This is a genomic window from Corynebacterium pygosceleis, assembly GCF_016595275.2.
Taxonomy (GTDB): Bacteria; Actinomycetota; Actinomycetes; order Mycobacteriales; family Mycobacteriaceae; genus Corynebacterium; species Corynebacterium pygosceleis.
The window spans coordinates 57,672-115,342 of record NZ_JAENIQ020000005.1 but is presented as its reverse complement, the minus strand read 5'-3'; the positions used below and the strand labels follow the sequence as shown (position 1 = coordinate 115,342).

Below are 57,671 nucleotides of genomic sequence, written 5' to 3'. Positions count from 1 at the left end.
CGAAGAAGAACTCGTAGGGGAAACCGAGCGGGTCCTGGACGCGGACGGAGTCACCGATGCCGCGGACGAATCCCTCGGGGTTCCGCTCGACGCGGCAACCGAGTTCGCGGTAGAACGCCTCGGCGCGGTCGAGGTCCTCGGGGCTGCGGACGCGGTAGCTGAACACCCCGACGGCTGCGGTGTCGCCCTTGCGCAGGATGAGGTTGTGGTGGATGAACTCCTCCATGGAGCGGAGGTAGATCGCCTCATCGTCCTCGTGGGTGACCACGAGGTCGAGAACGTCGACGTAGAAGTCACGGGAGCGCTTCAGATCGGTGACGACGAGTTCCATGTACGCGCAGCGCAGGACGTCCGGCGGCGGGGAGGTCGGGGTGGCGATGGGGTTGGACACGGTGTTCTCCTTGTTTCTCGGGGTGGGCCGCCCGTCGAGGTCCGTCGGGGAGGACGTCGGTGGGGCGGGACGGTGGATGGGGTCGGTCAGTCCTGCTTGCCGAAGACGGGGTTGTGGACCTCGCCGAGGTTGATGTGGACGGCCTGCTGGTCGGTGTAGAAGTCGATGGAGCGGTAGCCGCCCTCGTGTCCGAGACCGGAGGCCTTCACGCCGCCGAACGGGGTGCGCAGGTCGCGGACGTTGTTGGAGTTGAGCCAGACCATTCCGGCCTCGACGTTCTGGGCGAAGTTGTGTGCGCGCTTGAGGTCGCCGGTCCAGACGTAGGCGGCGAGACCGTAACGCGTGTTGTTCGCCAGCTCGAGGGCCTCGTCCTCGGTGTCGAAGGGGGTGATGGCGACGACGGGTCCGAAGATCTCCTCCTGGAAGATGCGGGCGTCGGCGGGGACGTCGGCGAAGACGGTGGGCTGGACGAAGTTGCCGTTCTCGAAGCCCTCGGGGCGGCCGCCACCGGCGACGAGACGGCCCTCGGACTTGCCGAGTTCGACGTAGGACATGACCTTCTCGAAGTGTTCGGGGTGGACGAGTGCGCCGACCTCGGTGGCGGGGTCGGAGGGCAGACCGACCTTCACGCGCTTGGCCTGGGCGGCGTAGCGCTCGACGAACTCGTCGTAGATGGAGCGCTCGACGAGGATGCGGGAGCCCGCGGTGCAGCGCTCGCCGTTGAGGGAGAACACACCGAAGATGGTGGCGTTGATGGCCTCGTCGAGGTCGGCGTCGGCGAAGACGATTGCCGGGGACTTGCCGCCGAGTTCCATGGACAGGCCCTTGAGGTGGGGTGCGGCGTTCCCGAAGATGATCTGGCCGGTGCGCGATTCACCGGTGAAGGAGATCAGCGGGACATCGGGGTGCTTGACCAGTGCGTCACCGGCGGATTCACCGAATCCGTTGACGAGGTTGAACACACCGGCGGGTACACCGGCCTCCTCGAAGATCCCGGGCCAGAGGCTCGCGGACAGCGGGGTGAACTCGGCGGGCTTGAGCACCACGGTGTTGCCGGTGGCCAGCGCGGGCGCGAGTTTCCAGGACTCCAGCATGAACGGGGTGTTCCAGGGGGTGATCAGGCCGGCGACACCGATCGGTTTACGGTTGACGTAGTTGATCTGGCGGCCGGGGACCTTGAAGGAGTCGTCGGTCTGGGCGACGATGAGGTCGGCGAAGAAGCGGAAGTTCTCGGCCGCGCGCCGTGCCTGGCCCTTGGCCTGGGTGATCGGGAGCCCGGAGTCGAAGGACTCCATCTCCGCGAGTTCGGCGTCGCGGGATTCGACGATGTCCGCGACGCGCATGAGGATACGGGCCCGTTCGCGGGGGAGCATCCTCGGCCAGGGGCCTTCGTTGAACGCCACGGTGGCGGCGTCGACGGCGGCCTCGATGTCGGCCTTCTTGCCGGAGGCCGCCTGGATGTAGGTCTCGTTGGTGACGGGGTCCAGCACGTCGAAGGTGTCGCCGTCGATGGAGTCGACGAACTCACCGTTGATGTAGTGGCGGATCCTGTCGGGGAGGTTGGCGGGAAGTCGGTCGTTGCTCATCTGTCTGTGGTGTCCTTCTTCTTGTCGGCGTTCAGGTAGTGGTCGAGTGTGGTGAGCCGGTGCTGGCGGACGAGTTTCTCTATGTACTCGGGATCTGCACCGACCTCGATCATCGTGATGATCCGGGAGTGTTCCGCGACGGATTCCGCGGCACGGTCGGGGACGAACGCGAAGATCGATTCGCGGAGGTGGTTGAGCCGTGCCCACTCCTGGGTCACCAGGTCGATGAGGTGGCGGTTGGGGCACCTCCCGACGAGGGTTCTGTGGAATTTCCGGTTGAGCACGGTGAACTCCACCGGGTCGAACTCCCGGAGGGTCGCCTCCATCTTCTCGTTGAGTTCCCTGGCCTTGGCCAGTTCTCCGGAGGTGAGGTAGGGCGCGGCGAGTGCGGTGGCCGTGCCCTCCAGGACCGCGAGGGTCTGCATGCAGTCGAGGTACTGGTTCCGGTCGATCATCCGCACCTTCGCACCGACGTTGCGTTCGAAGGTGACCAGTCCCTCGGCCTCGAGCTGCCGGATCGCCTCCCGGACGGGAACCACGGAGACCCCGAGTTCCTCGGCGATCGCCGAGAGAACCAGACGGTGTCCGGGTGCGAGTTCACCCGACGAGATCTTCGAGCTGATCAGTCTGTGCGCCTGCTCCGTCTTGGAGAGTTTCGTCGGGTCGGACCCGCCGGCGGCTGCCGGAAGATTCATCGTCGCCGCTCCCCTATCCGTCTTCCCCGGCGGACTCGGCGTTGTAGCGTTCACGCCACCGCCCGGTCGGGGGGAACAGGCCGTCCACGGGGTTGCCCTCCGCGACACGCTCGGCGACCCACTCGTCCTCCCGTTCCTTGGCGAGTGCCGCATCGGCGACCTCTTCGGCGAGATCCCGGGGGATCACGATCACGCCGTCGTCGTCGCCGACGATGATGTCGCCGGGCAGGACGGTCGCGTTGCCGCAGGCGATCGCGGTGTCCGATTCCCAGGGGACGTGCCGGCGCCCGAGTACCGCGGGGTGCGCCCCACGCCCGAAGACGGGAAGCCCGATCTCACGGACCGGTTCGTGGTCACGGATGCCGCCGTCTGTGACGATACCGGCGGCACCGAGGCACTTCGCGCGGAGGGCGAGCACGTCACCGAGGGTCCCGGACTCGGGTTCGTTGCGTGCCTCGATGACGAGGACCTGTCCGGGTCGGAGTGCATCGAAGGCGCGCTTCTGGGCGTTGTATCCGCCGCCGTGCGACTTGAACAGGTCCTCGCGACCGGGGAGGAAGCGCAGGGTCTTGGCGACCCCGACCATCTTCGTGCCCCGGGTCTGCGGGTGCACCCCCTCGATCACGACCTGGTTCAGGCCACGGGAGCGCAGCTGCGCGGACAGTCCCGCGGTGGGTGCCTCCATCAGCTTCGCGCGGAGTTCCTCACTGATCGCGGTGGGGTCCTCGGGCAGACCGGCGGCCTCCCTGGAACCCCACGCCTCCTCACGCTGCCTGTCGTCGATGGCGGGGGTCATGCCGATCCCGGGATCGACCTTCCCCCGCCCCTGCTCCACGGTGGTGCGCAGTTTTCCGGAGGTGGGGTGCCCGTCAACCCCGGGAGCGTCGACCTCGACCTCGACGACGTCCCCGGGCGCGATGACCGTCGAACCGGCGGGGGTGCCGGTGAGGATCACGTCACCCTCGTCGAGGGTGAAGTGCTGGGAGAGGTCGGCGACGAACTGCGCGAGGGGGAAGATCAGGTCCTTCTCCGTGGTGCCGCCCTCCTGGGCGAGTTCACCGTTGACCCAGGTGCGGATACGGAGTTCGGTCGGGTCGACGGTGCGTGCGTCGATGAGTTCGGGGCCGATCGGGGTGAACCCGTCCCGGCTCTTGGATCGGGTGTTGGACCCCTTGTCCTGGGCACGCCAGTCGTAGACACCGAGGTCGTTGGAGGCGGTGACCCAGGCGACGTGGTCCCACGCCTCGTCCAGACCGACGTTTCGTGCGGGACGTCCGATGACCAGTGCTATCTCACCCTCGAAAGCCAGGAGTTCGCAGCCTTCGGGGCGGGTGACGACATCACCGGAGGCCCCCAGCGAGCTGGGGGCCTTGAGGAAGTAGGAGGGGCGGGCGGGACGCCGGCCGCGCTGATCGGCACGGGAGAAGAAGGCGGTGTGGACCGCGATGATCTTCCCCGGTGTGACGGGTAGGGGCTGGGGGTGATTCACAGATCCTCCTTGTTTGGGTCTTGATCCCTGACCGAGATCGTATATGATCCGGTGTCAGACCGGCAAGTAACGCAGGACACATTTCGACACCGAGATATTCCAGACCACAGATTGAGCCCAGAGGAGACTCCGTGCACCATTCACCCCCCGCAGAGACGATCACCCCCGTACGGGACACCGAACACAGGCGCGTCGCCGCGGCGACGATCATCGGCACCGCGATCGAGTGGTACGACTACTTCCTCTACGCCATGGCCGCGGCCCTGGTCTTCCGCCAGCTCATGTTCAGCGGACTGAGCTCCGGGGCGTCGACCATCGTCGCCTTCCTCACCGTCGGCATCAGCTTCCTCTTCCGCCCCCTCGGGGCCTTCCTCGCGGGCCACTACGGGGACAAGATCGGCCGCCGCAAGGTCCTCATGCTGACCCTCATCGTGATGGGCACGGCCACCGCACTGATCGGCCTGCTCCCCACCTACGAGACGATCGGCGCAGCCTCCCCGATCCTGCTCATCACCCTGCGCATCATCCAGGGCATCTCCGCGGGTGGCGAGTGGGGCGGAGCCGTCCTCATGGCCGTCGAACACGCACCGGCGCACCAGCGGGGCATCTACGGGGCATGCCCCCAGATCGGCGTCCCCGCAGGCCTGCTCCTGGCCTCGGGCGTGCTCGCGGTGATGAGTCAGATCGCCCCCGGCGACGCGTTCCTCGCGTGGGGCTGGCGCGTCCCCTTCCTGCTGTCCTTCCTGCTGATCGCCGTCGGCGCCTGGATCCGCCACAGCGTCGAGGAATCCCCCGTGTTCGTCGAGATGGCGGAGCTCGCGGAAACCGAGTCCGCACCGGTCAAGACCCTGTTCCGCAACCATTTCCCGCTGGTCGTCGTCGCGGCGCTGATCTTCGCCGGCAACTCGGCAGTCGGCTACATGACCACCGGCGGCTACATCCAGGGGTACGCGACGGACCCCGAGGGGCCGGTCGGACTCTCCCGCGATGACGTCCTGTGGGCCGTGACGGGCTCCGCCGTCACCTGGCTCATCTTCACCCTGTTCGCCGGCTGGCTCAGCGACCGCATCGGCCGCCGCACCTCCTACATCATCGGCTTCATCCTCCAGTTCCTCGGCGTTCTCGTCGTCTTCCCGCTGGTCAACACCGCGAACGTCGGGCTCTTCTTCCTCGGCATCGGGTTCCTGACCCTCGGACTCGGCCTGACGTACGGCCAGCAGGCGGCGCTCTACGCCGAGATCTTCCCCGCCTCCATCCGCTTCTCGGGGGTGTCCATCTCCTACGCCATCGGCGCGATCGTGGGTGGCGCCTTCGCCCCGATGATCGCGGCCTGGCTGTTCCAGACCACCGGCACAACCACCGCCGTCACCGTCTACCTGGGCGGGATGACGCTGATCGGACTGGCCGCGGTCCTCTCCCTCCGGGACCGCTCCGGAATTCCGCTCGGCCCCGAGCACGAAGCGGAACAGAACGTCAGCCCCATCCGTTGGCTCTCACGCACCTAACCCCCCTTTCGGGTGTGGTGCAGAAATGAATGAGATGGATCACAGAAAAGTCAGATCATATCTGATCCGCACCGACCCGATCATCCACACCGACCTCCGGCCACTCTGACCACGCCACCGACATCAGGAGAAACACCATGCAGTTCCATCACCACGGATACGTCTCCGGCGATCCCCGCCGTCACCCCGCAGCGGGCATCGGCCTCGACCGTCCGGACGAGTTGCCCGACACAATGGACGTTCTCGTCGTCGGCGCCGGTCCCGCGGGGATGATCACCGCGGCCCAGCTGTCCATGTTCCCGGACCTGTCCACCAGGATCATCGACCGCCGCCCGCACCGCCTCGAGGTCGGCCAGGCGGACGGCATCCAGGCGCGGAGCGTCGAGACCTTCCAGGCGTTCGGCTTCGCCAGTGAGGTCACCGACGAGGCCTACCGCATCACGGAAATGGCGTTCTGGAAGCCGGACCCGGCCAACCCGGACCACATCTACCGCGCCAACCGCGCGATCGACGACGAGGTCGGGATCTCCGAGTTCCCCCACCTCATCGTCAACCAGGCCCGCGTCCTGGACTACTTCGCCGAGTTCATGGACAATTCCCCGTCGCGGATGCGCCCGGACTACGGGTGGGAGTTCGTCGACCTCACCGTCGCCGCCGACCCCGACGCCACCGAGTATCCGGTCGAGGTCCGGCTGCGCCGCACCGGTGACGACAATCCGGACGCCGGTACCGAGCGCACCGTCCGTGCCCGCTACGTGGTCGGCTGTGACGGCGCCCGCTCCGGGGTGCGCCGGTCCATCGGCCGCAGGCTCGAGGGCGACCAGGCGAACCACGCCTGGGGCGTCATGGATGTGCTCGCCAGCACCGACTTCCCCGACATCCGGCTGAAGTGCGCGATCCAGTCCCGTTCCGGCGGCAGCATCCTGCTGATCCCCCGCGAGGGCGGGCACCTGTTCCGCATGTACGTCGACCTCGGCACCGTCACCGAGGAACGCAAGGCGACCATCCGGTCGACGACGATCGAGGAGATCATCGCGAAGGCCAACGAGATCCTGACCCCCTACAGCGTCGACGTCCGGCACGTCGCCTGGCACTCCGTCTACGAGGTCGGTCACCGGCTGACCGACAAGTTCGACGACGTCGACGACGGTGAGCGGACACCCCGCGTCTTCATCACCGGCGACGCCTGCCACACGCACTCCGCGAAGGCGGGCCAGGGCATGAACGTCTCGATGCAGGACGGTTTCAACATCGGGTGGAAGCTCGGGGCCGTTCTCTCCGGGACCTCCCCCGCCGAGCTGCTCCACACGTACTCGGCCGAGCGCCAGGTGGTGGCGAAGGATCTCATCGACTTCGACCGCACCTGGTCGACCCTCATGGCCACCCCTCCGGAGGAGTTCGACGACCCGTCCTTCCTCGAGGACTTCTACGTCAAGACCGCGGAGTTCCCGGCGGGCTTCATGACGGAGTACGCCCCCTCCCTCATCACCGGCGGCACCGAACACCAGGAACTCGCCACCGGGTACCCGGTGGGCAAGCGGTTCAAGTCCGCGGTCGTCAGCCGCGTCTGCGACACCAACCCGCTGCACCTGGGACACCAGGCGACCGCCGACGGCCGCTGGCGCGTGTACGTGTTCGCCGACGGCGCCCCCGCGGGGACACCGGATTCCCCGGTGGCGAAGTGGGCGGAGTGGATGGCCACCGATCCGGGTTCGCCCCTGGTGTCGGGCCCGAAGCCGGGGCCGGACGACGACAGCCTCCTCGATCTGCGGGTGATCTACCAGCAGCTCCACGCGGACATCCTCATCAATGAGGTACCGGGTGTGTTCTTCCCCGAGGTCGGGCCGTTCCGGCTCACCAACATGGAGAAGGTCTTCGGTGTCACCACCACCGACGACATCTTCACCGAACGCGGGATCAGCAGGGACGGTGCGGTCGTCGTCGTGCGGCCCGACCAGTACGTCGCGGCGGTCCTCCCCCTCGACCGTCCGGAGGCCCTCGGCGAGTTCCTCCGCCCGGTGTTCGGTGGCTGACGCCACCTCAACCTGAGACGCCCCGCCGGGATATCCCGGTGGGGCGTCGGCGCGTGGGCGGTGCCCCTCCCCGCCCCCACGGGTGACACACGGCGATGAGGTGTGCGTAACCTTGGGTGTGTAGAAGCTCTTCTGCCCCTCCTGCCGCCGAGAAAGTCCCGTGTCCCATGCAACGACGAGTCATCCCCCTGACCGTGACCATCCTGACGGGGGTCGTGTGTTCGACGACGGGCTGTTCGGGTGGGGACGCTCCCGACCGGGCCGCAGCTCCGTCACCGGGGGTGTTCACCGTCGCCGCGGGGGCCGGCGACTGCCGGATCAACGCGGACGCCGCGCGGACGGTACCGGTCGGACTCCTCACGTTCACGGTGCGCAATGACGGTGATGAACCGGTGGGCTTCACCGTCACCGCCCCGGGGGGTGCTGTCGTGGGGGAGGTCGTCGGGATCCCGCCCGACCGGTCCCGCACGCTGCTCGTCCGGGCCACCGAACCGGGTGAACACGTTCTCGGTTGTGCGCCGGACTCGGGCGCGGGCGCCGCGTCGGACACCGTGACGGTGACGGGCACCGCCCCGGGTGACGGAGACACCGATCCGGTCGCGGATGAGGCGTCGGCGAACTACCGCGCCTACGTGTCGGAACAGCTCGACGAGACCACGGTCGCGCTGACCGGTCTCAGGGACGTTCTCGACGACGGCCGCGATCTCGGGGAGGCCAGACGTCTGTACCTTGCCGCCCGTGTCCCCTACATGCGGGTGGCCCCGGCGGTGATGCCCGACGCGGGGCGTTTCGGTGTGTCCCCGGCACCACGTCGATCGGACATCGAGTCGGGTGAGTCCTGGGACAGGATGCACGCCCTGGAGAAGGATCTGTGGGGTCCCGGCGCCGGGATCAGCGACGACACCCTCACCACCGCGACCCGTCTCCTGGATGATGTCGTGGCGGTCCGGCGGGCCCTGGGCCCCGGGGATCACGTGACGGTGGAAACCGTCGCGGACCACGCCCAGGATCTCGTCGACCATCTCTCCGACGCGGGGATCCACGGCGAGATCGACGTGTACACCCGTACCGAACTCTCCGATTTCCGGTCGTCCCTCGAGGGCTCGCAGGCGGCCGTCGGATTCCTCGGACCGATCATCCGCGCCCGGGAACCGGACCTCATGCCGGCCCTCGACGGGGACTACGCCGCGCTGCGGGAGCAGCTGGCCGGCTACCGGCAGGGGGACGGTTTCGTCTCCTATGACGAGGTCCCGGTCCCTCAGCGACGGAAACTCTCGGACATGCTGGATGTACTTGTCGCACGGCTCGGTTCCGTGCAGGAGGTGGTGGCACGATGAGTCAGGACGGAAAGAGCGGCGGGCGACGTCCGTTGAGTCGGCGCGGTTTCCTGGCGGGTGCCGGGATCGGCGTCGGTCTCGGCGCCGCCGGGGCGGTCGGTGCAGACAGGTTCACGGGTTCCGGCGACGGGGATCCCGCCGGTGGAGAAGACGCCCTGATCGTCCCCTTCAATGGTGCACACCAGGCAGGCATCACCACCGCGCAACAGGAGCGCATGTATTTCGTCGCCCTCGACGTGGTGACCGACAGCCGGGAGGAGCTGCGCGATCTCCTGCGGACCTGGACGACGATGGCCCGCCGGATGTCGCGGGGGCTCGAGGCTGAACCCGAGGGATCGGTCGGGGTGGACCGGGACACCGTCGCCACCGACACGGGCGAGGCGGTGGGGTTGCGTCCGGCACGCCTGACCGTGACCGTCGGTTTCGGCCCGTCACTGTTCGACGAACGTTTCGGACTCGCACCGGCCAGGCCGGAGGAGCTGGAGGATCTCCCCCGGTTCCCAGGGGATCAGCTCGATGAGCGGATTTCGCGCGGTGACCTCTGCATCCAGGCGTGCGCGGATGATCCGCAGGTGGCGGTGCACGCCGCCCGGGTCCTGGTCAAGGCCGGCAGCGGGCTCGTGACGGTCAGGTGGGCGCAGCTCGGTTTCGGGCGCACCGCGTCGACGTCGATCGAGCAGGGGACGCCCCGCAACCTCTTCGGGTTCAAGGACGGAACGGCGAATCTGAAGAACGAGTACACCAACCTGATCAACGAACACGTCTGGGTCCACGACGGCTCCTGGATGGACGGGGGTTCCTATCTCTGCGCGCGGCGGATCCGCATGCTGCTGGAGAACTGGGACCGGCAGACCCGCCGCGAGCAGGAGGAGGTGTTCGGGCGGACCAAGGACGAGGGTGCCCCGCTCGGCCGGGAACACGAGGAGGATCCGATGCCGTTCAACGAGTGGCACGGCACCGACGGCCCGCTCATCCCCGCGCACGCCCACTCCCGGCTGGCGAGTGCACCGGCGAATGACGGTGCCCGGATGCTGCGGCGGGGGTACAACTTCGTCGGTGGCGTCGACGACTACGGTCACCTCGACGCCGGCCTGTTCTTCATCGCCTTCGTCGCGTCCCCACGGGATGATTTCATCACCGTCCAGTCGAATCTCTCCCACCACGACAACATGAATGCCTTCGTCCGTTACGAGAGTTCCGCGATCTTCGCCTGTCCCCCGGGCCCGGTCGACGATGACGACTGGTGGGGTCGGGGGCTGTTCGATCAGACCGCCTGATCGGTCATCCGTCCGTGGCGGGCGGTGCTGCAGGCCTGCCACGGCTAGGGTTGTCTCATGAATAAAACCCGTGCACTGCTACCCGGGCTGTCACTCTGCCTGGTGGGTGCCGCCGCGTCCTTCCTCCTCGACGCCCTCATCGAAAAGACCACCGGGATCAGTGTTCTCCTTCTGGTGGCGATCATTCTCGGGAGTGTGGTCGGCAACGTCTGGGACGTCCCCGACAGGATGCGTCCCGGTGTCGTCGTCACGTCGAAGACGGTACTCAAGGTCGGCGTCGCGCTCCTCGGTCTCGCCGTGCCCGCGGCCACGGTGTTCGCGCTCGGTTGGCCGGTTCTGCTCGCCGCGGTCCTCACCGTCGTGCTGGGTTTCACCGCGACGGTGGCCCTCGCGCCGGTGTTCGGCCTGCGGCGGCAGCAGGCGCTGCTGATCGGTGCCGGTTGCTCCGTCTGCGGGGCGGCGGCGATCGGGGCGGTCGACGGGGTGCTGACGAAGAAGCGGGAACACGAGTTCGTCACCGCGATCGCGGTCATCGCGCTGCTCGGCACGATTCTGCTCACCGTGGCACCGGCTCTCGGCCATCTGGCCGGGTGGGGTCCCCACCGGGAGGGCGTCTTCATCGGATTGAGCGTCCACGAGGTCAGCCAGGTCGTCGCGGCGGGCGGTATCGCGGGTACCGCGGTTCTGCCGATCGCGGTCACCGTCAAACTCGGGCGGGTTCTCCTCCTGGCCCCGATGATCACCGTGCTCTCCGCGCTGGAGCGGCGGCGGGTGGCGGGAGAGACGGAGGGGGCGGAGGTCCGGTTGCCCCCGTTGGTTCCGGCGTTCGTCGCCGTGTTCATCGTTCTGGTGCTCGCCCGGACGTTCCTGCCCCTGCCCGGTGGCCTGATCGACGGGATCGGAACCCTCCAGCACTGGATCTTCGCGGCGGCGATGTTCGCGCAGGGCACCGGCGTCACGGTCGCCACGGTCCGGGCGGCCGGTGCGAGGCCCTTCCTCTTCGGCCTGGCCGTCACCGTCGTCGTCGTGGCCGTCGCGCTCCTCGCTTCGTTCGTGGTCTAGTCGTCCCCGGAAGTTCTCTCTCCGGGGACGGGAGACCGGCCCCGGAGAACGCGTGTGTCCCGGTGGACACCGCTTCGGTTCCGGGGCCGGTGGAAGGGGATCAGTGCAGGTCGCACTTCTCCACCCTGGGGTTGACCATGCGGACACCCCACAGGGAGAACAGCGAGATGACGATGAGGTAGACGCCGATGGACATCGACGTTCCGGTCTCGTTCAGCAGGAGCTGCGCGATCATCGGGGCGAAGGCACCACCGATGATGGATCCGGCGGCGTAGCCGATGGAGATACCGGAGAGCCGGACCTTGGCCGGGAACATCTCGGCGTAGAGCGCGGCCTGGGGGCCGTAGGTGGCGCCGAGGAGCTGACCGAGGATGACCACCGCGAGTCCGAAGAAGAAGACGTTGGCGGTGTCGATCATCATCCACATCGGGATGGCGAACAGGGCCATGATGATGTACCCCCAGGTGAACACGTTGCGCCTGCCGAGCCTGTCGGACATCGCACCCCAGAGAATGGTTCCGACGGTCCAGGACACGGCTCCGGCCAGGGAGATGAACAGCACCGTCGAGCGGGGCATCCCGAGGACCTTCGCACCGTAGGAACTGAAGAAGGCGATGGCCAGGTAGCCGGCGGCGTTGTCTGCGGCGAAGATCATCGCGCAGAGGATGACGGGCTTCTTGTGTCCGGAGAACAGGACCTTCAGCGGTGCGGAGGATTCCTTCTGGAGTTTCTCCAGTTCGGCGAACACCGGGGATTCCTCGCACATCTTCCGGATCAGGTATCCGATGATGATCATCACAACGGAGGAGAGGAACGGGATGCGCCAGCCCCAGGCCTCGAACTGTTCGGGTGTGGTGACTGAGGTCAGCACCAGCATGAACAGGGTCGCCAGAATCATGCCGCACGGCACACCGACCTGGGGGAAGGAGCCGAAGTAGCCGCGACGGTGGACGGGAGCGTGCTCGACGGCGAGAAGTGCGGCGCCGCCCCACTCACCGCCCGCGGAGAAGCCCTGCAGGAGGCGCAGGCCGATGAGCAGCAGGGGGGCCGCCACACCGATCTGCTCGTAGGTGGGCAGGAAACCGATGGCGACGGTCGCACCTCCCATGCCGAGGAGGGTGAGGGTGAGCACGAACTTCCGGCCCTTCCGGTCGCCGAGGTGCCCGGCGACGACGGCGCCGAGGGGTCGGACGAGGAAGGACAGGCCGAGGGACGCCCAGGAGATGATCTGCGCCAGGGTCGGGGAGTTGTTGCCTGCGGGATTGAAGAACTGGGACGCGAAGATGAGACCCGCGGCCTGTGCGTAGATGAAGAAGTCGAACCACTCGACGGTGGTTCCGACCATCGAGCCGGCGAGGACCTTCTTGTGTTCCTTTGTCAGTGGACCGGAGAATGAGTTCTTGGGTTGCCCGGTCGTGATGTTGGTCGTCATGTGGTGGGGCCTTCCTGGCGGGTGGGGAGGATCGTCACGGCGGGTGATCAGTCCCTGGGTCGGTTGTCTACGAGACGCTTGGCTTTTCCTTCACCGCAGTCGACGTGGTCGTGGATCTCCACGATGACGCTGATTCCGATCCGGTTCTTGATCTGCCGGACGAGGTGGGCCCTGGACTGTTCCTTCTCCTCGGTGGTGCGTCCGGGCGAGGACTCCACGAGGAGACGCAGTGCGTCCATGCGTCCCTTGCGCTCGAGCACGCACTGGTAGCGGGGCCGCAGGTCCGGGTCTTCGGTGATGAGTTCCTCGAACTGGCTCGGGAAACAGTTGACGCCGCGGAGGATGATCATGTCGTCGTTGCGGGCGGAGATGCGCTCGAGGCGGCGCATGGAGCGCGCGGTTCCGGGAAGCAGTCGGGTGAGGTCGTGGGTGCGGTAGCGCACGACCGGGAAGGCCTCCTTCGTCAGCGGGGTGATGATGAGCTCCCCGAACTGGCCGTCGGGAACCGGCTGGAGGGTCTCCGGGTCCACGATCTCCGGGTAGAAGTGGTCCTCCCAGAGGGTCAGTCCGTCCTTCGTCTCGACGCATTCCTGGGCGACGCCGGGGCCCATGATCTCGGAGAGTCCGTAGATGTCGGTCGCGTCGATGCCGAGTCCGTCCTGGAGTTCACGACGCATGCCCTCGCTCCAGGGTTCCGCACCGAAGATGCCGTGGGTGAGGGAGGTCGTGGCGGGGTCGATGCCCTCCCTGCGCATCTGGTCGAGGACGTTGAGCATGTAGGACGGTGTCGCCATGATCGCGTCGGGCTTGAAGTCCTGGATGATCTGGATCTGGCGTTCGGTCATTCCGCCGGAGGTCGGGATGGCGGTGGCGCCGAGCTTCTCGACACCGTAGTGCGCCCCGAGTCCACCGGTGAAGAGGCCGTAGCCGAAGGCGACCTGGACCTTGTCGCCGGGGCGGACACCTCCCGCCCGCAGGGACCTGGCGACGAGGTCGGCCCAGGTCTCGATGTCCCTGCGGGTGTATCCGACGACGGTGGGGAGCCCGGTGGTGCCCGAGGAGGCGTGGACACGGACGAGTTGGTTGCGTCCCACGGCGAACATGCCGAAGGGGTACTCGGCGCGGAGGTCGTTCTTGTCGGTGAACGGGAAGAGCGCGAGGTCGGCCAGCTCACGGAAGTCGTCCGGGTGGACGCCCTTCTCGTCGAAGGCGCGGCGGTAGTGCGGCACGTTGTAGTAGGCGTGGCGCAGGGTGTTCTTGGCGCGGGCGGTCTGGAGTGCGGTGATCTCGTCGCGGGAGGCGAACTCGATCCCGGTCTCGGGTCCGTGGTTCGCGGAGGTGATGTCGTACAGGGAGGTCACAGGCGATTCTCTTCTCTGGGTGGGGGGATCTTCGGCGGGGATCTGCCGCAGATCGTCAGATGGAATCCCCCGCTGCACCGACGGAGGTGCCGTAACGGTGGGCTGCGCGGGGACGGGGGCGGGTGTCCGGGTATCCGGTGTCTGGGTGTGAACCGGCGACCCTATTTACCGACCACCTGGTCAGTTTGTGTGACCCACGATACATAGGCGGCGTGATGCAGACCACTGATTTGGCGGAAATTCCCGAATGGTCCACAAAACCACCCCCGACCGAACGTTCGCCACGGCAGCCCAAATGAGCTTTCAACTGGGGCTAACCTAAATCCGTCGGGGAACACAGCCACCCCCGCATCCGACCGATCCACGAATCCACAGATGACAGCCGGTTGAAAACCGGATTCAGGAACGGGGGACGAGACCGCCGAACGCCATCTTTCCGGTCAGCTCGGCCAGCTCCGCCGGAGACAGGTGACCGTCCGGCCGGTACCACTCCACCAGGGAGTTGACCATGCCGAACAGGAGGCGGCCGACCGTCGCCGGGTCAACGTCGGCACGGAGATCACCGTCCGCCTGCGCGCCCGAGACGAGATCGACGACCGTGCGCGTGTACTCGCGCCGACGGTCCATGGCCCGACGTTCGACATCGGAGTTCCCCCGCAGCCTGAGGAGCAGTGTCACGTAGGGGGCCTCGGCGCACAGCGCGAGGGTCGTCCCCCGCACGAGCAGACGCAGCCGCTCCATGTCACCGCCCTCACACGTCCCGACCTCGTCGATGACCCCGCCGAGGGTGTCCAGTGCGCGGTCGAGAGCCTCGTCGAGCAGCTCCTCCTTGGAGGAGACGTGGTGGTAGAGCGCGGACTTCGTCACCCCCAACCGGTCGGCGAGCGCCCCCATGGAGGTCGCCTCATAGCCCGCCGCGTTGAAGGCGTCCACCGCGGCACGGAGGATGTCCTCGCGCGAGTACCCGGGACGCCCCCGTCCCGACACAGGTTCCGGCACAGTCCGACTCCGTCGCATCCCGTCCACCTTCCAGTCCCGCCGTCGACACACTCCACCTGTGACCAGCGTATTGAACGGCGGGGGCAACCACCAACAGGCGGGTCCGCACACGGGCACCACCCCCGCTTACGGACGCCGGGACGCTACGTGAACCAGGGGGACGGGGGTGAGTCGCAGATCACAGAATCCATTGACACAGATCACACCCGTTCATATACTGACCGAACGATCAGTTTTTCACACATGCAACCGTCGGGCACCGGCACCAGCCATCTGACCGCCCCGCTCCAGCGGCTCCGCCGCACCGTCACCCGCAGCCGTCCGAGCGACCGCAGGCCCAGCCCCGGCCCCGGACACTACGGGCCTCCCAGAGGAGAACACCGTGACATCCCCAGCCCCCACCCGTTCCAGCACCGACAACCCCGCCACCGATGTCGAGGGCCAGCGCCACTTCGACAGCATCATCGCGGAGGACTCCCGCATCGAGCCCACCGACTGGATGCCGGACGGATACCGGCGCACCCTCACCCGCCAGATCTCGCAGCACGCGCACTCGGAGATCATCGGCATGCAGCCCGAGGCGAACTGGATCACCCGCGCCCCCTCCCTGAAACGGAAGGCCATCCTCATGGCCAAGGTGCAGGACGAGGCCGGTCACGGTCTCTACCTGTACTCCGCGGCGGAGACACTCGGCACAGGTCGCGATGAACTCGTCGATCAGCTGCTCACCGGACGCGCCAAGTACTCGTCGATCTTCAACTACCCGGCGCGCACCTGGGCCGACATCGGGGCCATCGGCTGGCTCGTCGACGGAGCCGCGATCTGCAACCAGGTCCCCCTCTGCCGCTGTTCCTACGGTCCCTACGCCCGGGCGATGATCCGGGTGTGCAAGGAGGAGTCCTTCCACCAGCGCCAGGGGTGGGAGATCCTCTACTCCCTGTCCCACGGCACCCCGGCGCAGAAGCAGATGGCGCAGGAGGCGATCAACCGCTTCTACGGTCCCGCACTCCAGATGTTCGGCCCTCCGGACGACGACTCCCCCAACTCCCGGCAGTCGATGGAGTGGAACATCAAGCGCTTCTCCAACGACGAGCTGCGCCAGCGTTTCGTCGACATGATCGTCCCCCAGGCCGAGGCTCTCGGACTCCACTTCGAGGACCCCGACCTGAAGTGGAACGAGGAACGCGGCCACTACGACTTCGGCGAGCTCGACTGGTCCGAGTTCAAGTCCACCATCCGGGGATCCGGCCCGTGCAACGTCCAGCGTCTCCAGCGGCGCCGACAGGCCTTCGACGACGGCGCGTGGGTCCGTGAGGCCGCCGCCGCCTACGCGGAGAAGACCGCCGCGTCGGGTCCCGCCGAACGCGGCCTCCACGTCGCCTGATCCCCTCTCTGACCCCCTACAACCAGCCCAGACGAAAGAAGCACACCATGTCCGACTCCGCCACCTGGCCCCTCTGGGAGGTCTTCGTCCGTTCCTCCCGGGGTCTGTCCCACGTGCACGCCGGTTCACTGCACGCACCCGACGCGACGATGGCACTGCGCAACGCCCGGGACCTCTACACCCGACGCAACGAGGGCTCGAGCGTCTGGGTGGTCCCGTCCGACGCGGTCACCGCCTCCGACCCGGACGCGAAGGGCGGGTTCTTCCAGTCCGCCCAGGGCAAGAACTACCGGCACGCCACCTACTACACGCGCAGTGAAGGGGTGAAGCACCTGTGAGCACACCGAACACCGACACCGCCACGCACCACTGGATGGGTGACGCCATCACCGCCGAGGACATCCAGGCCTCGGGCGCGGTCGCCACGGACGCCGTCGCGCGCTACGCCCTCACGCTCGGGGACGACTCCCTGATCCTCGCCCAACGACTCGGCTGGTGGGTCTCCCGTGCGCCGGAGATGGAGGAGGACATCGCGTTGACGAACATCGCGCTCGATCTCCTCGGGCACGCCCGCTTCCTCCTGTCCTACGCAGGCACCGCCTGGGACAAAACGGAGGATGAGCTGGCTTATTTCCGGGACGAGGAGGAGTTCCGCTCCTGCCGCCTCGTGGAGCAGGAGAACGGCGACTTCGCCCACACCATCGCCCGGCAGCTGATCTTCTCCTACTACGCCTACGGTCTCTACACCCGCCTGCGGAACTCCACGGACGAGACGCTCTCCGCCATCGCGGAGAAGGCCATCAAGGAGGTCGAGTACCACGTCGACCACTCCAGTCAGTGGCTCATGCGTCTCGGTCACGGCACGGAGGAGTCGCACCGCCGGATGCAGGCCGGGCTGAACTACATGTGGCCCTACCTCGATGAACTGTTCGAGGATCTGCCCCTGCACGCGGAACTCGGGGACATCGCGGTTCCCCCCTCCACGCTGCGGGGGGAGTTCGACGAACGGATCGCCCACATCATCGCCGAGGCCGGACTCGAGATCCCCGACTATCCTCAGGCCCGGTCCGGGCAGCGCTCCGGACGGTACTCGGAGCACCGTGGCTTCATCCTCGCCGAGATGCAGTGGCTCGCCCGTCAGCATCCGGGTGCGACCTGGTGATCACCGTGTCCACCACACACCCGGCACATCCACTGCGCCCGACCGATCCGTCAGCCGCCCACCTGTGGGACGTCGCCGCGACCGTCCCGGATCCGGAGATCCCCGTGATCTCCATCGCCGATCTGGGGATACTGCGTGGCGCACGCTTCGACGGGGACACCCCGGTCGTCGTCATCACGCCGACCTACTCGGGGTGCCCCGCGATGGGCACGATCACCGCGGACGTCACCGCCGCCGTGACCGCCGCCGGCCACCCGACCCCGCGCATCGAGACGGTGCTCCGGCCCGCCTGGTCCACGGACTGGATCACCGAACTGGGCAGACAGCAGCTGCGGGAGTACGGCATCGCTCCTCCCGTGGCGCGTGAGCGCAGCTCGGGCCCCATCCCGATCACCCTGACTCCCGCGATCCGGTGTCCGCACTGCGGATCGATGAACACCACAGAATCCAGCCACTTCGGCTCCACCTCGTGCAAGGCGCTCTACACGTGCCGGGACTGCCGGGAGCCGTTCGACTACTTTAAGGGGCACTGACTTGTCCACCACCACCGGAACCAGACGGAAGACAACCTTCAACCCCCTCGAGGTCACGGAGATCCGGCGTCTGACGGAGGACTCCGTCGAGGTGACGTTCACCGTTCCCGAACATCTCGCCGACGACTACAACTACGTCCCCGGCCAGTACGTCGCACTCCGGGCGGACATCGACGGCCGCGAGGTGCGACGCTCCTACTCCATCTGCGACATTCCCCGTCGTGGCGTGATCCGGGTGGCGGTGAAGAAGACACCGGGCGGCGTGTTCTCCACGTGGGCCAACGAGGAGCTTCAGCCGGGGACGACGATCGACGTGATGAACCCGCAGGGGGCGTTCACCTCCAGGGTGCACACGACCTCCATGAATGATCCGGAGGGGATCGCGGAGCGGGCCCGGGACACCGAACGCAGGACCTCGGGGGCGACCCACCTGGTCGCCGTCGCGGCGGGCTCCGGGATCACACCGATCATGGCGATCGCGCAGACGGTGCTCGCCGCGACCGATGACGCCACCTTCGAGCTCGTCTACGCCAACAAGGGGTCGGGTGACGTGATGTTCGCCGAGGAGCTCGGCGATCTCAAGGACCGCTACCCCACCCGCTTCGCGGTGCACCACGTCCTGTCCCGCGAGAGCCGCGTGAACCCGCTGTTCTCCGGGCGCATCGACGCCGAGAAACTCCGGCTGCTGCTGGGACACGTCCTGCAACCCGAACACGTCGACGAGTGGTTCCTGTGCGGCCCCTTCGAGCTGGTGCAGCTCTGCCGGGACACACTCGGCGATGTCGGGGTCGATGCCTCCGACGTCCGTTTCGAACTGTTCACCACGGGCCAGTCCACCTCCGGCCCGCAGCCGGGGCAGACCGGTCGTGCCGTCGAATCCGATCCCGACGGCGACAACTACGCCATCGAGTTCCGGTTGGACGGACTGAGCGGCACCGTCGAGTCCCCGAAGTCCGCACGGGAGACGATCCTCAACGCCGCACTACGGAAGCGTCCCGACGTCCCCTTCGCCTGCGCCGGCGGTGTCTGCGGAACCTGCCGCGCGAAGGTCGTCGAGGGCGAGTACGAGATGGACGAGAATTTCGCCCTCGAACCCGACGAGGTCGAGCGCGGATACGTGCTGACCTGCCAGACACGGCCCACCACGGATTCCATCACCGTCGACTACGACGCCTGACACTGCGAGGACAACCAATGATCGAACTCGAGTTCCACGGCCCCGGCAATGGCGTGGCCGTGATCACCCTGAACAACCCGAAGGCGATGAACGCCCTCGACTCCGCTGCGGTCGGTGACCTCTCCGACGCCTACACCCGCGCCGCGGACGAGGGTGTCCGTGCCCTCCTGCTCCGTGGGGAGGGACGGGGATTCTGCGCCGGGCGCAACATCGTGGGCATCGATCCCGCCACCGACGACGCCACCGCCTACCTGGACGGGGAGGTCACTCCGCTGCTGAAGCAGATGGCCGCGTTCCCCGCGCCGACGTTCGCGGCGGTCCAGGGCGCGTGCCTCGGGGTCGGGCTGGGGCTCGCCCTGGCGACCGACATCGTCTACGTCGCCGATGACGCGAAGATCGGGTCCCCCTTCGCCAACCTCGGCGCGACCCTCGATTCGGGCGGGCACTGGCTGTTCGTCGAACGGTTGGGGCCGCACCGGGCGATGGATCTCATCGTCACCGGTGACCTGATGAGCGGTGCCGAGGCCGTCTCCGCCGGCCTGTTCTCCCGTTCCGTCCCCGCCGGAGACCTGGACTCCTTCACCCGCGCCGCCGCCGAACGCGCCGCCACCGGCGCGACGAAGGCGTTCCTCGCCTCCCGCGAGCTGGTCCGTGCGATCCGCGACGAGCGGATCGGTCTCTGGGAGTCCGTCCACGCGGAGAACATCGCCCAGGGGGAACTCTGCTCCTCCGCCGACTACGCCGAGGGATTCGCGGCGTTCAGGGAGAAGCGGCGTCCCACCTTCCACGGGCGCTGACCGCCCCGCCCCGTCACGCACCGCCAGCCCGAACCCAGGAGAAACCATGACCGCACCACACCATGACGGAACCTCCGCCGATTCCGCATTCATCGTCACCGGTAGACGCACCCCCGTCGGCCGCTACGGCGGCGCACTGTCCACCGTCCGGCCCGATGACCTCGCCGCACTGTGCATCCGCACGGTCGTCGAGGAGGCGGGCATCCCACCGGAGGCCGTCGACGAGGTGATCCTCGGCAACGCCAACGGTGCGGGCGAGGAGAACCGGAACGTCGCCCGGCTCGCATGGCTGCTCGCCGGCTACCCGGACAGCGTCCCGGGGATCACGGTGAACCGGCTCTGCGCCTCCGGGATGTCCGCCGTCACACTCGCCGCCACCATGGTCCGCGCCGGGGACGCCGACATCGTCGTCGCCGGCGGCGTCGAGTCGATGTCCCGCGCCCCGTGGGTCATGGCGAAACCCGAAAAGCCGTTCGCCAAACCCGGGGAGATCACCGACACCTCCATCGGGTGGCGGTTCACCAACCCGGTGCTCGCCGCCCGGGACAAGGCGACGTTCTCCATGCCGGAGACCGCGGAGGAGGTCGCCCGCGTCTGCGGGATCAGCCGCGCCGACGCCGACGAGTTCGCCGCACGGTCACAGCAACGGGCCGCGGCCGCCATCGAGGCGGGGCACTTCGACGACGAGATCGTCCCGGTCGAGATCACCGGGCGCAAGGGCGCGGTGACGGTGTTCGACACCGACGAGGGCCCGCGCCCGGGCACCACCACCGAGGTGCTCGCCCGTCTGAAGCCGGTCGTCGCCGGCGGTGAGGTCGTCACGGCGGGCAACAGTTCCTCGCTCAACGACGGTGCCTCCGCGGTGCTGGTGTGCTCCGGGCGTGCCCTCGAACGTTTCGGTCTGACCCCGCGTGCCCGGATCGTCGGCGGGGCATCCGCCGGTGTCGCACCGGAGGTCATGGGGCTCGGCCCGGTACCGGCGACCCGGAAACTCCTCGACCGAATCGGTTGGGACATCGGCGATCTGGACGCCGTCGAGTTGAATGAGGCGTTCGCCACGCAGTCGCTGGCCTGCATCCGTGATCTCGGACTGGATCCGGAGATCGTCAACGCGTGGGGTGGGGCGATCGCGCTCGGTCACCCCCTCGGGTCCTCCGGGTCCAGGATCGCCATCACCCTGCTGAACCGGATGGAGCACGAGGGCGCCCGGCGCGGCCTGGCGACCATGTGCATCGGCGTCGGACAGGGCGCCGCCCTCGCCCTCGAGCTGTGCGGGGAGGACCGATGACCTACACCACACTGGACGTCCGGACCCGCGCCGACCGCCTCGTCGTGGCGATGAACCGCCCCGAGGTGCGCAACGCCATCGACGACCGGATGGTCGCCGAACTGCACCAGCTGTGCGGGGAACTGGAACGCGAACCGAAGATCCTCATCCTCACGGGAACCCGGGTCGACGGGCGCGGGATCTTCGCCTCCGGCGCGGACATCGGCCAGCTGAAGGAGCGCTCCCGTGACGACGCCCTGCGGGGCATCAACTCGGCGATCTTCAACCGCATCGCCGCGCTCCCCATGCCGGTCATCGCCGCGTTGGACGGTTGGGCGCTGGGCGGCGGCGCGGAACTCGCGCTCGCCGCCGACTTCCGGATCGCGACCCGGCACCTGAAGTTCGGGCAGCCGGAGACTGGTCTGGGCATCATCGCCGCCGCCGGTGGTCTGTGGCGGCTGAAGGAGATCGTCGGTCCCACCGTGGCCAAGGAGATCCTGCTCGCGGGCCGGATCCTGGACGCCGGGGAGGCACTGGACCTGCATCTGGTCAGCGAGGTCGTCGAGGACCCGGACGGGCTGATCGACGCGGCCGATGCACTCGCCGACCGGATCGCGAAGCAGGATCCGCTGGCGGTGCGCCTGTCGAAGCAGCTGTTCGACATGCCTGCCTCGGCGCACCCCGCCATCGACAACATCACCCAGGCCATCTGTTTCGAATCCGAGCAGAAGCACGCCCGTATGCAGGCGTTCCTCGATCGCCGGAACAACAAGTAGTCAAAGGAACCCCTGAATGAACACCACACCACGTACCCCGAACCGCGTCGGCGTCCTCGGCGGCGGGCGCATGGGCGCGGGCATCGCCCACGCCTTCCTCGCCGCAGGCAGCGACGTCACCGTCGTCGACATCAACGATTCCGCCGCCGAGGCCGCACGGCAGCGGATCGAGAAGGCCGTGAACGGCTCCATCGAGCGCGGCGCCGAGGGGCCGGCGTCGGCGTGGCTCGACCGGTTGACGTGCGGCACCGACCACGCGACCTTCGCCGACTGCGACCTCGTCGTCGAGGCGGTCCCCGAGGACCCCGCCCTCAAGGCCGACGCCTTCGCCTCGATCCGGGCGCACGCCCCGGACGCGGTCATCGCGACGAACACCTCGTCACTGTCCGTGACGGAGCTGGCCGGCGCCGTCGACGGCTCCGGCAACGTCATCGGACTGCACTTCTTCAACCCGGTCCCGGCGTCGAAACTCGTCGAGATCGTGGTCGCGGACACGACCGACGATGAACTGGTGGACACCGCCCGCGGCTGGGTCGAGGCCCTGGGCAAGACCCCGGTCGTGGTCCGGGACTCCCCCGGGTTCGCGTCCTCGCGTCTCGGTGTCGCCATCGCTCTCGAGGCGATCCGCATGGTGGAGGAGGGCGTCGCCAGCCCCCGCGACATCGACGCCGCCATGGTGCTGGGTTACAGGTTCCCGGTCGGGCCGCTGGAGCTGACCGACATCGTCGGCCTGGATGTGCGCCTCGGTATCGCGGAGTACCTGCACTCTACGCTCGGTGACCGCTTCGCCCCGCCGCAGCTGCTGCGGGACATGGTCGCCCGGGGCGAGTACGGGCGGAAGTCCGGTAAGGGCTTCTACGACTACTCCGGAAGCTAGTCCCGGGGTTCGATGATCGCGTTGGTCACCCGGATCGTGGAGAGTCTCTTCCCCTCGTCGTTGAGCACCACGACCTCGTAGGTGGCCAGGGTCCGGCCCAACCTGATCGCGGTCGCCGTCGCGGTGGCGTAGCCGCTGACACCGGAGCGGTGGTGGGTGGCGTTGATGTCCACCCCCACGGCGACCTTGCCGAAGGAGGAGGCGTAGATCAGGGCACCCCATCCGGCCACCGCCTCCCCCAGCGCGATCATCGCACCGCCGTGGAGAACCCCGTGGGACTGCCGGTTTCCGTCGACCGGGATCCGGGCGACGACCTTCTCGGCGGACTGTTCCAGCACCTCGATACCCATCTTCCGGTCGAACTCACCGGGTGTGATGGTCCAGATCTCGTACTGCTCGCTCACCAGGTTCTCCTTTTTTCCTCGGGTACATCCGGGTCGACAACCGCCCCGCTCGAAATGTGATCCAGGTTATACTCTACCTCCAAGAACCGACCATACGGTCAGTATTTCCGATACCGCTCCCCGCACCCCACCAGCCCGTCAACGAAAGGCCAGAATGTCCCCCACAACACCGCCCATCGTCCCCAGCCACCTCAACGGCGGGTGGGTGACCCCGGAGAACCCCGATACCGTCCTCACCGCCACGAACCCCTCCACCGGCCAGCCCGTGGCACGCGTCAGCGCGGACGGCCTCGACATCGCCGCCGCCGTCGAGTTCGCCCGCACCACCGGCCAGCGGAGCCTGCAGCAGCTCACCATCCACGAGCGCGCCCTGAGAATCAAGCAGCTCGCCCTCCACCTCGACGAGCACAAGGCAGAACTGTACGAACTGTCGACCCGCACGGGCGCAACGAAACGGGACAACGGCATCGACATCGACGGCGGCATCGGCACGATGTTCGTCTACTCCTCGAAATCCCGGCGCGAACTGCCCAACTCCACCGTGATCGTCGACGGCCCCACCGAGCAGCTCTCCCGCGACGGGTCCTTCATCGGCGGGCACATCTACACCTCCATCCCGGGCGTGGCCGTGCAGATCAACGCCTTCAACTTCCCCGTCTGGGGCATGCTCGAGAAGTTCGCGCCCGCGTTCATCGCCGGCGTCCCGACGATCGTGAAGCCGGCACCGCAGACCGGCTACGTCACCGAGCGCTGCGTCCGCCTCATGGTGGACTCCGGCCTCCTGCCGGACGGGTCCCTGCAGCTGGTCTCCGGCGGGAGCGTCGACCTCCTGGAACACCTGGACTACCGCGACCACCTGGCGTTCACCGGCTCCGCACGGACGGCGAACATCCTGCGCTCCCACGACGCGGTCCTGCACGGCGGGGTCCGGTTCACCGCCGAGGCGGACTCCCTCAACGCCGCGGTCCTCGGGCCCGACGTCACCCCGGACTCCCCCGAGTTCACCGCCTACATCCGCTGCCTGTTCGGGGAGCTCGTCGCCAAGGCGGGCCAGAAGTGCACCGCCGTCCGCCGCGCCATCGTGCCCGCCCCGCTCGTCGACACCGTCGCCGACGCACTCGGCGCGATGATCGCGGAGAAGGTCACCGTCGGAGCACCGGACGCGGAGGGCACCACCATGGGACCGCTGGTCTCCGCGGAACAGTGCGACGCCGTCACCGGTGCCCTGTGTGAACTGATCGCGGCGGGCGCCACCGTCCACACCGGTGGCCCGCAGACCGCGGAAGGCGCGTTCCTCGAACCGACGATCCTCACGTTCGATCCCGCGACCGCGGCCGATCCCGGGGCCGCGGTCCACTCGACCGAGGCGTTCGGCCCCGTGGTCTCCGTCCTGGGGTACGACACCCTCGACGACGCGGTGAACCTGACCACCTACGGCCGGGGATCGCTGGTGGCCACCCTCTGCGCCCACGAACCCGCCACCGTGCGCGACTTCACCCGCGGCATCGCCGCCCACCACGGGCGCGTGCACCTGCTCGACCGGGACGACGCCCGCACCTCCACCGGCCACGGCTCGCCCATGCCGCACCTCGTGCACGGCGGACCGGGTCGCGCCGGCGGCGGCGAGGAACTGGGCGGGGTGCGCGGCGTGAAGCACTACATGCAGCGCAGCGCCATCCAGGGCACCCCCAACCACCTCACCGCCGTCACGGGCGTGTGGCACACGGGCGCCGATGTCCGGCGGGTGACCCGTGCGGACGTGGACAACGGGACCGGCGTCCACCCGTTCCGCAAGTCCCTCGCGGAGATCCGCGTCGGAGACCAGTTCGCCTCCGAGCTGCGCACCGTCACCCTGGACGACATCACCGCCTTCGCGGAGGAGACCGGCGACAAGTTCTACGCCCACACGGACGAGGAGGCAGCGACGGCGAACCCCTTCTTCCCCCGCCGTGTGGCACACGGCTACCTGCTGGTCAGCTGGGCCGCCGGACTGTTCGTCGACGCCGCACCGGGCCCGGTCCTGGCGAACTACGGCCTGGAGAACCTCCGGTTCCTCACCCCGGTGACCTACGACGACTCGATCCGCGTGGAGCTGACGGCCAAGCGGATCACGCCGCGCGTCACCGACGATTACGGTGAGGTCTGCTGGGACGCCGTGCTGTACAACCAGAACGACGAGATCGTGGCCACCTACGACGTCCTCACCCTGGTGGCGAAGGAGCGCTGATCAGCGCGCGCAGTTCGTCGACCTCCATCCGGCAGATCCGCGCCGCGCGACCCGCGCCGGTGAACACCACCCCCTCCGCCACGAGGAGGGAACGCGGGTCCCGGTCGTCACCGTCGTCCGCCCACCGGAACCCCTCCGACACCGTTCCGTCGGCACGGAGGATCCGGTGGGCGCCCGTGAATCCGGCACCGGTGGCGAGCATGGTCCCGACCGCCCTGGCCCCCGTACCGATCGCCGCGCCGACGTCACCGTAGGACGCCCACATCCCCTCCGGGATCGATGCCGACGCCCGGCGCAGGCGTCGCATCAGCGGCGGTTCCACACCGGGTTCGCCCACGCCGGGACTCCGACTTCCCGGAGCCTCCGCCGCTCCGTCACGGCGCGCGGAATCACCGACCTCACCGGGGCCCGGAGCATCGGATCCCTCCGTCTCCTCCGGTGTAGATCCGGAACCCGTGCGTTGTGCGGCACCCATGTGTGGACACTCCCCGTCGATGGTCACTGGGCCTCCGAGTCTAGGGGCACACCCCGGCGACAGGGGCACCCGTCGGACGACGGACGCCACGGGGATTGGTGCCGCTGCTATTCTGGATCACGATCAAGAAGCTCGACGTCAAGTCCCCGGCTCGTCGACTGGCAACCGCGTATCGCGCACGGTGCCCCCGGAGGAAGATCCGCCACAGGACAATTCCGTCCTGCGGAAGAACGCGACAATCCTAGGAGTTCACATGAGTGGGCACACGAATCCCGAACACCGGAACATCACCAGCACCCCGGACTATCTGCCGGAACTCGGTGCGACAGCGCTGCCCTCCGGTTGCCGGAACTACGGCACCGGACACGCGGTGCACTGGATCCGGATGAGCCACGCCAACAACAGTGAGTGGGCACCCGCGGACATCGGCACCGTGGACGGGCACTTCATCACCTTCACCCACGGCGACACCACGATCCGCCGCTGGAACCACGACGCGGAGCGGCTCCGCGCCGTCACGGACCTCGTGCTGCTCGAATCCGACGCCGACATCCGGTGGTCGGACCGGTACAACATCCTCCAGGTCACCATCGGCGACAAGGCATGGCTGTTCGGTCTCGAGGAGGGGTCCGGAACCCCCTGCAGCTACGCCAGCTGACCCCGCGATCCGGGATCGGCGTGCCCCATCACCCGCGGTGGGGCAGACCTCCCGCGGCGCCCGTACCCGACCGGGAAACAGCCTTCTCCGCCGGGGAGTGCTGATCGGCAGGTACGGTTCCACGGATCGTGACCCCACCGCCGGAGCCCGGGGATCGTGCCCGACCGACCGGGGTGGACGCCCCCTCATCCCACCCCATGGGAATGACGGGCGCCGTACCCCCTGCCCGCCCACAAAACAAAGGGGGGTCATCGGGGGTGGTCCTGAACAGGTGTGATCCCAACCTCTCCGGGCCAGACATCCGGATCCGGACACTGCCCGTAATCTGGGAACGTGACGCGTACCACGGAGGTGGATATGCACAGGCGGCGTGAATCCGGATTCACCGGTGCCCCGCCAGAGAATCACCCCGAAGCACCCCCTTTAAGATGGAGAGCACCAATGAGCCATTCCGGCAGCAGCAACTACACCGTCTCGGACTATCTGTTCGACCGGATCGCGGAGATCGGCATCAGTCACGTCTTCGGCGTCCCCGGCGACTTCAACCTCAAGTTCCTGGACACCGTCACCGCACACGACCGCCTGACGTGGGTCGGCAACTGCAACGAACTGAACGCCGGATACTGCGCCGACGGCTACGCACGTCTCAAGGGGGCCGCGGCGATGGTCACCACCTTCGGGGTGGGCGAGCTCTCCGCCATCAACGCCACCGGCGGGTCCTACGCCGAGTACGTCCCGGTCCTCCACATCGTCGGGGCACCGGTCACGGAGATCCTCACCTCCCGGAAGAAGATCCACCACAGTCTCGGCGACGGTGTGTTCACCCACTTCTACGAGATGGCCGGGCACGTGAACTGCGCCCAGTCCTGGCTCACGCCGTCGAACGCCACCAGCGAGATCGACCGTGTGATCACCGAAATGCTCGCCCAGCGCCGCCCCGCCTACCTAGTGCTCTCCCCCGACGTCGCCGCCGCCGAGGTGTACCCGTCCGACGAGCCCCTCGAGATCGATCTCGCCCGCAGGCGCTCCTCCAGTGCCGCACTCAAGGCGTTCGAGCGGACCGCCCGGGAGTTCCTGGACGGCCACTCCGCGACGGTGCTCGGCGACCTGCTGGTCCACCGCGTCGGATGCATCGACAACTTCGACCGGATGATCAACGCCAACGATCTCCCCTACGCCACACTCACCTGGGGAAAGACGCTCGTCGACGAGCGCAGTGACCGATTCGCCGGCATCTACCTCGGCGCCGCCTCAACCCCCCGCGCCAGGGATGCGGTAGAGAACGCCGAGCGGCTGATCACCATCGGCGTCGAGTTCACCGACTCCACCACGGCGGGCTTCTCGATGAACCTCGGCGTCGACAGGGTCCTGGACATCTCGCCCACGCAGTCCGTCATCGGGGGCCGCACCTTCGCACCACTCCAGATGGGCGACGCGATCGACGCCCTCGCCCGCGTCCTCGCGGAGGTCGAGGTCACTCCGCACGAACTGAAGAAGGCCCACGTGCCCGCGGACCCCACCCCGGCCCCCAACGAGCCGCTGACCCAGAATGTGCTGTGGTCGAAGGTCTCGGGGTGGCTGCCCGAGGATTCCCTCGTCATCGCGGATCAGGGCACCAGCTTCTTCGGCATGGCGGGAAGCCCGCTCCCCTTCGGTGTCAGCTTCATCGGCCAGTCACTGTGGGCCTCCATCGGCTACTCCATCCCCGCGGCCCTCGGCGCCGGAATGGCGAACCCCGACCGGCGCATGGTCGTCCTCGTCGGCGACGGATCGGCCCAGCTGACGGTGCAGGAGATCGCCACCATGTTCCGCGAGGGCATCAACCCGCTGATCATCCTGGTGAACAACTCCGGCTACACCATCGAACGCGCCATCCACGGCCCCGACGAGGTCTACAACGACATCACCCCGTACAACTGGCAGGACATCCCCCGCGCCTTCGGCGGCAACGAGGACAACTGCCTGGTCCTCGACGCCCCGACCCCGGCGACCCTGGATGAGGCCCTGGCCCAGGCCGACCGGAACCGCGACAAGCTCGTGATGATCGAGGTGCACACCGACCGCGACGACTACCCGCAGATGATGCGCAACTTCACCGAGACACTCGGCAGGAAGGGCTAGCAGAGGCGCAGCGGCGTGGCTCCCGGATCCCCGAGAACTCAGGGGCCGCCCTCCCCCCCCCCGCCCCCCCCCCGAGAAGCCGCCAGCAGGCCCTTCCAACCACGCATCGGTAGCGCTAAGGTACATCCAGAAGCGTGACAGGTGACCATCCCTGTCGCCCTTCCCGATGGTCGCCGGTCAGACACCACTCTCCTCCCGATCACCTGCCACAGGACACGTCTCGATCAGCAGAGGAGTCACCATGAACGACCGCACCGCCCAGAAGGAGATCAACTCCTTCACCGCACCGGACTTCGGACCGGACGATCACTGTCCCCGCAACACCGACGGGACGATCACGGTGACGATCACGGCCCCGGACGACTGGGAGCCCGCGCGGATCCTCGAGGTCTCCGGGCACCTGGTGACGTTCGCCTTCCGCGACACCACCGAATGCCGTTGGACGCATGATGCCGCGCGACTCCGGGCGGTCGCGGATCTCGCGCTCCTCAGTGGGCACGTGGTCACCCTCTGGTCACCGGAGAGGCGGATCCTGCAGGTGCCCCTAGGTGCGACAGGCTTCCTCCTTGACCTCCACCGGGAGAGCGACCAGAGCTCCGGCGCTGACCGTCAGCAGTGAATCAGGGCGGCGGCACCCCAAGAGGGTGCCGCTTCATTTCCGCTAAGGTCGGAACATCCTCCCCCATTCAGTGTTTTGCCTGCACACGTTAAGTAAGCTGGATGAGTCACACAACGCCCAGGGAAGGTTTCATCCGTGCCACAGGCCACGACGGACGGCTCATCCGAACGCACCACCATCAGCGATGAACTGCACCGGGCACTCGCCCCGGGCAGGATCGTGGAGGTCCGCGACGAGGAATGGCTGATCACCTCCGTGTTCCCCACCGTCCACGGAATGAAGATCCGGGCACGGGGAGTCAGCGACTTCGTCCGTGACACCCCCGCAACCTTCTACACGGAACTCGACCGGATCAACCCCCTGGACGCCGATTCAGTCACGCTGAAGGCCGACGGCTCACCGAACTACCGGCATTCCCGCCTGTGGCTGGAATCGATTCTGCGCAAGACCCCGGTCCCGCTCTACGAGACCACCCTGGCGGTGTCGAACGAGATGCTCACCGACCCGCTGGACTACCAGTTGTCCGCGGTGAAGAAGGCCCTGCAGACCGATTCGCTGCGCCCCCGCCTCCTCATCGCCGACGCCGTCGGACTCGGCAAGACCATCGAGATCGGCATGATCCTCTCCGAGCTGGTCCGTCGGGGACGCGGCGACCGCATCCTGATCGTCACGCCACGGCACGTGCTCGAACAGATGCAGCAGGAGATGTGGACCCGCTTCGCGCTCCCCTTCGTCCGCCTCGACTCGGTCGGTATCCAGCGGGTCCGGCAGAAACTCCCGGCAACCCGGAACCCGTTCACGTACTACAACCGGGCGATCATCTCCATCGACACCCTGAAGATGCCCAAGTACCGGGCCCAGCTGGAGAAGGTCGGCTGGGACGCGGTGGTCCTCGACGAGGCACACAACGTCACCAACGCGGCGACGAAGAACAACGACCTCGCGCGACTGCTCGCGCCGAACACGGAGGCGCTGATCCTCGCCTCGGCGACCCCGCACAACGGAAAACCCGAGTCCTTCGCCGAGCTGCTCCGTCTCCTGGACCCCACCTCCGTGGGGCCCACGGGCGAGATCTCACCGGACGCGGTGGACCGACTGGTCATCCGCCGCCACCGCAACTCCCCGGAGGTCGCGGCCGTCGTCGGCGACAAATGGGCGAAGCGCTCCGCGCCGAACAACATCCTCATCGACCCGTCGCCCCAGGAACTCGCCGTCGCGCGGGAGCTGAAGGAGACCTGGACGGGTGCGAACCCACCGTGCGGCAGCGATCATCTCTTCCCGTGGACCCTCATCAAGGCGTTCCTCTCGTCCCCGGCCGCCCTCGCGCAATCAGTCGGGCAGCGGCTGACGAAGAACCCCACCGGGGCGGAGAAACAGGCACTCGACCGCCTCAAGTCCCTCTCGGACGAGCTCGACGCCAGCACGTCGAACAAGTTCCGGGCGCTGCTCGACTATCTGGGGGAGATCGGGGTCAACAACAGGTCATCCATGCGGGTCGTGATCTTCTCCGAGCGGGTCGCCACCCTCACCTGGCTGGAGAAGGAACTCACCAGAGCACTCAAACTCAAGGCCGGCCAGATCGCCCAGATGGACGGCTCCCTCGACGATGAACGCCAGCAGCAGCTCGTGGAGGAATTCAAGAAGGAGTCCTCGCCGCTCCGGATCCTCGTGACCGGTGATGTGGCGAGTGAGGGCGTGAACCTGCACCTGCAGTGCCATCAGCTCATCCACTACGACATCCCGTGGTCCCTGATCCGGATCCAGCAGCGCAACGGCCGTATCGACCGCTACAACCAGCGGATCAGCCCGGTCATCACCACCCTGCTGCTGGACACACCCGAAGACGCGTCCCCCGGCGATCTCCACGTCCTGACGAAGCTGATGGACCGCGAGTACAACGCCAACGAGGCGCTGGGCGATGTGGCCTCCCTGATGGGTGAGCACTCCGAGAAACGTGAGGAGAACGTCATCCGGGACGTGCTTGCCCGCAGGCGCGAGTTCGACGACGCCGTCCAGACACCGGACGAGGTGCTCACCGGTTGCGATGACTGGTTCCAGGAGTTCCTCTGCCCCACGACGACTGAGGCCGACGCGACGGCGGACGTCAGCGGCGCCGGGAGCGAACGTGCCGCGACGCTCTACGCGTCGGAGCTCGACTTCCTCGAGGATTCCCTCCTCGAGGCCTTCGACAATTCACCGGGCAACAGCCTGGCCCGCGGCGGTGTCGGTTGGCGTGTGCACGGCAACGGTGTCATCGAACTGACGCCACCCGACGATCTGCGCCGCCGACTCGAGTACCTGCCGCAGGACTACGTGAAAGCCCGCGGGGTGCTCGAGCAGATCCAGCTCGTGACGAAGAAGCTGCTCGGCGAGCAGCAGCTCGAGCAGGCACGCAACGGGCTCTCCGACACCACGTGGCCGCAGGCCCACTACCTGTCCCCACTGCACCCGGTGTCCGAGTGGGCCGCCGACAGAGCCCTCGCCTCGATGGACCGCCAGGAGATTCCCGTCGTACGCGGTGACGTCACCGGACCGACGGTGCTGTGCATGGGCACCGTCACCAACAACCGCGGACAGGTGATCACCCGTTCCTTCATCGAGGTAGGCCCTCTGCTCGACGAGGTTCTGACCGACGTGGCAGCCCGGTTGACGCAGCTGGGATTGGGTCCGAACGCCGTGAACCCCGGACCGGTCGAGTTCGACGCGGATCAGCTGACCGCCACGGTGAGTGCCGCGGTGCAGCGTGCCGACGGCAACCTGCAGCAGGCCCGTCTCTCGGCGGAACAGACCTCCGCACGGATCATCGAGCGCTGGCAACGTCGCGCACGCCGCTGGTCGGAGGAGGCGGAACAGAGCGTCACCAGCGCCGAGCGGCGCCGCCAGAAGGCCCGCATCGACAAGGAGGAGTCGTTGGCGCTCCAGCTGCGCCCGGACCAGTCCTTCGTCCGCCCCCTGCTCGTCATCGTTCCCGAGGAGAACTGAGTACCCCATGGCCGACTACGCATCCATCGTCAACGTCGACGAATTCATCGCGGAGTTCTACCTCACCAGCGATGAGACGAAGCAGACCTACCGCAAGCGGGTCACCGACCGGATCAGGGAATGGAAGGACGACGGGGACGGCAATCCGCTGCAGCGCTTCACCTCGTCCTTCCGGACCCTCCAGACGGAACTGGCGACGCTCGACTTCGACTCGGAGACACGGACCTTCCAGGACCGTGAGGAAGCGCTGCGGACCTATGCGCATGTCCGCGCAGCACTGGGATACGGCGACCCCGTCCCGACACCGGTGGAAACCACGACCGGTGAACTCGTCGGCGAGTTCCTGGTCGACGACAACATGGTCCTGTTCCAGGCGCAGCCCATCGACACGGTCGAGGACATCCGCACCGTCGGCCCCCTCACACCGCTCACCCGCGACGAGAAACCGCTGCCGCTGAGCGCCGCCCAGCTGGTAGTCGAGATCTTCACGTGGGAGGAGCCCCACCCCCGGTTCGTGGTCGTGCAGTCGGGACGCTGGCTGATTCTCGCAGACCGGGAGTCCTGGAACCTCGGCAGGTTCCTCGCGGTGGACATCCTGCTGGTCATGGAGCGTAACGAAACCACGGCAGGTGGTGAGGTACAGCGCGCATTGTGCGCCGTCGCCGCGGAGAACATCCGCGACAGGGCCGACGGGACCTCGTGGTGGGCGGAGACGATCGAGCAGTCCCGCGAACACTCGGTGCAGGTCTCGGAGTCACTGCGCCTGGCCATCCGCAGGTCCATCGAGATCATCGCCAACGATGTCCTCGAACGGCGCCGCCGTCAGGGTATCGACCCCCGAATCGACGCCGGCTTTACCGAGATCGATCCCGCGGTCCTGACCAGGCAATGCCTCAGGTACCTGTACCGCATTCTCTTCCTGCTGTTCGCCGAGGCCTCCCCCGAGCTGGAGATCCTCCCCGTCGGCGATGACGCCTACGAGGACGGCTACGGCCTGACCCGCCTGCGCCAGCAGATCCTCGATCCCCCGGTCACCGAGAAGGCCCGCCGGGGCACCTACCTCTACGACTGCCTCCAGGTGCTGTTCGATCTCGTGTACACCGGCCACACACCGGACGAGGTGAGTGCGGACCTCGGATCGGTGGACGAGGGCCTACGCTTCGAGAACATCGAGGCCGATCTCTTCTCCCCGGACCGGACGCACTACATCGACGAGGTGAAGCTCTCGAACTCCGCGATGTGCGCGGTGCTGGAGAACCTCCTTCTCACCCCGGAGAAGTCCGGTAGGGACCGGGGATTCGTCTCCTACGCCACCCTTGGGGTGACGGAGCTCGGACAGGTCTACGAGGGCCTGATGAGTTTCCACGGATTCATCGCCGAAACCGACCTCTACGAGGTGGCGAAGAACGGCAACGCGGAGAAGGGAACCTGGGTGGTTCCCACCCACATCGCCGACGCCGATCCGGAGACCTACCGCCCCGAACACTTCATCACCGCGGTGAACCCGGACACCGGCGAGGTCTCCCCCGTCAGGCACCGACGGGGCTCGTTCGTGTACCGCCAGTCCTCCCGGGACCGGGAGCGTTCCGCCTCGTTCTACAGCCCACCCGTGATCACCTCCTTCACCGTCGGGCAGGCGCTCGAGGAGCTCAAGGAAACCGGGCGGATCACCTGCGCGGCCGACGTGCTGACGCTGTCCGTCTGCGAGCCGGCGATGGGTTCCGGAGCATTCGCGGTGGAGGCCGTCCGCCAGCTGGCGGAGCTCTACATCACGATGCGGCAGAAGGAACTGGGTGAGAAGATCCCCCCGGAGAACCGGACCCGGGAACTTCAGCGGGTCAAGGCCTACATCGCCCTCCACAATGTCTACGGCGTGGACCTCAACGATACCGCCGTGGAACTGGGCGAAGTGTCCCTCTGGCTGGACACCATGACCGCCGGGCTGAAGGCTCCGTGGTTCGGCCTACATCTGCGCCAGGGCAACTCCCTGATCGGTGCGCGCCGCTCGGTGTACTCCCGCCGACTCGTCGAGGCGAAGGCGTATCTGAGTTCCCCGCCGAAGCCCTATTCCGACGCTGCGGACGAACCGGGTGAGCATGTGTACCAGTTCGTGTTGCCTTCACCGAGCTGGGGTGCGGCCGCGGAAGCGAAGGACTTGAAGAAGCACCTGCCGGATGAGATCACGGCTCTGAAGAACTGGGCCAAGACCACTCGGGTGAAACTGACATCGGACCAGATCACCGCCGCGAAGAAACTGACGAAGCGAGTGGATGAGCTGTGGGAGTTCGCCCTCGAGCGTCTGCGTATCGCGGAGGATCAGGTGCGGCGTCGGATCGACGTGTGGGGTTTCGAGCAGGAACCGGCGGACAAGTCCGTCCGCCGTGCGGAGATCGAGGAGAGCCTCGCTGACGCGAACGGCGCGTTCCAGCGGTTGAAGCTCGTCATGGACGCCTGGTGCGCACTGAAGTTCTGGCCCGTCGCAGGCGAGGTCGCCCGGGTGGATGGAGAGCTCGTTGAACCGCCGACCCTCGACGAATGGTACGAGACACTAGAAGAAATCCTGGGGAAACCGTTTGCGCATACGAAGAGAATAGAGAACCAGACGTACCTGGGTGAGAACCCGACCTGGGATGAACTCAACGCCGCCGAACAACTGAACCTCCTGGGCCAAAGCGCGAAACCCATAAACAGAGTATTCGAGGTACATCCGTGGCTGACCGTCGTTGATCGCCTTGCCGAGCAGCAGGCGTTCTTCCACTGGGAACTCATCTTCGCACCCGTATTCGCGGACGGCGGTTTCGACCTGCAGATCGGAAACCCACCGTGGGTGCGCCCACAGGTGGTGATCAACGCGATAATGGCAGAACTGGATCCGTGGTGGGTACTGGCCCACAAGCCGACGCAGGCAGCAAGGAACCAACGCACCGAGTTTGCGCTCAGTTCTCCAGAAAATCTCACAGCATTCACGGGAGCGGTTGCAGAGGCTGTGGTCGTGTCAGACATCCTGGGAGATACGTCCACCTACCCCGAACTACAAGGACAGAAATCGGACCTCTACCGAGGATTCATGTCGCGAACCTGGTCCAACAACCACCACCGGGGAGTAATCGCGCTCATTCATCCTGAGTCACATTTCACAGAGGTGAAAGCCGCCCCCTTGCGGCGAGCTTCCTATCTCCGCCTCAGGAGGCACTTCCAGTTCATCAACGAACTGCAACTTTTTGACGTACACCACCTAGTGTCCTATGGAATTCACATCTATGGAAGCCCAAAAGGTACACCAGAGTTCTTCAATCTGACGAACCTGTACCACCCCAGCTCCGCAAAAGACTCATTCAACCATAACGGATCCGGACCTGTACCAGGATTCAAGAATGAAAATAACGACTGGAATATTCAGCCACATAAAGACCGAATTCAGAAAGTCAATGAAAAGACACTCAGCATGTGGCACTCTATCCTTGAGGATAAATCGACAGCAATCCTGGACGCGAGAATGGTCTACTCAGTCAACTCAGAAGCATCTAACATCTTAAAAAAACTATCAGAAGCAAAGAGAATTAGCTCCCTCTCCCTAAAATACTCTTATGGATGGGATGAATCGGCAGCCCGCAAAAGAGGCTACTTCGAGACAGATTGGGATCACCCCAAGAGCTGGGAACAGGTGATACTCCAAGGTCCACATCTGGGAATTTCAACCCCGATGATAAAACAACCGAATCCGACACTGAAACATAACCAGGACTGGTCCGAGATTGATATCGAGACTATCGGTCCGGATTTTATGCCCTCAACCGCATACCAACCCGTGGGCAGTAGATCTCGATACGATCTTGCTTACGGAACATGGAAACTATCCGAGACAGAAGAGAGTTTTATCCGTGACCACTTTAGGGTTGCATGGCGGTCAATGGCAGCAAAAACCGGTTTTCGCACATTTTATCCTGCCGTAATTCCACCGGGAACCGCTCACGTTGACGGCGTCAACTCCGGAGGCCATGCGGCTCCGGGAAAAAATCAAGAACTGATGCAGTTTTCAGCTACAGCATCTTCTCTTCTTTTCGATTTCGTTCTCCGGGCGGTGGTCAATACCCGCATTTCCGGCCCTTTAGTCGAGCGTCTTCCCCTTTCCACCGATCTAGGACTCATCCCCCGAGCCGCTCGTCTCAACTGCCTGACATCGGCCTATGCGGAGCTGTGGGAGGAGGTCATGGGAACGCCGTGGACTCCGGAATCACCGGCGCGGATCGCCGAGGAACGCCGGCAGCTGCAGGTGGAGATCGATGCTCTGGTGGCCCTGGACCTCGGTATCACCGCCGATGAGTTGTGCATGATCTACCGCACGCAGTTCCCGGTGATGCGGAAGTATGACCAGGAGGATCTCTTCGACCGCAACGGCCGGAAGGTCGCCGGTGACGTCGCGAAACTGGAACGCAAGCTCAAGGAGGGACAGCAACTCTCCGAGGAACAACGCACGTGGACCCATCCCCAGTCGAAGGTGACCTACACCTTCGAATACCCGTTCCGGATCCTCGACAGGGAGGCAGACATGCGCGCGGCCTACGAACGCTTCGCCGCGGAAGGTGACCGACCATGAGTACCCTCCTCCCCACCCACGCGGTCACCGGAATCATCGAGGGCCTGAGCGAATACCTCACCACCACCCTCGGGCTCTCGGAACCACGGGCGAAGGCGGCGTTCGACGAGTTCCTCGCCGACTCGGGATCCACCATGTTCCGCGGGCCGTACGTGCGCACCCGCATGCCGTTCCGGGCCTCCACGAACACCGATTCGCGCAGTCTCGACTGGCTGCCGCCGCACTTCACGCCCTACGCGCACCAGCGCGCCGCGTTCGAGAAGCTCCGTACCCTCGATCCCGCCACGGGCGGGGACACCGACCCCTCCCCCACGCTCGTCGTCACGGGCACGGGCTCCGGCAAGACCGAGGCCTTCCTCTACCCGGTGATCGACCATGCGATCCGGGAACGCCGGCGTGGGGTCACGGGAATCAAGGCGTTGATCCTCTACCCGATGAATGCGCTCGCGGGCGACCAGGCGAACCGTCTGGCTAAGCTGCTGACCGGGGATCCGCGGCTCGCGGAACTCACCGCCGGTATCTACACCGGTGAGCACCGCAGCGATCACGGCGAGGTCACCGAGGACGGGTTGATCAGCGAGCGCAGCGAGATGCAGCGCAATCCGCCGGACATCCTGCTGACGAATTACAAGATGCTGGACCAGCTCCTTCTCCGCCCCGGGGACCATCCGATGTGGGCCGCCTCGTGCACGTCACTGCGCTACGTGGTGCTCGATGAGTTCCACACCTACGACGGTGCACAGGGCACCGATGTGGCGATCCTGCTGCGTCGACTCGGAATGAAGCTGAAGGAACTCGCCGGAATCGACGATCCGCGCCCGCTGGGACCGGTGTGCCCCGTCGCCACCTCGGCGACCATGGGATCGAAGGACGATCCCGGTCCGGTGCTCGACTTCGCGGAGCGGGTGTTCGGCGTGCCGTTCACCCCTGATTCCATCGTCCGGGAGTCACGGGTACCGCTCGGTGACTTCGCCACGGTACCGGCGGAGGACTACACCACACCGGTGTCGTGGTGGCGCCACGAGAGGGAGATCCGGGAGCTCGTGGACACCCTCGACCGACACGAGGCCTCGGGCACCATCCAGGATGCGCTGCACCCCGCGTTCGCCCGGTTCTTCAGTTCCCTCGACCCGGAAAACCCCGTGCCCGGGGACATCAACTCGGAGGCACTGGCCTGGGTTCCGCGCAACAGATTCCTGCTGCGTCTCCTCGATCTGACGTCGACCCCGTGCACCATCAACCAACTGACCTCGGAGTTCTTCAATCTCGTCGAGGACCCCGATCCGGCCGCACGCGCGTTCATCGTGCACCTCGTCGCTGAACTCTCCCTGATCCGTGCCACCCTGGCCGCCGACCGGCGGCTGGGAACGAGGATCCCCGGAGTCGATGTCCACCTGTGGGTCCGGGAGCTGTCCCGGATCGACCGTCTCGCGATGTCGGCTCCGGAGTTCCGCTGGTCGGATGACTCGGATGCGGATCATGGCCTGGCCGACGAACGGCACTGGCTACCTGCGATCTTCTGCCGCGCCTGCTACCGCTCGGGGTGGATGACGGAGCTCGAACCCGGTTCCACGATGCCGACCTTCAACGCCGGTTCCATCCGCGGGGCGAGCGTCAGCGACGAGAAGCGGGCCCGCACCCGGCCGTTGATCTACGCCGGGGAGGAGGCGGACGCGGCCGATTCACGCCACGGTGTCCAACGCGGACCCGACGCCGCCGGCCAGCTGTTCTGGCTCGACACCCGGCACGCCCAGTTCCTCCGCTTCGGGGACGTCGATCCCACCCAGGACGTCTACCGCGGCGACATCGATGAGGGGTCGATGTTCCCGGTGCTGACGTACCTTGACGCGGACGCCGATGAACGCGCCCTGGATCAGGTCTGTCCGGCGTGCGACACCAGGGATTCGATCCGCTACATCGGTTCCGCTGTGGCGACGCTGCTGTCGGTGTCGGTGTCCAACCTGTTCGGGCTCCCGGGACTGGATGACGCTGAGAAGAAGACGCTGATCTTCACCGACTCCGTGCAGGACGCCGCGCACCGGGCCGGGTTCGTCGAGGCCAGGTCCCACGCCTTCTCACTGCGCACGGGTATCGCCTCCGCGCTCGGCACGGAGCCCGTGTCGCTCGCGGCCCTGCAGAACCGGATCCTCGCGCGGGCGGATACCGCAGCGGACCGGTTCCAGCTTCTTCCACCGGATCTCGCACGGGACAGTGACCTGCAGGGGTTCTGGGACCCGAAGACCCGCCTGAGTGACCGGCTCCGCCCGATCGTGCCGCTGCGTATCGGCTTCGACGTGGCGCTCGAGTTCGGCCGGCGGAGCGAACTGGGACGGACACTCATGGTCACGGGTGTCGCGACCGCCGAGGTGGAGGCACCCGATCTCCTCAGATCCGCCAGGCGCGCCCTCGACTCGGTGCAGATGCTGGATCTGGACGGGCACGACGGTGGCCTCACCGACGATGCTCTGCTCGCGTGGGCGCGCGGCATCGTCGAGCGGATCCGGAGCCGTGGCGGCATCGAGCACCCGTGGCTCCTCGACTACCGCTACAACGACGGTGCCGAGTTCTACCTCACGCGGGGCCGGGGCGTGACCTCCGCGCTCCCGCCCTTCGCACCTGGCACAGGCCCGGTGTTCCCGAGGGTGGGGGGTCCGATCCAGCAGAAGAAGTGGAACGGCGGCACTGATCCAGTGGCCGGTGCCCACGGCTGGTACGCCAGGTGGACGGCGCGCCAGCTGGGCATGGCGCGGGAGCAGGCGGCACGGTTGTGCGTCGCGCACCTGGACAGCCTGGTCACCGACGGCACGCTGATATCCGCGCCGACGCGTAGTGACGCCCGTACCTACTCGCTGCCCACCGAGCGCATCATGATCCGGCGCAGCGCTGATGGCAGGGCGCTGCGGTGCACGGTCTGCCACACGCTGGTTTCGGTCGGTCCGACGACGGAGCGGCAGCTTGCCGGTGCCCGGTGCCTGACCCCGGACTGCTCCGGTGTGCTGGAGGCGGAGGAGATTGCGCCCAACTACTACCGGCGCCTGTACACCTCGGGGGAACGGCGCAGCATCATCGCCCGCGAGCACACCTCCCTGATCCCATCGGAGAAGCGGCAGGCGATCGAGGAGGAGTTCCGCGGATCCGGTGGCGATCCCCGCCCGGACGCGGTGAACGTCCTCGTGGCGACCCCGACCCTGGAGATGGGCATCGACATCGGTGACCTGTCGACGGTCATGCTCTCCTCGATGCCGGTGAGCGTGGCCAGCTACCTGCAGCGGGTCGGTCGTGCGGGCCGACTGACGGGTAACTCGCTGGCGGTCGCGGTGGTCCGTGGCCGGGGCCAGCATCTGCCGAAGATCCACGAGCCGCTCTCGGTGATCGACGGTGACGTGGTTCCTCCAGCGGTGTATCTCTCCGCCGTGGAGATCCTGCGCCGGCAGTTGCTCGCCGCGGTGCTCGACGCCCTCGCCGGCGGGTCCGCGCTGGTGGGCATGTCGCGGTCACGTGACGTGTTCCGGCAGGATGACGGGCTGTACGCGAAGCTGCTGGACGCCGGGGTCCCGTTCATCACCGAGGTGCGGGACCAGTTCATCGAATCCCTGGGCTCGGGCAACATCGACGAACACGTCACCCGGGAACTCATCGACTGGGATCTTCCCGGCGCTGTGGCCGCCGCATCCCAACGGTGGGAAAAGGAGCTCGAGGAGATCGGGCGGCAGCTGCGGGACGTGCAGGGATCGCTGCACGAACTGGGTATGGCCGCGGAGGCGGCGGGGGCGACCGACCAGGACAGGTCGGACTATGCGCTGGCGGTGTCCGCGGAGAAACTACTGCGCGCGCAGCAGAAGCAACTGACCGGCGACACCTGGGTCGCCGCACTGGAGCGCTTCGGCCTGCTGCCGAACTACACGCTTCTCGATGATTCGGTCGAGCTGCGCGTCTCCGGCTTCCTGCGGCACACCGATTCCGCCGCGGAGATCGAACGCCAGGAGCACTCGTACTCCCGGGGCCTGTCCAGTGCTCTGACGGAGCTCGCCCCGGGCAGCACGTTCTACGCGGAGGGGATGAAGATCCTGATCGATGCCGTGGATCTCGGCGCGAACGGTGACCGGATCCAGCGGTGGCGCCTGTGCCCCTCGTGCTCCCACGTCGAGGTGCTCACCCCGGAACAGGATTTCGACAGCTGCCCGGCCTGTGGCGACGATCATTTCGCGGCGGTCGAGCAGGAGATCCCCGTGGTCCCCATGCACAAGGTGTCCGCGCAGATCCGACCCGAACGCAGTCTCATCGACGGTTCCCAGGAGGAACGTCAACGGGCGATGTTCACCACGGCTCTCGCCGTACGTCTGCCGGACCGGTCGGCCATGTCCACCTGGTACCTGGAGAAGTCCGGGTTCGGCGTAACCAACCTGCGCGAAGTGGAACTCCGGTGGCTCAACCTCGGTTCGGGTTCCGGCCCGGAGCGGTATCTGGCCGGCGACGCACGCAGTTTCCCCCTGTTCACTCTCTGCCGCTACTGCGGCCAGATCGACCGGACCGCCGGCGGAAACGACCGGCGGGACCACCGCGGCTGGTGCCAGAACGCGAAGAAACTCGAACAGGACAACGTGGAGGTCGCACTCGGCCGTGTCCTGCACACCCAGGGTGTTCTCCTGCACCTGCCCTCGTCCGTGCAGCGTTTCGGTCCGATGGGGGCACCGTCGCTCGTCGCGGCGATCAAGTTCGGATTCAAGGCGGTTCTGGGCGGCAGCCCGGAGCACCTGGATGTCACGGAGGTCGTTGTTCCGGCTCCCGGGGAACGCTCCCCGGAGACACGGACGGCGTTGCTCCTCCACGACCTGGTTCCGGGCGGCACAGGCTACCTGTCGGAGTTCTCCCGGCCGGAGAAGGTCTGGCAGCTGCTGGAGACGGCCTACCGGGCACTGAAATCCTGTCCCTGCGCCGATGAACAGCGCCTCTCCTGCCCGCAGTGCCTCCTGCCGTTCACTCGGGCGCATCAGGAGACGGTCGTGTCCCGCCAGGTTGCGGAATCGGCACTGCTGCAGCTGGTCGTGGGCGATGAGGACGTCGATGATCTCCCGGCCTTCGATCCCGCGGCGGTCACCCAGCAGCGCCCGCAGAAGGCACAGGAGGAGACCCCGCTGGAGATCCGCACCCGGGATCTCATCGTCCGAAAACTCGAGGAACTGGGGGCCACCATCGACCGGCAGCCGGTCGGCAACCATGTCCACATCCACGCCCGGATCCCCGGACAGGCGATGTCCTGGTCCCTCAAACCGCAGCAGCTGATCGCGGGCGGTACGACCCGACCCGACTTCGTCCTCGAGTCCACCGCCGGGGAGAACGCCCCACGTTTCGCCATCTACTGCGATTCCGTGGAGTACCACGCCTCGCCCCAGCACAACCGGCTCGTCGATGACGCGCGGAAGCGGGAGCAGCTGCGTTTAGAGGGCTACATACCCTGGGCCATCACCTGGCGTGACCTCGGTATCGCGGAGTCCGGCACCACGACGACACCCTGGTGGTACCACCAGAAGGTCGCCGCCGGTGTGGCACGGAAGTTCGGGATCGCCCAGGTGACGCTCGATTCATTGCAGCGGGACCCCGTCACTCTCCTGCTGGACATCATCCTGCAACCGGAACTGAAGGTCTGGCAGCACGCGGCGGCCGCCCTGCCCATGATCCTGGGGCCGAGGATGACCAGGATCACCTCATCGACGCTGCTGTTCAGTGACGGGCCGTTGTCACTCATGCTGAAGCTCGGCTCCGGCGGGCCCGCCGCGATGGCGGAGGCCGATGCGCGCCTCGAGCTCGATGCCTCGGACCACACCATGGCCGACCTGGGGCTCGAGGCGTACAAGACGCACTGGTACCACTGGCTGGAATGGTCGAACCTGTTGTCGCTTCGGCGCAAGGTCGCTGACATCACCGCCACGGACTTCGCCGGCGTAGACGGCGTCGAGGAGAAGCTGAGCGCACAGGTCCCGCCTGCCGTCGATGACGCCGAGGTCCACGGGCCGCCCGCCGAGTGGCTGGTTCTCATCGACGAGGCGATCAGCGACACCGAGGAATCGGTGCTCCGCGCTATCGCGGAGTCTGTCCCGCTACCCGCGCTACCGGAACAGGGTGAGGAGGTCGAGGGCTGCCCGTTGGACCTCGTCTGGCGGGGCCAGCGCGTCGCGTTCACCGTTGACGCCGGGGAGTCCGTCCTGGACACTCTGAGGAAGGCGGGCTGGACGGTATTCACGACCGGCGACACCGGTGAGGTTCCGGATGATCTCGTCGCCGAGCTGATCGCACACCTGACTGATTCGGAACGAGGAGCACACTAGATGCCGACCATCACGATGACCGCCGGGGCCCGGCCCGACACCACGGCCGAACAGCGGAAACTCGAGCAGCTTCTCGGTTCCCTGATCCAGGGCGCATCCCGCCCGATGCCGGTGGAAGCATCCGCGGATCCCCGGATCCGGGTGCTGGAATCAGCCGATCACAGCCAAGCGGTGATCCTCTTCGAGATCGCCGGCGAGTCCGACGACAGCGACACCGCGTACATCGTCTGCGGCGTCCACGCCCCGGAAGAGGCACTCGCCGCCGCACGGGACAGCGTGCTGCACATCAACCCGGTCAACGGTGTCGCCGAGGTCCTCCACGAGACGCGCATCACCGCCTCCGCGGCGCCCGCCCCTTCCCCAGCCACGGACACGCAGCCCGCCGCGAAGCGGTCGGCTGCGGAAACCGGACCCCACCGCTACAGCGGCGCCCGTATCGCCGCGGACGGGCACACCCCGGAGAGCCTCTACCGCGAGCTGGGCCTCAACCGGAAACTGTCTGAGCAGGTTCTAGCAACGACCACCTCCATGATGTTCCTGCGCTCCCTCGACAAGGCCCCGGCGTGGCAGAGCGCGGCATTCCGTGAGCTCGCATCGGGGTACTCGGTCGATGAGGTCCGTGAGGATCTGCGCCTGCAGTCGGCGGAGGACCGAACTCCGGATCCGACCGCGTCAGAGCAGGAGAAGGTGCTCGCCGCGATCAATCAACCGGCCGCCCAGCTTGAGTTCACCTACATCGGCGACACGGTCGATGCGCTGCGGGATGTCATCGAATCGGGGGATTTCGGCAGATGGAAGGTGTTCCTCCATCCGCAGCAGCGGAATCTGGCCACGCGCTGGTTGAGCGGGTCAGGGCGCGTCTTCGGTGGCGCAGGCACGGGAAAGACCGTTGTCGCGGTCCACCGTGCGGTGAACATCCACAAAGGGCTGCTCACCGGCCGCAAGAGCGGAAAAACTGGAACCAGGATCCTGCTGACCACCTACACCAGGGGACTCGCCGCATCACTGCGCTCGATGGTCACGGCCCTCGACCCCGGCGCCCTGGCGGAGGATCCCGGCGATGAGGGCATCGTCGTGACCGGGATCGACTCGCTCGCGCGTTCCATCGTCGCAGACGCCAGTCCCCGGGCCCGAGCCGAAGCCACCGAGAATGTGCTCGGCAGGTCGCTGCTCGTCGCACCTCGATGCGTCAGCGCGCAGAAAGAGGCGGAGGAACTCGAGGCGGCGGTCAGCGCCACCGGCGTCACGCTCCCGGGAACCAAGGGTCACGGTGCGTTCCTCCGCCAGGAACTCACCGACGTCGTTCTTCCCGGACGCATCACGTCGAAGAGGGACTATCTCCGGGTGCCCCGCACGGGTCGCGGTGTCGCGCTCAACCGCGCGGAGAGAATCGCCGTCTGGACCGTTCTCGACTCCTATCTCGCCAGCTGTGCCCAGTCGGCCAAGGTCGGGTGGGAGACCATGGCGGCGATCGCCGCCGCCGTGCTCGACGAACGCGCCGTCGACGGGGATCCGTCCTCGCGCCTGGCTGATCACGTGATCATCGACGAGGCACAGGACTTCCACGCCGGACACTGGCTGCTCATCCGTGCACTGGTCGCCCGGGGCGCGAACGACATCTTCATCTCCGAGGACGCCCATCAGCGGATCTACGGGAACCCGATGGTGCTGTCCCGGTTCGGTATCAACACCCGCGGCAAAGCGTCGGCGGGTCTCCGCCTGAACTACCGGACCACGGCGGAGAACCTCGACTTCGCGGTGAATATCCTCACCGGCGAGCACTTCGTGAACTCCGAGGGCGACAGGGACACCGTCACCGGCTACCACTCGGAGCGTTCGGGCCCCGAGCCGGTGATCCGGAAATGTCGTTCCTTCGCCCACGAGATGGACACCGCCGCAGAGGCGATCCGCCAGTGGCGGGAGACCGAGGGACCGACCCGCGCGGTCCGCATCGCCGTTCTCACCCGCACCCGCAACGACGCCGGCAGGATCGTCGACGCCCTCGCCCGAAGGGACATCGAGGCGAAGTTCTGCAAGGAGGCGAACGAGGTCGATGAGCGGGTGGTCAGTGTGATGACCATGCACGGTGCCAAGGGACTCGAGTTCACGCACGTCATCATCGCCGGTGTGTCGCAGGATCAGATTCCACAGATGTACTCGTTCGCCCGTCTCGATGATGAGGCGCGCGAGGAGGCGATGCGGCGGGAGCGGTCACTGCTCTATGTCGCGGCGTCTCGTGCCCGGGATGAGTTGCTGGTGACCACGAGCGGCGCACCCTCGGAGTTTCTGCAGGCCCGCATCAGGTCCTGATCCGCCGGTGATAGAGGGAGTGAACAGGAACTCGCCGCCCTGCCAGCGGATTCCCAGTTTCCGTCCATCTCCCACCACAGTTGCTTAATGAAAAATCTTCGCAGTAGTCTAGGCCCATCACTACTACTGGAAAGGTTTTTCACTTGAATCTCCGCCGATTCCGGGCCGGCACCACCCTCGCCGCGCTCGCCTGCTCCTCCCTCGCACTCACCGCGTGCAACCCGGTCGACTACATCAACTCGGTCACCACCGTCACCGGCTCCAGCACCCTCTCCTCCGAATGGAAGGCACTCGCCGACCGCCTGACCTCAGGATTCAGCTCGGAAGGCTCCTCGACCACGCCGAAGCCCGCACCGACGGCCCCACCGCTGGCCACAATCGTCGGTGACACGAACCGCGACGGGCGCGTCACCGACACCGACCTCGACAACCGGGACCGCGCCAACTTCGAGGCCGGGGCGATCTTCCTCGCGAATCTCGACGACGACGCCGCACGATGCGCGTACAAGGCCGGGACACCACGCGCCGAACTCGCCGCCTGCAACGACGCCGCGGATGAGGTGGTCAACGGTGACGAGGATGCACTCGATCTCGCCCGCCTGCAGGTGAAGGCAGCGGCCAAACTCACCGACGCCGCGACCGCGACCCTCGACTACGACACCGGCCACGCCCGCATCTTCCTGCTGCAGGATGACGGGACCTGGGCACCGGTGACGGCGTCGACGACGCTGACCGCCGAGCAGCTGCGTAACGGTGTCACACTCGGCGTGGAGGGACTGGACGTGATGCGGGACCGCACCGCATGGGACGGTCGTCTCACCGTCACCCTCACCACGACCGACAACGGTTCATCCACCGTGGACCGCGTGCAGCTGCAGCAGGCGCCGCTGCGGGGACACGATCACACCGAGGACCTGCAGACGGTGCTCACCCTGGACGACTCCTTCAAGGACGCCGCGCCCTTCAACGCCCGCCTCGAGGAGGCCCTCGGCGACGTGGAGCTGCGCAGGCTCCCCGGCATGGAGGTCCAGTGGATCCAGGACGGCAGCGAGGTCTTCCACACCTCCATGCCCGGCGAGAACGGCCCGCACAACATGCGGATGGTGATGCGCGTCGATCAGGCCGAGGACGGCCAGAACGCCATGTACCAGCTCCGGGGCCCGGGCATCGGCGTCGCGGAGATCAACGTGAAGCCCGGGACATCCGATCCGAGCGCCGGTGGCAACCTCGAGTTCCTGCCGCCCACACCGGCACACCCGGGCGGTCGCGCGATCATCGGTGTCCGGCAGAATCCGGATCTCATCGCCGAGGATCACGGACACACCCACGGTGGCGACGCCCACGCCGGTCACGACCACGGGACAGCGGAGGAGAACTCCCCCACCGCGGAGCAGCTCGCATTCCTCGCCGCCCAGGGATACACCGACCCCCTGATCCTGGACACGAGCCACCTGACCGTGGGGCACGTCGACGAGATGGTCCACGTCCTGCCCGCCGACAACGCGGCTGGCTTCAAGCTGCTGGTCGCGGATCCGGGACTCGGGAAGAAGATGCTCGCCGACCTGATCGCCGACGGTCACGGGGACACCCAGTTGGTCAACTACCCGAACAGCACCACCACCCTCACGGAGGCCACCGACGAGATGATGCAGCGCCAGCACGCCGTCGCCATCGAGGTGAGCGACCGGAACATCGCGACTCTGAAGGCGGAGACCGGCCTGGGTGAGCAGGACATCATCCGCTACCCCGCCTGGTACCGGATGGATCTGCACGACGCCTACGACGCGACGAAGATCTACCCCATGGCGTCGTTCAACCCGAACGCCGTCAACGGCATCCTGCGCGACCGGAGCACCTATCTCGCCCCGAAGACGTTCGGTCCGGACATCAACGGCACCGATGTGTTCGCCGATCACCTGAAAAAGGAGATGGCGGAGGCCGGGTACGAGGTCATCTTCGTCGACGACTACGACTACCTGCACCGGGGCACCGGGGAACTGCACTGTGGGACGAACCAGTTCCGCTCGATGACGCCCTGGTACACGCGATAACCCCCTGACAACGCAAAAAACCGGTGTCCCGCTGGAGTGGGACACCGGTTCTTGCGTTCATCGTCAGCTGGAGAATGCGCCTCCGGAGATCCTGCCCAGGAATTCACGGAGGGCGTCGAGGATCCTGGTGATGATGCCGGAGATTCCGCCGTTTTCCGGGGGTTCCGGCGTGTTCTCCGTGGGGTCGTCACCGGTGCCGTGGTCGTGGTCGGTGATGGGTTTCCCGGTGGCCAGGTCGATGGCCGGGACGGGTTCCGCGGTGGCCCACTCGTATTCACCCTTGACGTTGTTCAGACCGTAGAGGACGTTGAACTTCGGGGTTTCCCGGTTGGTGTGCCCGGCCGCGACATCGGTGTCGGTGACGTTGATGTACTGCTCGCAGTGGGCGACGGTGCCCGGGGCGAAGGGGACGGCGGCGTCGATGCAGCGGACCAGCATCTCCTGTCCCTCGGTGTCGTTGTAGCGTTCCCCGTCGGCGTTGAAGCCCGGGCCGAGGGATTTGACCCAGACGTTGGAGTCGTTGGTGACCGTCCAGGTGACCCTGAGGGCTTTTCCGTAGATGGAGTCCTCAGGGATGTAGTCGACGGTCGGTTCGGTGAAGGTCACGGCGCCTGTGCGGTCACGGGTCTCACCGTCATGGTCGACGATGGTTCCGGCGTGCGCCAGGCCCGTGCCGATGATGAGGCACGTTCCCGCTGTCGCCGCTGCCGTACGCAGAGTTCTTCTCATGGGGTCTCCTGAAAGGGGTCGTGTGAACGGGACCTCCCCACCATAAACCTTATTGCACATTGTTTTCAATTAATGGCCATGGATCGCACTCCACGGCGAACGGCCTCCGGCACCGCCACCGCTTCACGACCGCCACCGGAGAACCCCACCGCGGGGAACGACGGGAAAGAAAAACGGCACGGCACCGGCGACGGATCGCCGCCCGGAACCCCGGGCACGGAGGACACACGACCGGGGCACCGGCGGAACGCGGGTCGGGTCACGGTGCGGGAACGATGAAGCGTCCCGCAGCGGGGACGGCCTCCACGGTGACCGGCAGAGTGGTCATCCGTTCACCGTCCGCGTAGGCGTCGACCCCGTAGACCCACACCTTCGCGGAGCGCACACGGTAACTGTGCACCTCCGGCAGCTCCACATGGGTCCCCTTCACGATCTTCGTCATGCAGGAGGCGAACCGGATCCGACTCACCGGGTCGACCAGTGTCACGTCGAGCAGGCCGTCGCGGTGGTTCGCGTAGGGGCACACGGGCAGTCCCCCACCGTAGGTACGGGTGTTTCCGAAGGCGGCGAGAACCGCCGATCCCCGGAGTTCCAGGGAGGACCCCGCGACCACACCGGGTTCACCGGGTAGCGGGGTCCTCCCGCACAGCTCCATGGAGAAGGCCAGGGGCCGTAGATTGGCGAATTCCGCGGCGATCGCGAGGTTGTAGCGCGCCGATCCGTGTGGCCAGGTCATCCGGTTCGCACGGTCACTCACCAGGGAGTCGAACCCGGCCGTCATGACGGTGTCGAACCAGCTGGAGTTCCCCTCCCGATCCGTGATCCGGCCCAGGTCGGTCGTCACCGCGAAACCCGCAGCGATCACCTCCGCGGCCGCTTCCGGGCTCGTCCGTGGAAGGTCATACTCGCGCGCGTGATCGTTGCCGGTCCCGGCGGGAATCACGCCGACCGGGACCGACCGCTGCGCGGTCTCCTGGAGGACGAGGTTGAGCATGCCGTCACCACCGCACACGACGATCGCGTCGAACCGCCCGGACTCCACGGCCTCCCTGGCCAGCCTCCGGGAATCGGCGGTGGTACGCCCCTGAAAGGTGAGAACATCGACACCGCAGTCACGGAACGCCGCCATGGCACGTTCCGTCGAATGCCGGGCACGCCCGTGTCCACTGTCCGGATTCGTGAGCATGGCGACGGCTCCGACATCGGTGAAACCCATCGGGTAGTCGGTCATGGGGCCGCTTTCGGGAGTTGTGCCTGTGGATTCACTGACGGAAAGGGACACCGGAGGAACACGGTACGTCCGCCACCGGTGGTCGTCAGCCTGGACACACCGATCTTGTCACAGCGCGGCGGACACCCTCACCGGGGACCCCGGAAACCCCCACCGGCTTCGACACCGTCCCGGGAGGGCGACACCCCTCAGACCCGCACGGAGAGCTGCGAGTAGATGCTCGCGGCCAGCCGGGTCATCTCGAAGGAGTACACCGCGATGATGAGTGTGAACAGCGCCTTCACGCTGTCACCGAAAACGAACAGGTCCCCGCCCCGGGACCACTGGTAGCAGAGGAGAGAGATCACGAGCGTGAGTGCGTAGACCCCGATCGCGAACACCCTGTTCCACTCATGGATCAGGGTGTCCTTGTCCCCCTCCGGGATCTCCCGCCAGACGCGTTCGGTGACCAGCCAGAAGTAGAAGATGAAGGCGGAGGGCACGGCCATCAGGTTGATCACCAGAAACATCAACGGCAGTACCCCGCTCCCCCCCACCGATGAACAGTCCCGCCGGAATCAGACCGACGGCGAGAACGAGGATCAGGAACGGGAACAGCGTCGTCACGACCAGCGGAATGAGTGAGCGGCTGAAATCCGAGTAGGTGATGGTGCGGACGAGCAGATGCCGGTGTTCGGTCGACCGGCCGCACGGTGCCGGGTCCGGGCTCTTCGCCCGGAACCTGCGGAACGTGATCACCGCGACGACCAGCACCGCGAGTTCGATCACGGCCATGATCTCCACGGGAAAGCCCTGGAGGAAATCCAGGACCCGCTCGATGATCACCGGAACACTGTTGACTTCCATCTCTCCGCCCGACGTCCCCTCGTGTGTGTCGTGAAACAGGCCGGGGGAACCTTAGCGCCGTTTCCTGGCAGCGGGCTGTGTGCCGCCGGCAGGGCCGCCGACGGCACCCGTCGGGAGCTATCCCTCGTCGGTCGAGAGCGCCGCGACGAAGGCCTCCTGCGGCACGGAGACGGAACCGATGTTCTTCATCCGCTTCTTGCCCTCCTTCTGCTTCTCCAGGAGCTTGCGCTTGCGGGAGATGTCGCCGCCGTAGCACTTCGCGAGGACGTCCTTGCGCAGGGCGCGGATGTTCTCGCGGGCGATGATCTTCGACCCGATGGCCGCCTGGATCGGCACCTCGAACTGCTGGCGCGGGATGAGGTCCTTGAGTTTCACGGTCATCTTGTTGCCGTACCACTGGGCGTTGTCGCGGTGCACGATGGCGCTGAACGCGTCGACGGGTTCCCCCTGGAGGAGGATGTCGACCTTGACCAGATCGGACTCCTGCTCCCCGGCCTCCTCGTAGTTGAGGGAGGCGTAGCCGCGTGTGCGGGACTTCAGCATGTCGAAGAAGTCGAAGATGATCTCGCCGAGCGGCATCACGTAGCGGAGTTCGACGCGGTCCTCGGAGAGGTAGTCCATGCCGCCCATCTGTCCACGCTTGGCCTGGCACAGTTCCATGGTGGTTCCGACGAACTCGGCGGGGACGATGACCGTCATCTTGACGATGGGTTCCCAGACCTCCTTCGGCTTGCCGCCGGGCCAGTCGGACGGGTTGTGCACGGTCATCTCCTCACCGGATTCGGTGACCACGCGGTAGCTCACCGACGGCGCGGTGGAGATGAGGTCGAGGTCGAACTCGCGTTGCAGCCGGTCGCGGGTGATCTCCATGTGGAGCAGCCCGAGGAAGCCGCAGCGGAAACCGAACCCCAGGGCGACGGAGGTCTCGGGTTCGTACACGAGAGCGGCGTCGTTGAGCTGGAGTTTGTCCAGCGCGTCGCGGAGGTCCGGGTACTGGGCCTGGGAGATGGGGAACAGCCCGGAGTAGACCATCGGGTTGGGTTCCGCGTAGCCCTTGAGGGGTTCCTCCGCGCCCTTGCTCGCCCAGGTGATGGTGTCGCCGACCTTGGACTGGCGGACGTCCTTCACGCCGGTGATGAGGTAGCCGACCTCGCCGGGGCCGAGCCCGACGCACTTCTTCGGGGTGGGGCTGACGATGCCGATCTCGAGGAGTTCGTGGGTCGCCCCGGTGGACATCATCCTGATCTTCTGGCGGGGTTCGAGGGTGCCGTCGACCATGCGGATGTAGGTGACGACGCCACGGTAGGTGTCGTAGACGGAGTCGAAGATCATGGCGCGCGCGGGCGCGTCGGCCCCCTTGTCGGAGCTCGGCGGCGGGACGAGTTCACAGATGCGGTCGAGCAGCTCCGGAACGCCCTCACCGGTCTTGCCGGACACCCGGAGGACGTCCTCGGGTTCACAGCCGATGATGTGGCCGATCTCCTCGGCGAACTTGTCGGGGTCGGCGGCGGGGAGATCGATCTTGTTCAGGACGGGGATGATCTCGAGGTCGTTCTCCATGGCGAGGTACAGGTTCGCCAGGGTCTGCGCCTCGATTCCCTGGGCGGCGTCGACGAGCAGGACAGCGCCTTCACAGGCGTCGAGTGCGCGGGAGACCTCGTAGGTGAAGTCGACGTGGCCGGGGGTGTCGATGAGGTGCATGACGATCTCCTCACCCTCGTGCGCCCCGGAGCGCGGCACCCACGGCAGGCGCACGTTCTGCGCCTTGATGGTGATGCCGCGTTCGCGCTCGATGTCCATGTTGTCCAGGTACTGGTCACGCATGTCACGCGCCTCGACCACGCCGGTCAGCCCCAGGATCCGGTCCGCGAGGGTGGACTTCCCGTGGTCGATGTGGGCGATGATGCAGAAGTTACGGATCTGCCTGGGGTCTGTGTACGTAGCTTCGGCAAAATTGGCGGCCATGTGTGTGACGGTCCCTTCCTGGTTGGAGCTCTCCTGACACTACCCGACCGGACACCCGTATCTCACGCCTGTCGACGCCACCCCCTCCCGCATGTCCCGGTCCCGTCCCGACCGGACGGGCCGAGGGGACACGGTGGGGGCGGGGTGGACGGTTCCCCGTTCGTTCCCGGCCGATACCTGCCCCCGGCGCGGCGGGAGCGACTAGGCTGATGTGCTGTGGACGATGACAGGCGACGTGGGGAGAGCTGGTTTCACCGTGCCCTGACGTCGGTGCTCGGTCGCGGGGACAGTCCCCTCGACCAGGGGCTCGAGGTGATCAATGACCGTCTGGGGTTGAATCCGGCGGGTCAGGCACCGACACACCGTGCGACCAAGTCGGCGACGACGTACGCGACCCAGCCGACGGCCTCCATGTCACGCAGCATCTACTACGCGCCGGACATGGACGGCCAGGCTGATCCGGGTGAGGTCGTGTGGATCTGGGTGGACACCGACGGCCCGGGGTCTCCGGCACGGGAGCGGGCGATCATCGTCATCGGCCGGTCCAGACAGCACATGCTGGGGCTCGTGATCTCCCCCAACCCGGAACACGCCGAGGAGGACAACTGGCTCGGCATCGGTTCCGGCCCGTGGGATGAGTCGGGGCGGCAGTGCTGGGTGCGGATGGACAAGGTCCTGGAGATTCCGGAGGTCGGGATCCGCAGGCAGGGGGCGGTGATCCCCCGGCACCGGTTCGAGCGGATAGCGAACCGGCTGCGCGGCAGCTACGGCTGGGGTTGACACCGCACCGGTGTTTGGCTGGTTCACCGGAGGCTGATACTCTGTCAAGCTGTTATTCACTTTCCGGGCGTGGGTGTCGGAGCGGTCAGGACCTTGGGTCCGCTCAGGAGAATGCACCCACCGCGACCGTGACCCGCAGGGGTCACCGGTCTGGACGGATCCGGCCGGTGGTTTCATCACACCCGACCACGAGTTCAAGAGGTATTTTCAATGGCTAACATCAAGTCCCAGATCAAGCGCATCCGCACCAACGAGGAGCGCCGCCAGCGTAACCAGCACGTGCGTTCCGCGGTCCGCACCGAGATCCGCAAGTTCCGTGCGCTGGTCGAGGAAGGCAAGAAGGACGACGCCGCCGCCCAGCTGCGCGTCGCCTCCCGCGCCCTGGACAAGGCCGTCACCAAGGGCGTGTTCCACCGGAACAACGCCGCCAACAAGAAGTCCAACATGGCGTCCGCGCTGAACAAGATGGACTAGTTCCACCTTTCCCGCGTCATCACCGCCCGCTCATGCAGGTGGGGCGCGGGACACGGGAACCCCCCTTTCCGGTTGTCACCGGGAGGGGGCTTTTTCATGTCCGTGCTCCGGGGGATCTACCCGGCGAGTTCGGCTATCCTCCGCACCGCGTGCTCGATGGCGTAGCCGTCGTCGGCGGCCTGCCCCTTCACCGCCGCGTCGAGGTCCGCGACGACGATCACGGCCTCGGACACGGCCTCCCCGTTCCACGTTCGCGCCAGCCGCGCGGTCTTCTCCACCTTCCACGGCGGCATCCCGACGACCCGGGCCAGACCGTTGGCGTCGATTCTGCCCCGGGTGGAGTACAGGCGGGCGATGGATCCGACGGTCGTCGACAGGGCGGCGGCGAGCATCACGGGCGACAGCCCCAGTTGGAGGGCACGGCGGGTGGAGGCGACGGCGCGTTGCACCTGCCCGGAACAGGCGAGATCCGCGATGTCGAAACCGGATACCTCGGCGACGCCGACGTAGTACTCGCGGACCTTCGCCTCGGTGACCTCTCCCCCGGTGTCGGCGACGAGCTGGCTCACCGCACTGGCGAGTTCCCGCAGATCGGAGCCCACCCCCTCGAGGAGTGCGCGGGTGACGTCGGAGGTCACCCGCACCCCGTGGTTCCGGAACTCCTGGTTGACGAAGGCGGGCCGTTCACTCGGCTTGACCCTGTCGGCACGGTGCACCTCAGCGAGTTTCGACAGTTTCGGCACCATCGCCTTCGTCCGTCCGGCACCGGTGTGCAGGATGATGAGGTAGATGCCGGGTGCGGGGTTCTTCGCCGAGGAGAGGACGAGGTCGGTGGCGTCCTTCCCCGCGTCCTGGGTGCCGGTGAGGATGATGACGCGGTCCTCACCGAACAGGGAGGGGCTGAGGAGTTCGGCGAGTTCATTGGCGTTGACGTCGCCGGCCCGCATGGTGGTGACGGGGAGTTCGGTGCCGTCGGGGAGGGAATCCCGGACGGCGGTGGTGACCGCGATGCGGGCCCGCTCGGCGAGGAACTCCTCCTCACCGAGGATCAGGTGCACGGGGGCGGGGGGTGACGGTTTCACGTGTTCCATCGTGCCACAGGCACCGGTGGGGACCGGGACGGGCGTGGCACCACGGAGGAACGCGGTCGACGTCACCGCCGTTGCCGCGGTGGACGTGAGGCCGGGATCAGCCAGACCACCCAGCAGCAGCCGAGGGTCACCCAGGCGACACCGAGCCACCCGTCCGCCACCGGGACCGTGGACAGGGGCAGGGCGGACAGAACCCGGGCGACTCCCGTGATCCAGCTGGCGCAGGGTTCGAGGAGCAGCAGCAGCGGCCCGGCGAGGGCGGCCCCGGGGCCGGGGAGTGCGGCGAGCAGTGCCGCGCCGAGTCCGATGACGGTCACCGGGGCGACGGCCGGGGCGACGAGGACGTTCGCGGCGACCGAGACCAGGGAGATCTTCCCGGCCATGAGTGCGATGATCGGCATCGTCACGATGTCTGCGGCGACGGCCACGGACAGTGCGCGGACGACGACCGCCGGCCAGCCTGTCGCCGCGAGGGGGCGGTGGAACAGCGGGTGCAGCATGATGATGCCTCCGGTGGCTGCGACGGACAGCGCGAACCCGTAGGACACCGCGAGGTCACTGCGCCACCACAGGAGAATGATGACCGCGAGGTTCAGGGCGTGCACCGGTTCGGCGCGGGTCGACGCGAGAACCGCGACGAGTCCGACGGTGCCGGTAACCGCGGCGCGCAGCACGCTCGGTTCCGTGCCGACGAGCCCGACGAAGGCGACGAGGGTCACCCCGGCGCAGCTGACCTGGACACGGGGGCCGAGGGTGAGCGCGCGGGCGAGGAGGACCGCTGCGGTGGTGGCGACGGCGACGTTGGATCCGCTGACCGCCGAGAGGTGCGAGAGCCCGGTGTCGAGGTACATCCGGCGCTGCTCCACGGACTGTCCGTCGGTGTCCCCCAGCACCATTCCCCGGACGAGGCCCGCCGATTCCGGGTCCATCCAGCGGGAGGTCGAGCGGACGAACGCGTCCCGGACGTGCGCGGCGAACCACGCCGGGCCGGAGGGGCCCTCCAGTTCCACGAGGGAACGCGCGTTGAGAACGACGGTGCCCGTTCCCGGCCGGTCGGCGGCGCCGACCACGGCGTCGACCCGTACCGTTGAACCGACGACGGCCGGGGGTCTCTCGTGTCCGCGGAGGAAAACGGGTACGTCGGCCGGATAGCCGGGGAGCCTGAGGCGCAGCAGCCACGTCCCGTCCGCGATCTCCGTGGGACCGGTGACGACCCGTCCGTCCGACACCGTTCTCCGCACCGTCGTGAGACGGTGCTGGTCGGCGGCCCTCACGCGGATCCAGGTGGTGATCACCGCAAACGCACCGCAGCCCGTGACCAGGAGAGCCTGGCCGGGGGCACGGCACAGTACCGCGGCCCCCGCGCCCGCGATGACGGGTATGACGCCCGGCCATCCCGATCTGGTCACCAGAACCACGGCGACGGCCACCCACACGGCAACGGCGGACGGCAGGAGCCGCAACTCGGTCACAGGGTGACCAGCCCCTCGAGCCGGGCGAGCTTCGCGGGCCCGATACCCGGCACCGCGACGAGATCCCCGACAGCGGAGAATCCGCCGTGCTCCGCCCGGTGGGTGATGATCGCGGCACTGGTGGCGGCACCGATCCCGGGCAGGGACTCCAGTTGTTCCGCCGTCGCCGAGTTCAGGGACACCGGGGTATCCGCCGCACCGGGACCCGATGCGAGGGGCGATTCACCGGGCAGGGGAACCGTCAGCTGCATGCCGTCGACGAGACGGGCGGCCAGATTGATGTTCCGGGTGTCCGCACCGGGCAGCACCCCCGCCACGGTCAATGCGTCGGCGGCGCGGCTGTCGGCGGGAAGTTCGTGGAGGCCGGGACGCTCCACGGCCCCCACCACGGAGACCACCATCGTCTCCGCCACCGGGTCCCGGAGTGGAGTCTCTCCGGTGGACGTGGACGCCGCCACGGCGATGACCGGGGCTGAGGCGGGGTCAGGGGCCCGGAACATCAGCCAGCCGAGGAGGAGAACCCCCGTCGCGGCGAGCGCGAGGACCCCCTGTCTCAGCGTGACCTGTAGCCGGGGGCGGGGAAACGCGACGTCCAGGAGGTCCTCCTCACCGGTGGGGCGGGAGAGTTCGGCGAGTCTGTCGATGATCCGCTGGCGCATACCGGGGGAATGTACGCCGCACCGGTCCCCCTCCGACGCCGGTGCCGGGCGCGATGTGCATGAACCGGGATCCCGCAGCTAGTCGCCTGTGGAGATCCCGTCGGCGAGTTCGGCTGCGTCCGCCGAGTGGACCATGGACACGGCGACCGCGCCGGGACCGGAGTGGACCGCGAGCACCGGGTCCATGTCGACCAGCATCAGCGTCGATCCCTCGGGCAGTCGATCCGTGAGCATCTGCACCAGTGCCCGGGCGGCTTCCCGCGCCTCATGCTGCTGCACCGCGGCGAACACCGGTGTGTCGCCGACATCGTGGCAGGAGAGCTCGACGAGTTTCGCCAGCCCCTTCGACTGGGTGCGGGTCTTGGCCAGAATCTCCAGCCGACCGTCCCGCAGATGCAGGATGGGCCGGTTCGCCAGTCCCGTCGGCACGGTGGAGATCAGTTGTGTCGCGGCCGACAACCGGCCGGAACGGCGCAGTTCGTCCATCCGGTGCACGTACAGCCACATGTCACCA

Annotated in this window: 42 protein-coding genes and 1 riboswitch (2 of these 43 cut by a window edge); of the genes, 25 read left to right on the top strand and 17 right to left on the bottom strand. The window is 67.0% G+C overall.

All coding sequences use genetic code 11. The features are described 5' to 3' along the window. The 4 genes from hpaD to JIM94_RS10430 form a co-directional block, all read right to left on the bottom strand. A protein-coding gene (gene hpaD, locus JIM94_RS10445; protein WP_267173059.1) for a 3,4-dihydroxyphenylacetate 2,3-dioxygenase crosses the window boundary here: on the bottom strand, positions 1–391 show its 5' portion. Its footprint begins 704 nt before the window's first position; the window shows 391 of its 1,095 coding nt (coding positions 1–391); it begins with the start codon at positions 389–391; the stop codon falls past the left edge of the window. Between the two features lie 86 nt (positions 392–477). Next, positions 478–1,977: a 5-carboxymethyl-2-hydroxymuconate semialdehyde dehydrogenase gene (hpaE, locus tag JIM94_RS10440; protein ID WP_200250556.1), complete on the bottom strand. Its 1,500-nt coding sequence runs from the start codon at positions 1,975–1,977 to the stop codon at positions 478–480. Continuing rightward, positions 1,974–2,672 carry a GntR family transcriptional regulator gene (locus tag JIM94_RS10435; protein ID WP_200250558.1) on the bottom strand — a complete coding sequence of 233 codons (699 nt, stop codon included), beginning with the start codon at positions 2,670–2,672 and terminating at the stop codon, positions 1,974–1,976. The genes hpaE and JIM94_RS10435 overlap by 4 nt, the downstream gene beginning before the upstream one ends. 13 nt (positions 2,673–2,685) lie before the next feature. After that, a complete protein-coding gene (locus tag JIM94_RS10430) occupies positions 2,686–4,161 on the bottom strand; it encodes a fumarylacetoacetate hydrolase family protein (RefSeq protein ID WP_200250560.1) in 1,476 nt (491 codons plus the stop codon). Between the two features lie 131 nt (positions 4,162–4,292). Here JIM94_RS10430 and JIM94_RS10425 point away from each other — a divergent pair, with 131 nt between their 5' ends. The 5 genes from JIM94_RS10425 to JIM94_RS10405 all read left to right on the top strand — a co-directional run bounded on the left by JIM94_RS10425 (position 4,293) and on the right by JIM94_RS10405 (position 11,375). Continuing rightward, the gene (locus JIM94_RS10425; protein ID WP_248085904.1) at positions 4,293–5,666 is read left to right on the top strand and encodes an MFS transporter; all 1,374 of its coding nucleotides are present in this window, start codon (positions 4,293–4,295) and stop codon (positions 5,664–5,666) included. 137 nt (positions 5,667–5,803) lie between these two features. Next, the gene (locus JIM94_RS10420; RefSeq protein WP_200250562.1) at positions 5,804–7,699 is read left to right on the top strand and encodes an FAD-binding monooxygenase; all 1,896 of its coding nucleotides are present in this window, start codon (positions 5,804–5,806) and stop codon (positions 7,697–7,699) included. Between the two features lie 167 nt (positions 7,700–7,866). Next, positions 7,867–9,036 (top strand): EfeM/EfeO family lipoprotein, encoded by a 1,170-nt coding sequence (locus tag JIM94_RS10415; protein ID WP_200250565.1) that lies wholly within the window; start codon positions 7,867–7,869, stop codon positions 9,034–9,036. Further along, positions 9,033–10,313 (top strand): iron uptake transporter deferrochelatase/peroxidase subunit, encoded by a 1,281-nt coding sequence (gene efeB / locus JIM94_RS10410; RefSeq protein ID WP_200250566.1) that lies wholly within the window; start codon positions 9,033–9,035, stop codon positions 10,311–10,313. The genes JIM94_RS10415 and efeB overlap by 4 nt, the downstream gene beginning before the upstream one ends. Positions 10,314–10,370: 57 nt before the next feature. Continuing rightward, entirely contained in the window at positions 10,371–11,375 is a 1,005-nt protein-coding gene (locus JIM94_RS10405; RefSeq protein WP_200250567.1) for a YeiH family protein, read from the top strand. A gap of 100 nt (positions 11,376–11,475) precedes the next feature. Here JIM94_RS10405 and JIM94_RS10400 read toward each other — a convergent pair whose 3' ends face one another. The 3 genes from JIM94_RS10400 to JIM94_RS10390 all read right to left on the bottom strand — a co-directional run bounded on the left by JIM94_RS10400 (position 11,476) and on the right by JIM94_RS10390 (position 15,167). Further along, positions 11,476–12,807 carry an MFS transporter gene (locus tag JIM94_RS10400; protein ID WP_200250568.1) on the bottom strand — a complete coding sequence of 444 codons (1,332 nt, stop codon included), beginning with the start codon at positions 12,805–12,807 and terminating at the stop codon, positions 11,476–11,478. Positions 12,808–12,854: 47 nt separating this feature from the next. Next, entirely contained in the window at positions 12,855–14,168 is a 1,314-nt protein-coding gene (locus JIM94_RS10395; protein WP_200250569.1) for an AMP-binding protein, read from the bottom strand. 399 nt (positions 14,169–14,567) lie between these two features. Then, entirely contained in the window at positions 14,568–15,167 is a 600-nt protein-coding gene (locus JIM94_RS10390; protein ID WP_248085902.1) for a TetR/AcrR family transcriptional regulator, read from the bottom strand. A gap of 382 nt (positions 15,168–15,549) precedes the next feature. Between JIM94_RS10390 and paaA the strand changes: the two genes are divergently transcribed. From paaA to JIM94_RS10345, 9 genes are read left to right on the top strand one after another with little or no spacing between them, the layout of a single operon-like run. Beyond that, positions 15,550–16,551, top strand: coding sequence for a 1,2-phenylacetyl-CoA epoxidase subunit PaaA (gene paaA / locus JIM94_RS10385; RefSeq protein WP_200250573.1), 1,002 nt, complete (start codon positions 15,550–15,552; stop codon positions 16,549–16,551). Positions 16,552–16,598: 47 nt separating this feature from the next. Further along, positions 16,599–16,889 carry a 1,2-phenylacetyl-CoA epoxidase subunit PaaB gene (gene paaB, locus JIM94_RS10380; RefSeq protein WP_200250575.1) on the top strand — a complete coding sequence of 97 codons (291 nt, stop codon included), beginning with the start codon at positions 16,599–16,601 and terminating at the stop codon, positions 16,887–16,889. Continuing rightward, positions 16,886–17,713: a 1,2-phenylacetyl-CoA epoxidase subunit PaaC gene (paaC, locus tag JIM94_RS10375; RefSeq protein WP_410170859.1), complete on the top strand. Its 828-nt coding sequence runs from the start codon at positions 16,886–16,888 to the stop codon at positions 17,711–17,713. Before paaB ends, paaC begins: the two co-directional genes overlap by 4 nt. A gap of 5 nt (positions 17,714–17,718) precedes the next feature. Further along, the gene (gene paaD / locus JIM94_RS10370; RefSeq protein ID WP_410170860.1) at positions 17,719–18,246 is read left to right on the top strand and encodes a 1,2-phenylacetyl-CoA epoxidase subunit PaaD; all 528 of its coding nucleotides are present in this window, start codon (positions 17,719–17,721) and stop codon (positions 18,244–18,246) included. A gap of 1 nt (position 18,247) precedes the next feature. Beyond that, positions 18,248–19,423, top strand: a complete 1,176-nt coding sequence (gene paaE, locus JIM94_RS10365; RefSeq protein ID WP_200250585.1) for a 1,2-phenylacetyl-CoA epoxidase subunit PaaE — start codon at positions 18,248–18,250, stop codon at positions 19,421–19,423. 17 nt (positions 19,424–19,440) lie between these two features. Then, positions 19,441–20,220: an enoyl-CoA hydratase/isomerase family protein gene (locus JIM94_RS10360; RefSeq protein WP_200250587.1), complete on the top strand. Its 780-nt coding sequence runs from the start codon at positions 19,441–19,443 to the stop codon at positions 20,218–20,220. A 46-nt stretch (positions 20,221–20,266) separates the two neighbouring features. Further along, positions 20,267–21,508: a thiolase family protein gene (locus JIM94_RS10355; RefSeq protein WP_200250590.1), complete on the top strand. Its 1,242-nt coding sequence runs from the start codon at positions 20,267–20,269 to the stop codon at positions 21,506–21,508. Next, positions 21,505–22,263, top strand: coding sequence for an enoyl-CoA hydratase/isomerase family protein (locus tag JIM94_RS10350; RefSeq protein ID WP_200250593.1), 759 nt, complete (start codon positions 21,505–21,507; stop codon positions 22,261–22,263). The genes JIM94_RS10355 and JIM94_RS10350 overlap by 4 nt, the downstream gene beginning before the upstream one ends. Positions 22,264–22,279: 16 nt before the next feature. Continuing rightward, a complete protein-coding gene (locus tag JIM94_RS10345; RefSeq protein ID WP_200250602.1) occupies positions 22,280–23,140 on the top strand; it encodes a 3-hydroxyacyl-CoA dehydrogenase family protein in 861 nt (286 codons plus the stop codon). On the opposite strand, the gene JIM94_RS10340 is transcribed toward JIM94_RS10345, so the two are convergent. Further along, positions 23,137–23,490, bottom strand: coding sequence for a PaaI family thioesterase (locus tag JIM94_RS10340; protein WP_200250820.1), 354 nt, complete (start codon positions 23,488–23,490; stop codon positions 23,137–23,139). The two genes, JIM94_RS10345 and JIM94_RS10340, sit on opposite strands and share 4 nt — an antisense overlap. 208 nt (positions 23,491–23,698) lie before the next feature. On the opposite strand from JIM94_RS10340, the gene paaZ reads away from it, so the two are divergent. Continuing rightward, positions 23,699–25,771, top strand: a complete 2,073-nt coding sequence (gene paaZ, locus JIM94_RS10335; protein WP_200250610.1) for a phenylacetic acid degradation bifunctional protein PaaZ — start codon at positions 23,699–23,701, stop codon at positions 25,769–25,771. Here the strand turns inward: paaZ and JIM94_RS10330 are convergent. After that, positions 25,746–26,246 carry an MGMT family protein gene (locus tag JIM94_RS10330; RefSeq protein WP_200250612.1) on the bottom strand — a complete coding sequence of 167 codons (501 nt, stop codon included), beginning with the start codon at positions 26,244–26,246 and terminating at the stop codon, positions 25,746–25,748. The genes paaZ and JIM94_RS10330 overlap by 26 nt on opposite strands. Positions 26,247–26,367: 121 nt before the next feature. Then, a riboswitch (SAM riboswitch) is annotated at positions 26,368–26,483 on the top strand. Positions 26,484–26,499: 16 nt separating this feature from the next. Here JIM94_RS10330 and JIM94_RS10325 point away from each other — a divergent pair. The 8 genes from JIM94_RS10325 to JIM94_RS10290 all read left to right on the top strand — a co-directional run bounded on the left by JIM94_RS10325 (position 26,500) and on the right by JIM94_RS10290 (position 47,910). Next, the gene (locus JIM94_RS10325) at positions 26,500–26,904 is read left to right on the top strand and encodes a hypothetical protein (RefSeq protein ID WP_200250614.1); all 405 of its coding nucleotides are present in this window, start codon (positions 26,500–26,502) and stop codon (positions 26,902–26,904) included. Between the two features lie 441 nt (positions 26,905–27,345). Continuing rightward, positions 27,346–29,025, top strand: coding sequence for an alpha-keto acid decarboxylase family protein (locus tag JIM94_RS10320; RefSeq protein WP_200250617.1), 1,680 nt, complete (start codon positions 27,346–27,348; stop codon positions 29,023–29,025). Between the two features lie 241 nt (positions 29,026–29,266). After that, positions 29,267–29,644 carry a hypothetical protein gene (locus tag JIM94_RS10315; protein WP_200250620.1) on the top strand — a complete coding sequence of 126 codons (378 nt, stop codon included), beginning with the start codon at positions 29,267–29,269 and terminating at the stop codon, positions 29,642–29,644. A gap of 135 nt (positions 29,645–29,779) precedes the next feature. Further along, positions 29,780–32,626, top strand: a complete 2,847-nt coding sequence (locus JIM94_RS10310) for a DEAD/DEAH box helicase (protein WP_248085898.1) — start codon at positions 29,780–29,782, stop codon at positions 32,624–32,626. Between the two features lie 7 nt (positions 32,627–32,633). Then, positions 32,634–37,223 (top strand): DNA methyltransferase, encoded by a 4,590-nt coding sequence (locus JIM94_RS10305; RefSeq protein WP_200250623.1) that lies wholly within the window; start codon positions 32,634–32,636, stop codon positions 37,221–37,223. Next, positions 37,220–43,549: a DEAD/DEAH box helicase gene (locus tag JIM94_RS10300; RefSeq protein WP_200250633.1), complete on the top strand. Its 6,330-nt coding sequence runs from the start codon at positions 37,220–37,222 to the stop codon at positions 43,547–43,549. Before JIM94_RS10305 ends, JIM94_RS10300 begins: the two co-directional genes overlap by 4 nt. Further along, positions 43,550–45,859, top strand: a complete 2,310-nt coding sequence (locus JIM94_RS10295; RefSeq protein WP_200250639.1) for a 3'-5' exonuclease — start codon at positions 43,550–43,552, stop codon at positions 45,857–45,859. Between the two features lie 143 nt (positions 45,860–46,002). Beyond that, on the top strand, positions 46,003–47,910 hold the full coding sequence (locus tag JIM94_RS10290) for a protein-arginine deiminase family protein (protein WP_200250640.1): 1,908 nt from the start codon (positions 46,003–46,005) through the stop codon (positions 47,908–47,910). 63 nt (positions 47,911–47,973) lie between these two features. Here JIM94_RS10290 and JIM94_RS10285 read toward each other — a convergent pair whose 3' ends face one another. The 4 genes from JIM94_RS10285 to lepA form a co-directional block, all read right to left on the bottom strand. Then, on the bottom strand, positions 47,974–48,639 hold the full coding sequence (locus JIM94_RS10285; RefSeq protein WP_200250647.1) for a hypothetical protein: 666 nt from the start codon (positions 48,637–48,639) through the stop codon (positions 47,974–47,976). A gap of 259 nt (positions 48,640–48,898) precedes the next feature. Beyond that, positions 48,899–49,870 (bottom strand): diacylglycerol kinase, encoded by a 972-nt coding sequence (locus tag JIM94_RS10280; protein ID WP_200250651.1) that lies wholly within the window; start codon positions 49,868–49,870, stop codon positions 48,899–48,901. A 188-nt stretch (positions 49,871–50,058) separates the two neighbouring features. Then, the gene (locus JIM94_RS10275) at positions 50,059–50,379 is read right to left on the bottom strand and encodes a hypothetical protein (RefSeq protein WP_200250653.1); all 321 of its coding nucleotides are present in this window, start codon (positions 50,377–50,379) and stop codon (positions 50,059–50,061) included. Between the two features lie 454 nt (positions 50,380–50,833). Next, positions 50,834–52,681, bottom strand: coding sequence for a translation elongation factor 4 (gene lepA, locus JIM94_RS10270; protein ID WP_200250663.1), 1,848 nt, complete (start codon positions 52,679–52,681; stop codon positions 50,834–50,836). Positions 52,682–52,897: 216 nt separating this feature from the next. On the opposite strand from lepA, the gene JIM94_RS10265 reads away from it, so the two are divergent. Both JIM94_RS10265 and rpsT read left to right on the top strand, forming a co-directional pair. After that, positions 52,898–53,461 carry a type II toxin-antitoxin system PemK/MazF family toxin gene (locus JIM94_RS10265; protein ID WP_248085893.1) on the top strand — a complete coding sequence of 188 codons (564 nt, stop codon included), beginning with the start codon at positions 52,898–52,900 and terminating at the stop codon, positions 53,459–53,461. A gap of 210 nt (positions 53,462–53,671) precedes the next feature. Beyond that, positions 53,672–53,935, top strand: coding sequence for a 30S ribosomal protein S20 (gene rpsT, locus JIM94_RS10260; RefSeq protein WP_200250665.1), 264 nt, complete (start codon positions 53,672–53,674; stop codon positions 53,933–53,935). Positions 53,936–54,051: 116 nt separating this feature from the next. On the opposite strand, the gene holA is transcribed toward rpsT, so the two are convergent. The 4 genes from holA to JIM94_RS10240 all read right to left on the bottom strand — a co-directional run. Next, positions 54,052–55,026, bottom strand: a complete 975-nt coding sequence (gene holA, locus JIM94_RS10255; RefSeq protein ID WP_200250675.1) for a DNA polymerase III subunit delta — start codon at positions 55,024–55,026, stop codon at positions 54,052–54,054. A 62-nt stretch (positions 55,027–55,088) separates the two neighbouring features. Beyond that, positions 55,089–56,498 (bottom strand): ComEC/Rec2 family competence protein, encoded by a 1,410-nt coding sequence (locus JIM94_RS10250; RefSeq protein ID WP_200250676.1) that lies wholly within the window; start codon positions 56,496–56,498, stop codon positions 55,089–55,091. Then, the gene (locus JIM94_RS10245; RefSeq protein ID WP_200250679.1) at positions 56,495–57,157 is read right to left on the bottom strand and encodes a ComEA family DNA-binding protein; all 663 of its coding nucleotides are present in this window, start codon (positions 57,155–57,157) and stop codon (positions 56,495–56,497) included. Before JIM94_RS10245 ends, JIM94_RS10250 begins: the two co-directional genes overlap by 4 nt. Before the next feature lie 78 nt (positions 57,158–57,235). Then, a protein-coding gene (locus tag JIM94_RS10240; protein ID WP_200250683.1) for a DegV family protein crosses the window boundary here: on the bottom strand, positions 57,236–57,671 show its 3' portion. Its footprint extends 398 nt past the window's final position; the window shows 436 of its 834 coding nt (coding positions 399–834); its start codon lies beyond the right edge, outside the window; the stop codon is at positions 57,236–57,238.

What these genes read in the sequence shown, in the direction of transcription:
- hpaE (WP_200250556.1), bottom strand. Translation starts at nt 1,977, where the DNA reads ATGAGCAACGACCGACTTCCCGCCAACCTCCCCGACAGGATCCGCCAC.
- JIM94_RS10435 (WP_200250558.1), bottom strand. Translation starts at nt 2,672, where the DNA reads ATGAATCTTCCGGCAGCCGCCGGCGGGTCCGACCCGACGAAACTCTCC.
- JIM94_RS10420 (WP_200250562.1), top strand. Translation starts at nt 5,804, where the DNA reads ATGCAGTTCCATCACCACGGATACGTCTCCGGCGATCCCCGCCGTCAC.
- JIM94_RS10415 (WP_200250565.1), top strand. Translation starts at nt 7,867, where the DNA reads ATGCAACGACGAGTCATCCCCCTGACCGTGACCATCCTGACGGGGGTC.
- efeB (WP_200250566.1), top strand. Translation starts at nt 9,033, where the DNA reads ATGAGTCAGGACGGAAAGAGCGGCGGGCGACGTCCGTTGAGTCGGCGC.
- JIM94_RS10405 (WP_200250567.1), top strand. Translation starts at nt 10,371, where the DNA reads ATGAATAAAACCCGTGCACTGCTACCCGGGCTGTCACTCTGCCTGGTG.
- JIM94_RS10400 (WP_200250568.1), bottom strand. Translation starts at nt 12,807, where the DNA reads ATGACGACCAACATCACGACCGGGCAACCCAAGAACTCATTCTCCGGT.
- paaB (WP_200250575.1), top strand. Translation starts at nt 16,599, where the DNA reads ATGTCCGACTCCGCCACCTGGCCCCTCTGGGAGGTCTTCGTCCGTTCC.
- JIM94_RS10360 (WP_200250587.1), top strand. Translation starts at nt 19,441, where the DNA reads ATGATCGAACTCGAGTTCCACGGCCCCGGCAATGGCGTGGCCGTGATC.
- JIM94_RS10355 (WP_200250590.1), top strand. Translation starts at nt 20,267, where the DNA reads ATGACCGCACCACACCATGACGGAACCTCCGCCGATTCCGCATTCATC.
- JIM94_RS10350 (WP_200250593.1), top strand. Translation starts at nt 21,505, where the DNA reads ATGACCTACACCACACTGGACGTCCGGACCCGCGCCGACCGCCTCGTC.
- JIM94_RS10345 (WP_200250602.1), top strand. Translation starts at nt 22,280, where the DNA reads ATGAACACCACACCACGTACCCCGAACCGCGTCGGCGTCCTCGGCGGC.
- JIM94_RS10340 (WP_200250820.1), bottom strand. Translation starts at nt 23,490, where the DNA reads ATGGGTATCGAGGTGCTGGAACAGTCCGCCGAGAAGGTCGTCGCCCGG.
- paaZ (WP_200250610.1), top strand. Translation starts at nt 23,699, where the DNA reads ATGTCCCCCACAACACCGCCCATCGTCCCCAGCCACCTCAACGGCGGG.
- JIM94_RS10330 (WP_200250612.1), bottom strand. Translation starts at nt 26,246, where the DNA reads ATGGGTGCCGCACAACGCACGGGTTCCGGATCTACACCGGAGGAGACG.
- JIM94_RS10325 (WP_200250614.1), top strand. Translation starts at nt 26,500, where the DNA reads ATGAGTGGGCACACGAATCCCGAACACCGGAACATCACCAGCACCCCG.
- JIM94_RS10320 (WP_200250617.1), top strand. Translation starts at nt 27,346, where the DNA reads ATGAGCCATTCCGGCAGCAGCAACTACACCGTCTCGGACTATCTGTTC.
- JIM94_RS10315 (WP_200250620.1), top strand. Translation starts at nt 29,267, where the DNA reads ATGAACGACCGCACCGCCCAGAAGGAGATCAACTCCTTCACCGCACCG.
- JIM94_RS10305 (WP_200250623.1), top strand. Translation starts at nt 32,634, where the DNA reads ATGGCCGACTACGCATCCATCGTCAACGTCGACGAATTCATCGCGGAG.
- JIM94_RS10300 (WP_200250633.1), top strand. Translation starts at nt 37,220, where the DNA reads ATGAGTACCCTCCTCCCCACCCACGCGGTCACCGGAATCATCGAGGGC.
- JIM94_RS10295 (WP_200250639.1), top strand. Translation starts at nt 43,550, where the DNA reads ATGCCGACCATCACGATGACCGCCGGGGCCCGGCCCGACACCACGGCC.
- JIM94_RS10285 (WP_200250647.1), bottom strand. Translation starts at nt 48,639, where the DNA reads ATGAGAAGAACTCTGCGTACGGCAGCGGCGACAGCGGGAACGTGCCTC.
- JIM94_RS10280 (WP_200250651.1), bottom strand. Translation starts at nt 49,870, where the DNA reads ATGACCGACTACCCGATGGGTTTCACCGATGTCGGAGCCGTCGCCATG.
- JIM94_RS10275 (WP_200250653.1), bottom strand. Translation starts at nt 50,379, where the DNA reads ATGTTTCTGGTGATCAACCTGATGGCCGTGCCCTCCGCCTTCATCTTC.
- lepA (WP_200250663.1), bottom strand. Translation starts at nt 52,681, where the DNA reads ATGGCCGCCAATTTTGCCGAAGCTACGTACACAGACCCCAGGCAGATC.
- rpsT (WP_200250665.1), top strand. Translation starts at nt 53,672, where the DNA reads ATGGCTAACATCAAGTCCCAGATCAAGCGCATCCGCACCAACGAGGAG.
- holA (WP_200250675.1), bottom strand. Translation starts at nt 55,026, where the DNA reads ATGGAACACGTGAAACCGTCACCCCCCGCCCCCGTGCACCTGATCCTC.
- JIM94_RS10245 (WP_200250679.1), bottom strand. Translation starts at nt 57,157, where the DNA reads ATGCGCCAGCGGATCATCGACAGACTCGCCGAACTCTCCCGCCCCACC.